The 57,671-nt window shown below is 55.9% G+C and carries 50 protein-coding genes, 1 tRNA gene and 1 pseudogene (2 of these 52 running past the window's edge); 20 read left to right on the forward strand and 32 right to left on the reverse strand.

Annotated elements, in window-relative coordinates; all coding sequences use genetic code 11:
* Positions 1 to 777 carry the end of a mechanosensitive ion channel domain-containing protein gene (locus tag EY643_RS13710; RefSeq protein ID WP_153239765.1) on the forward strand. Its footprint begins 2,481 nt before the window's first position, so only the last 777 of its 3,258 coding nucleotides appear in the window; its start codon lies off the left edge, out of view; its stop codon occupies positions 775 to 777.
* Here EY643_RS13710 and EY643_RS13715 read toward each other — a convergent pair.
* The 6 genes from EY643_RS13715 to EY643_RS13740 form a co-directional block, all read right to left on the reverse strand.
* Positions 758 to 2,182 carry an FG-GAP repeat domain-containing protein gene (locus EY643_RS13715; protein ID WP_153239766.1) on the reverse strand — a complete coding sequence of 475 codons (1,425 nt, stop codon included), beginning with the start codon at positions 2,180 to 2,182 and terminating at the stop codon, positions 758 to 760. The two genes, EY643_RS13710 and EY643_RS13715, sit on opposite strands and share 20 nt — an antisense overlap.
* Before the next feature lie 151 nt (positions 2,183 to 2,333).
* Positions 2,334 to 3,389 (reverse strand): helix-turn-helix domain-containing protein, encoded by a 1,056-nt coding sequence (locus tag EY643_RS13720; RefSeq protein WP_153239767.1) that lies wholly within the window; start codon positions 3,387 to 3,389, stop codon positions 2,334 to 2,336.
* A gap of 134 nt (positions 3,390 to 3,523) precedes the next feature.
* A complete protein-coding gene (locus EY643_RS13725) occupies positions 3,524 to 3,814 on the reverse strand; it encodes a putative quinol monooxygenase (RefSeq protein WP_153239768.1) in 291 nt (96 codons plus the stop codon).
* A 75-nt stretch (positions 3,815 to 3,889) separates the two neighbouring features.
* A complete protein-coding gene (locus EY643_RS13730) occupies positions 3,890 to 5,068 on the reverse strand; it encodes an acetyl-CoA C-acyltransferase (RefSeq protein WP_153239769.1) in 1,179 nt (392 codons plus the stop codon).
* Positions 5,069 to 5,134: 66 nt separating this feature from the next.
* The gene (locus EY643_RS13735) at positions 5,135 to 6,082 is read right to left on the reverse strand and encodes an NAD(P)H-dependent flavin oxidoreductase (protein WP_153239770.1); all 948 of its coding nucleotides are present in this window, start codon (positions 6,080 to 6,082) and stop codon (positions 5,135 to 5,137) included.
* 64 nt (positions 6,083 to 6,146) lie between these two features.
* Positions 6,147 to 7,187, reverse strand: a complete 1,041-nt coding sequence (locus EY643_RS13740) for a glutathione S-transferase N-terminal domain-containing protein (RefSeq protein ID WP_153239771.1) — start codon at positions 7,185 to 7,187, stop codon at positions 6,147 to 6,149.
* Between the two features lie 108 nt (positions 7,188 to 7,295).
* Here EY643_RS13740 and EY643_RS13745 point away from each other — a divergent pair, with 108 nt between their 5' ends.
* Positions 7,296 to 8,339: a glutathione binding-like protein gene (locus tag EY643_RS13745; protein WP_153239772.1), complete on the forward strand. Its 1,044-nt coding sequence runs from the start codon at positions 7,296 to 7,298 to the stop codon at positions 8,337 to 8,339.
* A gap of 39 nt (positions 8,340 to 8,378) precedes the next feature.
* On the forward strand, positions 8,379 to 9,017 hold the full coding sequence (locus EY643_RS13750) for a hypothetical protein (RefSeq protein WP_153239773.1): 639 nt from the start codon (positions 8,379 to 8,381) through the stop codon (positions 9,015 to 9,017).
* On the opposite strand, the gene EY643_RS13755 is transcribed toward EY643_RS13750, so the two are convergent.
* Genes EY643_RS13755 through EY643_RS13785 form a run of 7 tightly spaced genes read right to left on the reverse strand, consistent with a single transcriptional unit; the run spans position 9,004 to position 15,924 of the window.
* Positions 9,004 to 9,624, reverse strand: a complete 621-nt coding sequence (locus tag EY643_RS13755; RefSeq protein WP_153239774.1) for a hypothetical protein — start codon at positions 9,622 to 9,624, stop codon at positions 9,004 to 9,006. The genes EY643_RS13750 and EY643_RS13755 overlap by 14 nt on opposite strands.
* Positions 9,625 to 9,651: 27 nt before the next feature.
* Positions 9,652 to 11,073 (reverse strand): DUF3336 domain-containing protein, encoded by a 1,422-nt coding sequence (locus tag EY643_RS13760; RefSeq protein ID WP_153239775.1) that lies wholly within the window; start codon positions 11,071 to 11,073, stop codon positions 9,652 to 9,654.
* Positions 11,074 to 11,130: 57 nt separating this feature from the next.
* Positions 11,131 to 11,835, reverse strand: coding sequence for a hypothetical protein (locus EY643_RS13765; RefSeq protein WP_153239776.1), 705 nt, complete (start codon positions 11,833 to 11,835; stop codon positions 11,131 to 11,133).
* Between the two features lie 5 nt (positions 11,836 to 11,840).
* A complete protein-coding gene (locus EY643_RS13770; protein WP_153239777.1) occupies positions 11,841 to 12,509 on the reverse strand; it encodes an enoyl-CoA hydratase/isomerase family protein in 669 nt (222 codons plus the stop codon).
* A 14-nt stretch (positions 12,510 to 12,523) separates the two neighbouring features.
* Positions 12,524 to 13,684 (reverse strand): acyl-CoA dehydrogenase family protein, encoded by a 1,161-nt coding sequence (locus EY643_RS13775; protein WP_153239778.1) that lies wholly within the window; start codon positions 13,682 to 13,684, stop codon positions 12,524 to 12,526.
* A 22-nt stretch (positions 13,685 to 13,706) separates the two neighbouring features.
* Positions 13,707 to 14,894 carry an acyl-CoA dehydrogenase family protein gene (locus EY643_RS13780; RefSeq protein ID WP_153239779.1) on the reverse strand — a complete coding sequence of 396 codons (1,188 nt, stop codon included), beginning with the start codon at positions 14,892 to 14,894 and terminating at the stop codon, positions 13,707 to 13,709.
* A 16-nt stretch (positions 14,895 to 14,910) separates the two neighbouring features.
* A complete protein-coding gene (locus EY643_RS13785) occupies positions 14,911 to 15,924 on the reverse strand; it encodes a haloalkane dehalogenase (protein ID WP_153239780.1) in 1,014 nt (337 codons plus the stop codon).
* 174 nt (positions 15,925 to 16,098) lie between these two features.
* Here EY643_RS13785 and EY643_RS13790 point away from each other — a divergent pair, with 174 nt between their 5' ends.
* A complete protein-coding gene (locus tag EY643_RS13790; protein ID WP_170287400.1) occupies positions 16,099 to 18,357 on the forward strand; it encodes a TonB-dependent receptor in 2,259 nt (752 codons plus the stop codon).
* A 78-nt stretch (positions 18,358 to 18,435) separates the two neighbouring features.
* On the opposite strand, the gene EY643_RS13795 is transcribed toward EY643_RS13790, so the two are convergent.
* The 6 genes from EY643_RS13795 to EY643_RS13820 form a co-directional block, all read right to left on the reverse strand.
* Positions 18,436 to 19,650, reverse strand: a complete 1,215-nt coding sequence (locus tag EY643_RS13795; protein ID WP_153239782.1) for an acyl-CoA dehydrogenase family protein — start codon at positions 19,648 to 19,650, stop codon at positions 18,436 to 18,438.
* A gap of 25 nt (positions 19,651 to 19,675) precedes the next feature.
* Complete coding sequence (locus tag EY643_RS13800) at positions 19,676 to 20,803, reverse strand: glutathione S-transferase N-terminal domain-containing protein (RefSeq protein ID WP_153239783.1); 1,128 nt, start codon at positions 20,801 to 20,803, stop codon at positions 19,676 to 19,678.
* A complete protein-coding gene (locus tag EY643_RS13805) occupies positions 20,800 to 22,611 on the reverse strand; it encodes an arylsulfatase (protein ID WP_240732707.1) in 1,812 nt (603 codons plus the stop codon). The genes EY643_RS13800 and EY643_RS13805 overlap by 4 nt, the downstream gene beginning before the upstream one ends.
* A 4-nt stretch (positions 22,612 to 22,615) precedes the next feature.
* Positions 22,616 to 23,002, reverse strand: a complete 387-nt coding sequence (locus tag EY643_RS13810) for a hypothetical protein (RefSeq protein ID WP_240732708.1) — start codon at positions 23,000 to 23,002, stop codon at positions 22,616 to 22,618.
* 5 nt (positions 23,003 to 23,007) lie between these two features.
* The gene (locus tag EY643_RS13815; RefSeq protein ID WP_153239784.1) at positions 23,008 to 23,859 is read right to left on the reverse strand and encodes a type 1 glutamine amidotransferase domain-containing protein; all 852 of its coding nucleotides are present in this window, start codon (positions 23,857 to 23,859) and stop codon (positions 23,008 to 23,010) included.
* An 80-nt stretch (positions 23,860 to 23,939) separates the two neighbouring features.
* Positions 23,940 to 25,619, reverse strand: coding sequence for a sulfatase (locus EY643_RS13820; RefSeq protein ID WP_240732709.1), 1,680 nt, complete (start codon positions 25,617 to 25,619; stop codon positions 23,940 to 23,942).
* 135 nt (positions 25,620 to 25,754) lie between these two features.
* Between EY643_RS13820 and EY643_RS13825 the strand changes: the two genes are divergently transcribed.
* Positions 25,755 to 27,290: a WS/DGAT/MGAT family O-acyltransferase gene (locus tag EY643_RS13825; protein ID WP_153239785.1), complete on the forward strand. Its 1,536-nt coding sequence runs from the start codon at positions 25,755 to 25,757 to the stop codon at positions 27,288 to 27,290.
* A gap of 14 nt (positions 27,291 to 27,304) precedes the next feature.
* Here the strand turns inward: EY643_RS13825 and EY643_RS13830 are convergent, their stop codons facing one another.
* The gene (locus EY643_RS13830) at positions 27,305 to 27,925 is read right to left on the reverse strand and encodes a TetR/AcrR family transcriptional regulator (RefSeq protein ID WP_153239786.1); all 621 of its coding nucleotides are present in this window, start codon (positions 27,923 to 27,925) and stop codon (positions 27,305 to 27,307) included.
* A gap of 76 nt (positions 27,926 to 28,001) precedes the next feature.
* Here EY643_RS13830 and EY643_RS13835 point away from each other — a divergent pair, with 76 nt between their 5' ends.
* Positions 28,002 to 29,225, forward strand: a complete 1,224-nt coding sequence (locus EY643_RS13835) for a glutathione binding-like protein (protein ID WP_153239787.1) — start codon at positions 28,002 to 28,004, stop codon at positions 29,223 to 29,225.
* Here the strand turns inward: EY643_RS13835 and EY643_RS13840 are convergent.
* Positions 29,207 to 30,205, reverse strand: coding sequence for an NAD(P)H-dependent flavin oxidoreductase (locus EY643_RS13840; RefSeq protein WP_153239788.1), 999 nt, complete (start codon positions 30,203 to 30,205; stop codon positions 29,207 to 29,209). The genes EY643_RS13835 and EY643_RS13840 overlap by 19 nt on opposite strands.
* Positions 30,206 to 30,461: 256 nt before the next feature.
* Here EY643_RS13840 and EY643_RS13845 point away from each other — a divergent pair.
* Positions 30,462 to 30,896, forward strand: a pseudogene (locus tag EY643_RS13845) (hypothetical protein); the annotation flags it as partial.
* 321 nt (positions 30,897 to 31,217) lie between these two features.
* Here EY643_RS13845 and EY643_RS19725 read toward each other — a convergent pair.
* The gene (locus EY643_RS19725) at positions 31,218 to 31,835 is read right to left on the reverse strand and encodes a hypothetical protein (RefSeq protein ID WP_205743072.1); all 618 of its coding nucleotides are present in this window, start codon (positions 31,833 to 31,835) and stop codon (positions 31,218 to 31,220) included.
* Positions 31,836 to 32,156: 321 nt separating this feature from the next.
* Here EY643_RS19725 and EY643_RS13855 point away from each other — a divergent pair, with 321 nt between their 5' ends.
* The 6 genes from EY643_RS13855 to EY643_RS13880 all read left to right on the forward strand — a co-directional run bounded on the left by EY643_RS13855 (position 32,157) and on the right by EY643_RS13880 (position 37,858).
* Positions 32,157 to 32,645 (forward strand): hypothetical protein, encoded by a 489-nt coding sequence (locus tag EY643_RS13855; protein ID WP_153239789.1) that lies wholly within the window; start codon positions 32,157 to 32,159, stop codon positions 32,643 to 32,645.
* A gap of 312 nt (positions 32,646 to 32,957) precedes the next feature.
* A complete protein-coding gene (locus EY643_RS13860; RefSeq protein ID WP_170287401.1) occupies positions 32,958 to 34,583 on the forward strand; it encodes an arylsulfatase in 1,626 nt (541 codons plus the stop codon).
* Between the two features lie 466 nt (positions 34,584 to 35,049).
* A complete protein-coding gene (locus EY643_RS13865) occupies positions 35,050 to 35,703 on the forward strand; it encodes a CDP-alcohol phosphatidyltransferase family protein (RefSeq protein WP_153239791.1) in 654 nt (217 codons plus the stop codon).
* 63 nt (positions 35,704 to 35,766) lie between these two features.
* Positions 35,767 to 36,210, forward strand: a complete 444-nt coding sequence (locus EY643_RS13870; RefSeq protein WP_153239792.1) for an FAD synthase family protein — start codon at positions 35,767 to 35,769, stop codon at positions 36,208 to 36,210.
* A 669-nt stretch (positions 36,211 to 36,879) separates the two neighbouring features.
* Positions 36,880 to 37,131 carry a hypothetical protein gene (locus EY643_RS13875; protein ID WP_153239793.1) on the forward strand — a complete coding sequence of 84 codons (252 nt, stop codon included), beginning with the start codon at positions 36,880 to 36,882 and terminating at the stop codon, positions 37,129 to 37,131.
* Between the two features lie 187 nt (positions 37,132 to 37,318).
* Positions 37,319 to 37,858, forward strand: coding sequence for a DUF3859 domain-containing protein (locus EY643_RS13880; RefSeq protein WP_153239794.1), 540 nt, complete (start codon positions 37,319 to 37,321; stop codon positions 37,856 to 37,858).
* 765 nt (positions 37,859 to 38,623) lie between these two features.
* Here the strand turns inward: EY643_RS13880 and EY643_RS13885 are convergent.
* From EY643_RS13885 to EY643_RS13915, 7 genes are all read right to left on the reverse strand, one after another.
* Positions 38,624 to 38,714: transfer RNA gene (locus tag EY643_RS13885), tRNA-Ser, on the reverse strand.
* 123 nt (positions 38,715 to 38,837) lie between these two features.
* Positions 38,838 to 39,035 (reverse strand): carbon storage regulator CsrA, encoded by a 198-nt coding sequence (gene csrA, locus EY643_RS13890; protein ID WP_153239795.1) that lies wholly within the window; start codon positions 39,033 to 39,035, stop codon positions 38,838 to 38,840.
* A gap of 172 nt (positions 39,036 to 39,207) precedes the next feature.
* On the reverse strand, positions 39,208 to 40,449 hold the full coding sequence (locus tag EY643_RS13895) for an aspartate kinase (RefSeq protein ID WP_153239796.1): 1,242 nt from the start codon (positions 40,447 to 40,449) through the stop codon (positions 39,208 to 39,210).
* 174 nt (positions 40,450 to 40,623) lie between these two features.
* Positions 40,624 to 43,221, reverse strand: coding sequence for an alanine--tRNA ligase (alaS, locus tag EY643_RS13900; RefSeq protein ID WP_153239797.1), 2,598 nt, complete (start codon positions 43,219 to 43,221; stop codon positions 40,624 to 40,626).
* Positions 43,222 to 43,252: 31 nt separating this feature from the next.
* Positions 43,253 to 43,600, reverse strand: a complete 348-nt coding sequence (locus EY643_RS13905; protein ID WP_153239798.1) for a histidine triad nucleotide-binding protein — start codon at positions 43,598 to 43,600, stop codon at positions 43,253 to 43,255.
* 3 nt (positions 43,601 to 43,603) lie between these two features.
* On the reverse strand, positions 43,604 to 43,789 hold the full coding sequence (locus EY643_RS13910) for a Trm112 family protein (RefSeq protein WP_153239799.1): 186 nt from the start codon (positions 43,787 to 43,789) through the stop codon (positions 43,604 to 43,606).
* A gap of 64 nt (positions 43,790 to 43,853) precedes the next feature.
* On the reverse strand, positions 43,854 to 44,678 hold the full coding sequence (locus EY643_RS13915; protein WP_338035545.1) for a M23 family metallopeptidase: 825 nt from the start codon (positions 44,676 to 44,678) through the stop codon (positions 43,854 to 43,856).
* An 89-nt stretch (positions 44,679 to 44,767) separates the two neighbouring features.
* Here EY643_RS13915 and greB point away from each other — a divergent pair, with 89 nt between their 5' ends.
* Genes greB through EY643_RS19730 form a run of 4 tightly spaced genes read left to right on the forward strand, consistent with a single transcriptional unit; the run spans position 44,768 to position 49,032 of the window.
* A complete protein-coding gene (greB, locus tag EY643_RS13920) occupies positions 44,768 to 45,265 on the forward strand; it encodes a transcription elongation factor GreB (RefSeq protein ID WP_153239800.1) in 498 nt (165 codons plus the stop codon).
* The gene (locus tag EY643_RS13925; RefSeq protein WP_153239801.1) at positions 45,258 to 46,577 is read left to right on the forward strand and encodes a spinster family MFS transporter; all 1,320 of its coding nucleotides are present in this window, start codon (positions 45,258 to 45,260) and stop codon (positions 46,575 to 46,577) included. The genes greB and EY643_RS13925 overlap by 8 nt, the downstream gene beginning before the upstream one ends.
* 2 nt (positions 46,578 to 46,579) lie before the next feature.
* The gene (locus EY643_RS13930; RefSeq protein ID WP_153239802.1) at positions 46,580 to 48,517 is read left to right on the forward strand and encodes a hypothetical protein; all 1,938 of its coding nucleotides are present in this window, start codon (positions 46,580 to 46,582) and stop codon (positions 48,515 to 48,517) included.
* 11 nt (positions 48,518 to 48,528) lie between these two features.
* Positions 48,529 to 49,032, forward strand: coding sequence for a hypothetical protein (locus EY643_RS19730; RefSeq protein ID WP_205743073.1), 504 nt, complete (start codon positions 48,529 to 48,531; stop codon positions 49,030 to 49,032).
* Positions 49,033 to 49,049: 17 nt separating this feature from the next.
* Here the strand turns inward: EY643_RS19730 and EY643_RS13940 are convergent, their stop codons facing one another.
* Complete coding sequence (locus tag EY643_RS13940; protein ID WP_240732710.1) at positions 49,050 to 49,634, reverse strand: uracil-DNA glycosylase family protein; 585 nt, start codon at positions 49,632 to 49,634, stop codon at positions 49,050 to 49,052.
* 128 nt (positions 49,635 to 49,762) lie between these two features.
* On the opposite strand from EY643_RS13940, the gene gcvP reads away from it, so the two are divergent.
* Entirely contained in the window at positions 49,763 to 52,660 is a 2,898-nt protein-coding gene (gene gcvP, locus EY643_RS13945; protein WP_153239804.1) for an aminomethyl-transferring glycine dehydrogenase, read from the forward strand.
* A 242-nt stretch (positions 52,661 to 52,902) separates the two neighbouring features.
* Positions 52,903 to 55,413, forward strand: a complete 2,511-nt coding sequence (locus EY643_RS13950; RefSeq protein WP_153239805.1) for a TonB-dependent receptor plug domain-containing protein — start codon at positions 52,903 to 52,905, stop codon at positions 55,411 to 55,413.
* An 80-nt stretch (positions 55,414 to 55,493) separates the two neighbouring features.
* On the opposite strand, the gene EY643_RS13955 is transcribed toward EY643_RS13950, so the two are convergent.
* Positions 55,494 to 55,907 (reverse strand): hypothetical protein, encoded by a 414-nt coding sequence (locus EY643_RS13955; protein ID WP_153239806.1) that lies wholly within the window; start codon positions 55,905 to 55,907, stop codon positions 55,494 to 55,496.
* A 20-nt stretch (positions 55,908 to 55,927) separates the two neighbouring features.
* Positions 55,928 to 56,563: a peroxiredoxin family protein gene (locus EY643_RS13960; RefSeq protein ID WP_153239807.1), complete on the reverse strand. Its 636-nt coding sequence runs from the start codon at positions 56,561 to 56,563 to the stop codon at positions 55,928 to 55,930.
* 440 nt (positions 56,564 to 57,003) lie between these two features.
* Between EY643_RS13960 and EY643_RS13965 the strand changes: the two genes are divergently transcribed.
* Positions 57,004 to 57,671: the 5' portion of a DUF3348 family protein gene (locus EY643_RS13965; RefSeq protein WP_153239808.1), read on the forward strand. 79 nt of this gene lie beyond the right edge of the window; 668 of the gene's 747 nt are visible here — the first part of the coding sequence; its start codon is at positions 57,004 to 57,006; its stop codon lies beyond the right edge, outside the window.

Consider the following 57,671-nt stretch of genomic DNA (forward strand, 5'->3'; position numbering starts at 1 on the left):
GTTATCCTGACGGTGACAGCGCTGGTCACGCGACACCTGCCTTCGCTCAGCGAAGTCTTTATGCGCGAGTGGTTTAACATCAGTGCCGGTGCCCGCTACGCCAGTAGCATTCTCATGCAGTACCTGGTCATCGCCATCGGCGCATCCATGTTTCTCTCAACCATTGGCTGGGAATGGGGCAAGGTACAGTGGCTGGTAGCGGCCCTGGGGGTGGGTATTGGTTTTGGCCTGCAGGAGATCGTGGCGAACTTCATCAGCGGCATCATCATATTGTTTGAGAGGCCGGTCCGCGTGGGCGACATCATCAGCGTTGGTCAATCTGAGGGGGTAGTGCGCAAAATCAATCCCCGGGCAACGGTGATCGAAACTTTCGACAACAAGGAACACCTCATCCCCAATAAGGAATTGATAACCGGCCAGGTCATCAACTGGTCACTGAGCGAAACTGCCGTACGCATTGTGGTGCCTGTGGGAGTCGCCTACGGGAGCGACGTACGCAAGGCGATGGACATCATGCTGGAAACAGCGCTCGAGGTCGACCTGGTCCTGGCTGAGCCAGAGCCTGTTGTCACCTTCGAAGACTTTGGCGACAACGCCCTGGTACTTTGGCTGCGCTGCTTCGGCTCAGACAACCGACCCCGCGCGTGGACCGAGCTGCGTACTATCATCTATGAGAAGTTCACCGCAGCGGGTATTGTCATCGCCTTCCCGCAACGCGATATTCATCTGGACACTAGTGCCCCGCTCCAGATTGAGCTCAGCAACCCGGATCGCTGAGGTTGTCGACCAGCATACCGAACAGACCCCCGGTCACCCGTTTGCGCCGGTCACATTGAGCCCAGATAGACACAGCGTTTTGGTCAAAACTGGCAAATACCACTTCAAGCACACCGCTGTTGTTAAGGTCCGTGATCACAGGGCCTCCGGCCTGACCGTAGCCATCACTACTGGGGAACTGACGGGTGACAAAATTACCGTCTTCACCCTGCTCCATCCAATAGACGCCACGTGCGCCGTCACCGGAAACCGCGATATCCAGACGTCCGTTACCGTTAAGATCGCCGGCGCCCAGATAGCCAGGTGCGGCTTGCCCTATGGGCCCCTCCACCGGGAAATGTGCAGGCCCAGTCAAGGTGCGCACTGACCAAAGCTCCCGGGGATCATCGGCTGGGGTGAACTCGTAGACCGCGGGCTCCGGGTATTCTGAGAACGGCCTGAAGGCCACGTTCTGGTTGGTGTGATTAGCTGCGATGAAACGGGTAACGCCGTCGCCGAGCAAATTCTCAACAGGCACAATGGCAAAACCCGGCCCCTGATCCACCCCAATAGCATGGTGCAGAAAGCTGCCATCGCCCATGTTTTCAAACCACACAAAGGAAGCGATTCCCGCATTGCGATTATCGACAGGGATAAAAGGCTGGCCCAGCGGCAAACCGAAGAACTGCGGACTCACCACGTCCATCAGGCCGTCTTCATTCACGTCATAGGCGGTTAAAAGGCTGCCGCCGCCATTGCCAATGGTCATTGGTGCGCCGAACTCAGCGCCCCCCAGACCCGGGATTATCATGGTTTCGACCACATCGTCGAAAGCGTCCGAGGCATCGCCCGCGTCCTCACCCGTGGTCACGATGTCGGCAATGCCGTCACCAGTAAAATCTTCATACAACACTGAGTGAAACGAGAACGGGCTATTGCTAAGCAGATCGTGACGGACCCAACGCCGGCCCACAGCCTGGTTCTCCCACCAGGTGAGTGAGCCGCGTGAATTGCCTGCAAACGTGTCGAAGAAGTAACCACCGGGGACGATCACATCAAGGTCCCCGTCTTCATCGACGTCTGCCAGAGTGGGCCGATTGGGAAAAGTGATGCCGGCGGCCTCGTCAAAGATCGGAATCTGCTGCCACTGACGCAACGGGCCGTTGGGATAGTTGATACCCGAGGCGTTCTTGAACAGGGTGAGCTTGCCGGCCTCAGGGATAATAGTCCCCTCCGGGCCCGCTACCAGTTCACCAAAACTGGAGACCACCATTTCCGGACGATCGCCACCAATCAGGTTGCCTGCCACCACAAAGGCAGCACCAGGGAGGCTGTCTTCGATGGTGTGTCGTTTGTAAATGGTCGATTGGGCCTGGGCGCCAGTCGCCAGGATGGCCAGGTAGAGCGCAGCGATTCGAATCCACATATCAGTGTCCTTATTCTGTGTTGTCGGCGAACATGAATCGCCATGATAGGCGTTCAGGGGGCGGGGTTCGTTCACGAACGCGATTCTGAACGATTTATATTCTTATATATAACAACGACTTAAGGATTTTCTAAGAAAAACGAGGTAGATCTCAAGCAGATTGCCTCTGCTTGCGGTAGGCAGATGGCGTCAACCCCGTATATCGCTTGAACATGACATTGAAGGAAGTTTTGGAGTTGAAACCCACCCCCAGGCCAACATCCAACAGTGAGGAACCCTGCTGGCCCGGTGAGGCAATGAGCGTGCGAGCCTCTTCTACACGCGCTCGATTGATAAATTCGGAAAAATTGCACTTGTAGACATCATTGATGACTTCAGAGAGCGCACGGCCGGGCACGCCGAGGTCGCTGGCCAGGTCGCTCACAGCCAGTTGCGGATTGAGGTAAGGTTTTTCAACTGCCATAAACTCCGCAAGGCGCTCAGCAAGCGCCGGGTCGGATGGTCTGTCCTCGCTTGATACAGAGGTATCCAGGCCCAGGGCCTGCTCACCAGTATCAACCGCTGGCAACAGCGCCGGGCGCCGCATCCCCTGCAGTACAAGATAGGCCAGCGCAAGACAGACTCCCACAAGAAACAGTGCATGTCCCAGCGCCATGCGCTGGGGCGACAAAACGAAACCCAGCGCTGAACGCAGTAACTCCAGCACTATCAACGCACTGAAGGCATAAAGTATTCGCTCCAGCCAGCGCAGCCCCTCGGGCTCCCCGGTCGAGCGCGTGCGCGCAATAATCTGCTTGAAGCGCGCCACCAGATGGAAGCTGGCAGCAATGTAAGCAATCATCAACAGACCGAGCAGCGGCGCCAGCGTGCCACCCTCCTCTGGCACAATGAGACGCCATACCAGTACCCCCGCAAAGGGAAGCAGGTGCAATAGTTGAATTGGACGGTAGCGAAAGTCCCGATAGAGCAACTCACAAGTGGCGAAATACACCAGCGGCGCGTAGAAGAACCGCAAGCTGTTTGCGACGGCCTGCACATACTCACTCGCGACAAGGTCCGCAACAAGACGCAACAGGTTGTGCACAACCAGCGCAAACAGGAACACCGTCATGGCGCGGTTGCGCCGTGTACTGTGCAGGTAGTATCCGAGCAGGCTGCCCAACACAACCAGCAATATCTGCAGGACGTTTGTCCAGGTGATCAGCATTTAGGGCTAATGATTTTCCGTAGTTGTAGCGAGTCAGTATACGGAAAAAACCGGCATATTCCTGCCGAGGCGGGGATAGAAACCAGCAACTGAGTCAGGCCTATGGGCTGCTCAGTTGCCGGGGTTTACAGCGTTTATACGGCGTCGAGGATTTCTATTTCGGGGGGGCCTGCCACGAGCGCGGCCAAAACCTTATTGGCGTCGCGAAAATAGTCCGCCTTGCCATGCGCATCCAGGGCTTCGGCACTATCGTACTGTTCCAGGACCTTGTATATCTGACGGTCGGCCTTACTCCGATGCAAGGCATAGATAATATTACCAGGTTCGTTGGCTCGCACCTGTTCAGTCAAACTCAAAAATATCTGCTCAAACTCTGCGTTCTTACCTTCTTGGACCGTGATTGTTGCAATCAAACCTAAAGCCATTGTGGTTCTCCTGTTTTTCTAGAAACCAGCGCTGGGCTCACCCCGTGAGATGTCCCAACGCTTCTCTTCCTGGACTCAGGCAACCTCAAACAGGCCCGCTGCACCCATACCGCCGCCCACGCACATGGTAATTACCACGTATTTAACGCCGCGACGTTTTCCCTCGATCAGAGCGTGACCAATCATGCGCGAGCCGCTCATACCGTAGGGGTGACCGATAGAAATCGCACCGCCGTTGACGTTGAGCTTGTCGTTGTCGATACCCAGTTGGTCGCGGCAGTGTATTACCTGCACGGCAAATGCCTCGTTCAGCTCCCACAGGCCGATATCACCCACGGACAGACCGTGCTGCTTGAGCAGCTTGGGTACCGCATATACCGGCCCAATACCCATCTCATCGGGTTCCAGACCTGCCACGGCAATACCCCGGTAGATACCCAGAGGCTCAAGTCCTCTCTGTTCGGCCAGCTTTGCATCCATAACGACCTGCGCCGAGGAACCGTCCGAGAGCTGTGAAGCATTTCCCGCTGTAATGGTACCGCCGTCTATGACAGTCTTGAGGCCCGCCAGGCCTTCTATCGTCGTCGCACGCAGACCCTCGTCACGCTCGACAGTCGCTTCCACCTCAGATGCTTCGCCGGTTTCTTTATTCCATACGGTGCGCTTGCAGGTGACCGCCACCAATTCATCGTCATACTTGCCCGCTTCATAGGCTGCAGCCGTACGTTGTTGCGACTGCAAACCATACTCGTCCATTGCCTGACGCGAGACGTTGTAACGGCTCGCCACGACCTCCGCTGTCTGCAGCATTGGCATGTGGATATTCGGATGCATGGCCATCAGTTCCTCATCTACCATGCGATGCAGGTTCATGTGCTCGTTCTGCACCAGGGAAATAGAATCGAGACCACCACCCACAACCACATCCATACCGTCATACATCACCTGCTTGGCGGCAGTTGCCACTGCCATCAGACCTGACGAACACTGACGATCAAGAGTCATGCCGGAGGTGGTCACCGGCAAACCTGCGCGCAAAGCAATCTGGCGAGCGACATTGGAACCCGTGGCGCCCTGTTGCAGAGCGCTGCCCATGATCACATCTTCCACCTCGCCGGGTTCGATACCGGCACGCCTGACTGCCTCAGCGACAGAGGCGGCGCCCAGTGATGCGCCACCCAGATTATTGAAGCCGCCCCGGTAGGCCTTGGCGATGGGTGTTCTTGCTGTCGATACAATTACTGCTTCTTTCATGTGTTTTCTCCTTTGAATTCGAGTTTCACTATCCAGGGGTAAATGAGGGGACTGACCGCAATTTCTTCAAGCAGTATAGCTAGAAGCCAGACGGTCCACAGAGGCATAGAATCCCGCCATGGTCTCCTGGAGTATCTCCTCGGCGCTCTTCACCGCATCGATTCGTCCGACCACCTGGCCCGAGAGCGGTATCGCTGCCTCCATGTCACCACCAAAGTACAACTCCGGGATGCCCGCCATTTGCTCCATCACATTGAATTTGCCGAGTGGCAGCAAGCCATCAGTGCGCTCAGTGCGCAATGCACGCAAGGCTGGACGCGACGCCTGGTTGAGAAACACCGTGTCGGTTTCCTTGGCATCAACGACGGCCTGCTTCCAGTTGTTGTGAACCGGGGAATCGGCACAACTGAGCATACGAGTGCCCATCTGCACACCCTCTGCGCCCATGGCAAAAGCACCGGCCATGGAAACACCGTCACAGATACCTCCTGCGGCGATAATCGGCACATCAACCCTCGAGCGAATCAGCGGCAACAGCACCATGCTGGATACGGGGCTCGGATTCTTGAAGCCGCCACCCTCTCCACCTTCTACCACCAGGCCATCCACGCCGTAGTCGATGGCCTTGAGGGCCATATCCAGTGTCGGCACCACGTGAAAAACTTTTATGCCTGCTTCCTGGAAGGCCTTGGTGCACACATTCGGGCTGCCCGACGAAGTAGTGACGAACTTGATACCCTGCTCTATGACAAAGTCGATAATGTTGGTGCCCTTGACGTAGGACAGCGCCACATTCATGCCAAAGGGTTTGTCGGTAAGGTCGCGCATTTTTGCAACCTCAGCGCGGATGTTATCGAACTCGCCTGATGCAGTTTCGATAACACCCAGCCCACCCGCGTTACTGACAGCAGCAGCCAACTGGGACCGTGCGATCCAGCCCATCGGTGCTTGAATGATGGGATAGTCGGTGCCCGTCATTGCGGTCACTCGATTCCTTACTGGCTTTTCCGCCATGGATAACTCCTATTTTCTCACTAACTGGTTTTTTTAATTTTCTCTATCTGAAAACCGACCGTGCTCACGCAGTGGCCAGCATCATCTCTACCCCGGAACCCTGCAGCAGCGCATCCACGCGCGCGCGATCGTCTTCGCTGAGCGACTGGTAGCGTTCATTGGTCCATTTGAGACACTTGGCCTGGTAAGGGAAGGTCTGCTGGACCCATGGCGCTCCGTCAATCTCAGCTTCCCAGGTTTTCTCCCCCGCCTGAACAGCACGTGCATTAGCTATCTGCGCGGGCGCGTAGACACGGCCAATCTCTGCCATCAGGCCGCGCAGGCTGTCTGGCTGATCCTCGAGCGCAATCCAATCTGAATTCTTCGGCTCCAGACCACTCTGGTCTTCCATCAGGTCTACCCAGGCAACAGTGCGGGGCGACACTTCGTGGGCAATGGCCCTGGGTGTGGGGTCGAAACCGACCAGTTGGGTAAGTTGGCCATGTAGTCCAAAGTCACCGGCACCCGGGCGGCCACCCAGCATAAAAGGCTGGTTGGCCAGGTGATTTTCCATCGCCGCCAGGAAACGACGATAACTGGCGTCAATAACAGGAGCGGTAGTGTCATTGGAACCTACTACGTGAAGACGACCAATCTGGCGCTCCGCGAAAAATTGCTTGAAGTGCGCATGGTTTTCCTGAGAGACGCTCAAGTCAATACCAAGCGGTAACAGCGTGCCAGCGTTGTCCGCATCGATCTCAGGATACCAACGATAGTGGAACATAAACTTGGTGCACCACTCGTCGGCAAAATCCTCGATCAGGTAATCAATAAACGCTAACGCAGGGTCAGGCGGGAGTACAGTGCGACCGGGGTACATGGTCTCGAGCTTGCGAATGATAGGCGTGGAGTCACACTCAGCCCTTGTTTCGCCTCCCTCCTCAAAAAAGAACGTGGGATGAAAAGTCGGCCTGGGCTTCTCTACTCCAAGGGCATCACAGGCCTGCTCAGGCTGCCCCCAGCCTATGGCGTAAGGAACGCGCCGATAGCGCAGCAGGGCCACCATCTTCCGGGTGTAGGGTGAGGCGGTACCACCCACCAGCTTAATGGGTTCTTGTGAGGCCATAGTAATACTCCTTGTTGCGGTGCCATCTGTCGCCGGCAAATCGGCATCGATATTGACACATATAATGTCATTATGTAAACCTTGACTGAAGAACTGGGGGACAGTGACATGTATACAGGCGAGTACCAGCTGGTGGGTAGCGAGATGAGCTTTTTCACCCGCAAACTGGAAGCACAGCTCCGCTTCCAGCAGATACCGTGGCGCTATGTGTTCAAGACTGAAGAGCGTAAGGGCGAGGTGGAAAAACGCGCCAACACGCACTTTATCCCTCTGCTGATAACTCCTGACAAGTGGTTGATTCACGACACCATCGCCATAGGACCTATGCTCAGCGACCGCTTTGACCAGCGCTCTGTCGTACCGGAAACGGCCCTGCAGCGCATCTGTTGCTATGTCCTGGAGGACGCCTTCAACCACTGGCTGGGCCGCGTCTGCGTGCACTCCCGCTGGTGTTATCCAGACAACGTCGCCTGGGTTGGCCCCCGATTTGGTGCTAACTTGATGCTGGACCGCTCTGTCGACCAACCGTTTTCTGCTGAAGAGCTGACACAGCTCGCCCCCATTGGCCCCATGATGCATCAAGGGTTCGGCCAGGGCGTTTGCGAGACAAATGGTGTAGGACCGGACCAGGCTGAAGCAGTCCAGGGTGACTTCAAGAACATGCTGGACGCTCTTGCCACACACTTCGCCAGCAACGATTTTTTACTGGGTGACAGACCCTGCCTGGCAGACTTTGCCCTGGCGGGAGCCAGCAAGGCTCACTTTATCTGCGACCCCGAGCCTAAAAGTTGGCTGGGGGAACACAGCGAGATGCTGCATAAATATACCGAACGTTTTTACAGCGACTGGCAAGGCGAGCTTGTGCCCTGGCCCTCGGGCGACAAGGTTCCGGCTACCCTGCACGTCGTTCTGGATTACCTTCAGGAGAGCTACTACCCGTCTGCCAGAGCCAACATCACGGCGGGCCTGGCGGGTGAAAAATACTACGAGTACGAATCCGGCTTTGGCACTATCCGGGCGCGCACCCAGCGGCGCCTCAACCTGGCCAGGCTGCACGTACAGGACGAACTTCAGCGCTCAGGTGGCGCGCAAGACCCCGGTGTACTAACGCTGTTCGCCGGACGCGGTATCCTGGAACACTACCTGAACTAGCCCCGACTACCGCCATCTCCAACGCACAGGAAATAATCCATGTCCACTCGCATCAAACTCTGGCTTGTACCTGCACTGCTCTATGCACTGTTTGTTTACTGGTACACCGACTTTGGCGGCCCGCTGAACGACGCCGAAGTTGATCAATTCGTCGCGACTATGAAAAGCAACGGCAGCGACCCCGAAGTCGTCGCCTTCATTGAGAAGTTCGCACGCCAGGACAGCGGCCGCCAGTTCCTCATGGTCAACAATATCGATATGAACGAGAGCCCCCCCGATGTCGAAGGCGCGGAACCTGGCGAAAACGCCTCAGACCTCATGGCTCGCTATATGGAGCATATGATACCCGCGCTACTTTCCCGCGCCAGTCACCCGGTATTTATCGGTGCCGCTGTCTATCCCGCCCTGGATCTGGTGGGTATCGAAGGTGCGGAAAACTGGGACCAGGCGGCACTGTTTCGCTATCGCAGCCGCCGCACTTTCCTGGAGATCGTGACCAATCCTGCCTTCAATGGAAAGCACCACTTCAAGACAGCCGCACTGGAAAAAACTATCGCTTATCCAACGGAAACCAACGTCTATCTCGGTGACCCAAGGCTGCTGCTAGGGCTTGTATTACTCGCATTCACCGCGCTACTGGACAGCATCAGGATGTCCAGGAACGCTACGAAAGAATGAGCTGTAAGATCATCGCAGCAAGGGCCAGGACCATAGCGACTGTTACCCGCGGAGAGGCGTACAAGTTCACCTGAGACTGCGCTGGAAAAGCGAACGTCTGCTGCAATGCAGCAATCTTGTACTTGTGAATATCCTGGAAACTCGAACTCGCAAACGACAGTTCAACGAAGTCGCGCCGAGAGCGATATCGAATCAGACCCGCCGCATGCCAACCGGGATCGGATGGCGTATTCCATCCGTCCAGATAGCCGCCCACAGCGCGACTCGTGATTACGGGATGCCCAGCACGGCGAACGACTCGCCCCATGAAGGGCCTGAAGTATTCCTGCAGTACGGCATCGGCTCGCGCATCCTGCCCCGTGTCGGGGTGCTTGATCGGCGAGGCATTGAACTGCAGTAAGTTCACCATGATGAATTCCCTGCCGTCGTCCTTTTCGAGAAATTTCTTCATCACGGCGAGGTCAGTGGCATCAAGTTCCTCACTCTGTTCAAGCAGCCGAGTGTATTTCTCAACCTCCGCGACAGAGAGAGGCTTGCGCAGGCCGTCATACCAGAGCCGAAATGCCAGGTATATCGCCAGAGCTACCATCCAGATTGCTGTGATCACAAGGCCGTGCCCCCTTTTAGCTGTTATTTAGACGACAAGGTTTTGTTCGTGACGCTGCAGTATCTCCCGCAGCGTACGACTGATCCGAGTTTGCTGCCGAATCATCTCCAGTTTTGGCCAGGTACTGCGCTCGCCCGAGGCGACCAACTTGAGTACCTGTTTCTCCCCGGGGAAGCCGAGCAGAGAACGGGGGTTGATCAAGCGATAGTCCGGCAGAATATTGATATCACCCACGTAGTCCTGGTTTATGATTGATCGCATCAGGCTGGTGGCCTGGGTGATTGGACCATTCTTCTTGTCCGCTCGATCGAGGATCGTAGTGACCGCGTTAAACCATTCACGAGTGGTGCGACGGCTCGCGTTCTGAAGCAGCCCAAGGGTGGTTTGCTTGCGATGTCCGTCACTCACAAATGGCAGCACATGAGGGTTGGTTTGGCTGACGATATAATGATTAACCCCGTACAAACGCGCCAAACGCTTGGCGGGCATGTCGTCACTGACTGAACCATCTACCCAGCGACGCGACGGCAAATAGCTCTTGATATACCCGTCGTCATCCAATGCCTGCAGGGTCACGGGCGGGTATATCCCGGGCACCGCGGCAGAAGCGAGTACGGCACTGCGCATCAGCACAGAGGGCGAGGTCGTGGCATTAAGAAGACGGGATGTCTGGTGCGTTTCCGCCGGAGCGATAGAGACATTCATCGCCCTGCCGGTTTTCTCAAAGGCCTTCTGAAAGGTCATATCATCGGGTAAATACTGCCTCAGGCTCTCCTCTATATCCGCCTGATCGGTAGTTCCCGGGCGCTTGGAAGCGTCAGGCATTCTTTCGAGAAACACCTCGGGCTCCATGATTTCGCGCAACTCGTCGTCCGTGTGACTGCAGACAATGCTCCCTACAATAGAACCGCCACTGGAACCCGACATCACAGCAGGAAGCAGGTCAGCCTCTTGCAGCGCCCGCGCAACGCCCATGTGAAAATACAGCAGAGAGCCGGAGCCGCTCATCATAAATGCAGTGTGGCCAAAACAATGACTGGCCCGCCGGAAGAAATCGAGTTTTTCTTCGGGGCTTATATCTCCGGTATCTTCGCCGGAGAGGTGTTCAAGAGTATGGACAATCTCCTCGATGTAATCCTCAATAACTAGCTTGGTGCCAGAGAGCGCATGCCCGTAAAGACCCGCCCGGCCCATCCCCCCCATATTGCCGTGTATGCCCTCGTTCAAGGTATACAGCAAGCCGCGATGATCGTGCCGGGCCTTGAGACTGCGCAGGCGATCAAGGCGGGTTCGAATGGAGACGTAATCGTATTGTCGACTGTGATCACTCCGGCGCCAGCGGTCCAGACCCTGGCGCTTGTCGTAAGCCTCTGCAGCTTCGCGCCACTCCTGATAGCTGCCCGCACCTCTCAGCGCTCGTTTGGCTTGGAACTGCGTCGCTATACCCATTTGGCTTCCCTATACATCCATCACGTTAGTCGATAACTTCTACTGTCAGCAAAGACATTATGCACCCTCTCTGCTGAAAAACGCAGCTCGCATGCCGCGGAGTTGGGGCACTTTATATGCCTCGGGCAATGTGCAGATTCTGTCCATATGGGTAGTACTGCCGTCGGCATACTCCCACACCAGTTGGTCGCCCTGCATATAGCGCTTGACCACTACCGGACCCCAACCAAAGGGGTGGAAATCCAGCACCCCGTTATTCCAGATCATACTGGCTGACGTGCGCATGCAGTACTCGTTATCGCCAACGGTGAAGAGCACCGAACCCTCGGTATCGTCAGTATTTAGGCCCGCCGTGCTGTTGGGGCCATAGTCGTGAATAAGCCCGCTTGAAGTTACTACGACACGGCTGCCGCACTGCTCTACCCGCTCGACGTGCCCTACATGGCCACCCTCCACGCCGATCCACAGGCCCCGGATATCATCAGCGCCCTCTGTCAAAGGCTCGGTACATTGGGCCAGAATCGGCAGCGGAAAATGTGCGTAGCCGCAGCCCGGCGTATTACCCTTGGGTATTTCCACCGCCCGCATGCCGCTGCCGTCGAGTTCCGGCAGATCACAGTAATCAAGGGTACTGCCATCACCTGCCAGGGTGGCCGGGTCTGTCGTCAATGGCGGCCGCGACGAAAAGTAGCCCAGCCAGAACAGAAACAGGAACAGACAGAGCGGCACCACGACAAGCGCGATAAGTATTTTCTTGAGCATTTCAGTTACCCGGCCTCTGCAACAAGAGCGTCAGCCATGGGGCCAAACCACGTTTGCTTCAGGGTTTTGAAAATGCCTGGCTCCTTGGTGGCCAACTTATTTGCCAGCGCTTTTGCCTGGTCCAGCAATGTTTCGGCCGATGCCTTGCTATCGACGATACCTGCCGCCATCCCCTCAACGGCGGTATAGCGCTTACCGGTGAGCAAGGCATCGCGAGCAGTATTGGCTGGCAGCTTGCCTTGCAAAATACCCATCATAGCGGGGGGAATGGGCACGCCCACATCCACCTCTGAGATACAGAACCAGCCCTTATCCTCACGCATGATGCGATAGTCGCAGGACAAAGCCATAAATGCACCTCCGGCAAACGCATGGCCGTTAACAGCTGCTACCGTTGGACATGGAAGAATCAGGAAACGCTGGTGGATCTCGGCCATACGCCGTCCAAACGGGCCCATTTGCTCGGGCGATAGCGTCATCAGCTTTTCCAGATTGAGGCCACTACAGAAAAACTTGTCGACCCCCGTCAGCACCAGCGATGTGCCCTGGCCACAGTCTGCCTCCACCGTATCCAGAATTTCCAGCATGCGCTGATGCCACTCAGGGCAGATCGTATTGGCACCGTCGTTCATGGTCACCAGGTGGAGTTCACCTACCTTTTCGTAGTCGATCATTGTAATTCCTGTTTTCAAGCGGCCACGGCGGCGGCTGGTTGCTCGGAGGCGTTTACCAGGGCAGCAAAGCACTGCTGTTGGTAATCGGCATCGCCGAACAGGGTGTTGGCGATCATCAGGCGCTTAACGTAGGAGCCCACAGAGAGTTCCTCGGTCATACCCATGCCGCCGTGCATCTGAATGCCCTCACCGCCGATCTTGCGACCAGCACGACCTACCATGACTTTCAGCGCCAGCAAACTGCGCTGTGCGTCCTCATCGCCTGCTTCCAGTGCGCAAACCGCTCGATAGAGCAGGGATTTGGTGTTTTCGCAGGCAGCGAACATGTCCACCATGCGGTGCTGTAGTGCCTGGAACGAGCCGATATGGGTGCCGAACTGCTTGCGGGTTTTCAGGTAATCCAGCGTCTGGGTATTGAGGGACTCCATCGCCCCCAGGGCATCGGCTGCAACGGCGAGCATGGCCCGGTCTACCACAGGCCTCATCAGGCTGTAGCCCTCTCCCGGGCCACCGATCACCGCTTCAGCGGTGACATTGTCCAGGGTGATGTTTGCCGCTTCACGGCCATCAGTCATACGGTAAGCCGTTGTGTTCACTCCTTCTGCAAAAGCGTCGACGAGGAACAGACTCAGACCACTTTCGTCAGATTGCTCACCGGATGTACGCGCTAGAACCACCAGTTTCTGCGCAGCGCTGCCATTGAGCACGACCGTTTTTTCCCCATTGAGCACCCAGCTCACGCCATCCTGCCGGGCGCGGGTTTTCACATCACTCATAGAGTACCGGCTCTGACGTTCAACGAAGGCGAAGGAGCCCTGCAGCTCGCCGGCAATAATCTGCGGAATCAGCTCATTCGTTAACTCAGCATTGGCACCGGCTTGCAGTAGACCGCCAAACAACAATACTGTCGGCAGGAAGGGCTCCGATACCAGGCCTCGACCGAACTCCTGCATGATCACCATAGTATCTACCGGACCACCTCCAAAGCCGCCATACTCCTCAGCGAAAGGAATGGACAACCAGCCCAGTTCCGCGAACTTCTGCCAGTGCTCAGCACTGAAACCATGCTGTAACGCTACCGTCGCGTTGCGTTGGTCAAAAGCGTAATTATCCTGGACGAAGCGTGCCACGCTATCCTGGATCATGGTCTGTTCTTCGGTAAGATTAAAATTCATTGCTTATCTCCTGACGATCAGCCTACAGGCCCAGTACATGCTTTGCGGTGACGTTTTTCTGCACTTCATCGGAACCACCATAAATGGAGGATGCGCGCCCGCGGAAGTACAGCTTCTGTGCAACGTCGGCAAAGTCATGGCCTAGCTGCGACGAACTCAAATCCCCCTGCTGTGTCTGGCTGTAGTAGCCGGCCACGTCCATGCGCAGTTCCTGTAACGTCTTCTGGATGGTTGTGCCTTGCAGCTTCAACAACGAGGACTCCGGCCCGGGCATCCCACCCTCCGCAGCGGCTGCCAGCACACGCAACTCGGTAAACTCCAGTGCCATCAGGTCTATCTCTACCTCTGCCAGGCGATTTGCGAACACCGGGTCATCGAGTAACGATTGTCCGCCGTTGACCTCGTCGCGAGCCAATTCTCGCAGCTGTGCCAGGTTGCGCTTCGATTCAGCTACCTCAGCGATAGACAGCCTCTCGTGCACTAGGAGTGACTTGGCATAGGTCCAGCCCTTGCCCTCTTCGCCGATACGGTTGCTCACTGGCACCCGAGCGTTGTCGAAGTGCACTTCATTCAGGTGGTAAATACCGTCGATGGTGTCGATCGGGCTTACAGTCACGCCAGGGGTGTTCATATCGACCAGAAGGAAGCTGATGCCTTCCTGCTTCCGGCCACTGTTGTCGGTGCGCACCAGGCAGAAAATCCAGTCCGCAGCCTGGGCGAACGATGTCCATATTTTGCTGCCGCTGACTACGTACTCGTCGCCGTCTCTTTCCGCCTTACACTGCAGCGATGCAAGGTCGGAGCCGGCACCCGGCTCTGAATAGCCCTGACACCACCAGTCGTCACTGTTGAGGATACGCGGTAAGAAGCGTGCCTTTTGCTCTGCACTGCCATAGGTGTAAATCACCGGTGCCACCATGGTCACGCCGAAGGGAATCGGTGCGGGCGCCCCTGCCTTGCCACGCTCGGCATTAAAGATAAAGTGCTGGGTCATGCTCCAGTCCTGACCTCCGTACTCAACCGGCCAGCCAGGGGCCATCCAGCCCCTGGCATTAAGGCGGCGCTGATATTCGAGCATCGCAGCTTTAAGATTGGGCGATGCCTCCGCACCCTCGAGCTGGGCGCGTAAGTCATCATCAAGGGTATCGGCAAAAAACTGGCGGACCTCCGCCTGAAATGCGAGCTCTTCGTCGCTAAATCTTGTATCCACGGTTATCTCCTATTCATTAGCGGCCAGTGACATCCAGAATGGCCTTCACACATTGTTCGGGCTGGTCCTGTTGCGGGAAGTGACCGGCGGGGCCTATGGTTCTATGATCGACCCCCTGACAACCGGGCACGGAATCCAGAAACGGTTGCTCCATGCCGGCTGTCACCGGGTCATCATCGGCGAAAGCACACAGAAAGGGCTTGTCGAACTGTTTGAGCACTTTCCACGCGATTTTGTTTTCAGCGACTTCCGGTTCGTCTGCGAACAGAGGCACGAGTGACGGAAAGCGGCGAGCCCCCGCCAGGTAGGACTCGTCGGGGTAAGGCGCGTTAAAGGCCTCCTTTTCAAGCTCGGTGAGCGGTGCGGCATTCCCAATAAGGTCGATTGGATCACCCGGGCGCACTATTTCCGGGCTTTCAGCGCAGAACTTGCGCCAGTAAAGGAACCCCGGAACCCCAGGAGGGCCACCTTCATAATTGCCGCGAAAACACGCTTCCAGTTCCGCCGCCTTCACCACGGGCAGGGTCTTATAGGTTTCTCTGGCAGGCCCCGCGAACTCATCAGGTATTGGCCCGGCGGGCAACCCCCCATTGGACAACACTACGCCGGAAAATCGCTCCGGGAATGCCGCCACCAGGCGCAGGCCAATCAGGCTGCCCCAGTCCTGTAAGAACACTGTTATGCCGGTGAGATCCAACTGGGCTAACCAGTCGCTCATCCAGGCCACATGACGGGCGTAGGTGTAGTCCTCTAGCCGGACAGGCTTGTCCGAGCGTCCAAAGCCAACGAGGTCAGGGGCGATAACGCGAAAACCAGCCGCAACCAACGGAGGAATCATATGCCGGTAAAGATAGCTCCAGGCGGGCTGGCCGTGCAGCAACAGGACTACATCACCATCAGGCGCTCCCTCATCCAGATAGTGAATGCGCAGCTCACCCCCTTCGGTGTCATCTACCTGCAGGTAGTTGGGATTGAAGGGATAACCGGGCAGATTATCGAATCGCTCGTCGGGTGTACGTCTGGCTTGCATTGTCCGAAAGAACTCCTTGTTGTTGGTTCAGCAAAATCACTTTTGCCTAGTTATTAATCTCGAAACTCATCTCATCATCGCTTGATTTTCTGGACGTTTCAACATATCTTATGCCGATACTTTATGACACAAGTAGTGCCATTACAAGATAATAATCTTCAAAGGAGTATCACCATGTCCAAGTTAAAGCCTCTAGTATCCGGCCTCGCCCTGGCTATCTATGGCGCGGGCGCATTCGGCCAAACGGCCACACTTGAAGAAGTGATCGTTACCGCTACTAAGAAAGCTGAAAGCCTGCAGGACATCGCTGTCACCGTAACCGCATTCAGTGAAGACACCATCCTGGAAGCCAATATTCGCGATGCCGGCGATGTGGCGATTTTGACCCCCTCTCTGAACATCAACGCCAATATCAGCCCGTTCAGCACCCGGGTCACAATACGTGGCATCGGCACGACTGGCTCCACCTTCCTTGAGCCCTCCGTGGGCACATTTGTCGATGGGGTCTATCTCAATCGCTCCGGATTGGCGGTATCAGATCTGGTGGATATAGAACGCATCGAGGTCCTCCAAGGGCCACAAGGCACCTTGTACGGCAAGAACACCAACGCCGGCGCCATCAGCATTACCACCAAGTCTCCCAATTTCGAGGAGACTGAAGGACACCTGGAAGCCACGGCAGGAAACTATTCCATGCAGCGCTTCACCGGCTCAGCGTCTGGCCCTATCGCCGAGAATCTGGCCTATCGCATTGCCGGCAATTACCACGAGCGAGACGGCTATCTCGAGAACCTCGCGGGCCCGGATCTCAACGACGCTGATGAATGGAACGTTGTCGGCAAGGTGGCCTGGGAGCCTACTGACGAACTCGCTATTCTGCTCAAAGCGAGCAGAGTGGAACGCGACATGAATTGCTGTTCGCCAGACTCAGTTCACGACCCCCTAGCTGACCAGGCGATCATCGACCGCGGACAGCCACCCCTGGGAGATGATCCGTTCGATCACAAAACCTCCCAGGACGTACCCAGCCCCTTCGAGCAAGAGGCCACCGCAGCATCACTGCACATTGACTATGACGCAGACTGGGGGAAGATCGAGTCCATCACTGCGTGGGATGACTATGAAGTTGAGTCCTCCCAGGAAGCCAGCCGCTCTGTCTTGGATACAACCTGGCTGGACCAGCCCCAGTCGGGTGACAGCTTCTCCCAGGAATTGCGCTTCAGTAACAGCACCGACAACGTCGACTATATGGCAGGCGTATATTACTTCGAACAGGAAACCCGTGAGTTTGAAGGAGAGCTGTCCTCCGTAATCGGCTCTGACGTAGCGATCGGCGCACAGATATTTGGCCCACAACTGCCGCTGATCGTCGCCCCCGGAGATTACAGCTATCAGGACAGCGTTTTCGAAACAGAAACCATGGCCGTGTTCGGCCGCGCGACCTGGCATGTCGGTGATAACTGGCACCTCACCGGCGGATTGCGATGGAGCGACGAGGAAAAAGACGCAGACCTGTTTGTGGATGTGACATCGACAGCACTCACGGCACAGGACCCAGAGAACATTCCGCCCGCGATACTCGCATTGCTGGCACAACAGGGTATATTCCCTCCTTTCTCACTCCTGTCCTCAGCGCGCCCGGAGATTGATGAGTCTTTCAATCGCAGCAGTGACAACGTCGACTGGCTGGCAAGCGCGAGCTACGACCTGAATTTCGACACCCTGCTTTTTGCCAGCGCCTCTACAGGCACAAAGTCCGGTGGATTCAACGGGGTTGCCGGTGAATCCGAAGACCGGGAGTTCGACGACGAATCAACTACCAGCTACGAGTTAGGCATCAAGACAACCCTGATGGACTCGCGTCTGCGGATCAACTCCACCCTATTCTTCACCCAGATAGAAGACATGCAGACCAACCAGCAGGCAGCAAGCGGCCTGGGGCAGTTCACATCCAACCAGGGCGAGGCTGAAGTCGCGGGCCTGGATTTCCAGATGGATGCCCTGCCATTGCAGAATCTGACAGTGACCTTTGGCCTGCAGTATCTGGACAAGTATGAATTTACCGGTGGGCCAGACAAGGGTCTGGATCTGGCCTATGCGGCAGAACTCAGTGGCAGTCTCGCGGCAACGCTTGTCTTCCCCCTGGCGGACGGCGGCGTATATCTGCGCGGTGACTACAGCTTCATGGATGACCACACGACAAATCCAGCCCCGGCTGCACAACTGGAAGACAAGGACGTACAGGACCGACAGAACCTGAACATGGTCCTGGGCTGGCGCAATGACAATTGGAACCTTAGCGTGTGGGGCAAAAACCTGACCGACGAAGAGTATGCGGTGCAGACACTTGTGCCCTACCCCATCACCGACATGGACGCCTACTTTCTCGCCCCACCAAGAACCTACGGTGCAACCCTGCGCTACGACTTCTAAATAGCGGGGCAAAAAAAGGGGGCAGGCCACGATTTCTGAACATTCGAAATCGTGGCCTGCCCCCTTTTAGTTTTTCTTCTAGCCGGTCAGTTCACGAATGGTGAGCTTGGCCAACTGGGACATGTGCACTTCGTCTGGGCCATCGGCGATACGGCAAAAACGTGCATGAGTAAACACATCGGGAATCATGGTGTCCTGGCAGACGCCCATACCACCAAACACCTGCATGGCACGATCGGCCACATTCTGGGCCATCTGCGGCCCGACAATCTTGACCATGGAAATATAGGGCATGGCAGCTTTAACGCCTTCTCTGTCCATCACCTCGGCCGCTTGTAGCACCAGCAGGCGGGCCTGCTCAATGTCACAGCGACAGCGTGCTATTTCATGCTGGACGCTGGTTTTCTTGCTGAGCTTTTCGCCAAAGGCGACGCGCTCTTCTGCGCGTGCGCACATTAACTCGAGGCAACGTTGCGCTGCGCCCACAAGCGTCATGGCGTACTGAAAACGGCCTGGCCCAAGGCGGCCCTGGGCAATTTCAAAACCACAGCCCTCCCCCTTGATCATATTGCTTACAGGCACTCGCACATCTTCAAACAGGAATTCCGCCTCACCACCGGGCGAATGGTAGCTGTCGAACACCCGCAGCGGACGCACCAGTGTAATCCCCGGTGTGTCGCGCGGCACCAAAATAGTGGAGTGCCGACGATGACGTTCAGCCTCTGGATTGGACAGTCCCATCACCAACATGATTTTGCAGCGCTCCTGTACAGCATTGGTGGTCCACCACTTGCGCCCATTGAGCACGTATTCGTCGCCATCCCGCTTAATTTCCAGCTCCATATTGGTGGCATCAGAAGATGCCACTTGAGGCTCGGTCATCGCATAGGCGGAACGAATCTCTCCGGCAAGCAATGGCTCCAACCACTGCTCCTGCTGCTCTGCCGTACCGTACTTTGCCAGCACTTCCATATTGCCGCGATCAGGTGCATTGCAGTTGAAAACCGCCTGGGCCCACATGACCTTGCTCATGGTTTCAAACAGTGGGGCAATTTCGATATTGGTTAGACCCGGGCTCCAGGGCTGGTACTCGTGTGGAAGAAACAGGTTCCACAAGCCTTCGGCTTTGGCTTTTTCGCGCAGGCCATCAAACCAGTCAGGCACCTGCCACTGATTATCCTGGTTCAGGGTGAATTCATTCCAATCGTGCTCACGAGGATAGATGTGTTCCTGCATGAACGCTTCCAGCCGGGTGTTAATCTCCCGAACTTTGTCGCTTACTTCAAATCCCATTGTCTTGCTCCTTTTGCAAAATTCTCTAAGCCCAGATCTCGAGGTTGTCCGAGCGGGTGATTCGACGGTCCAGGGTGGTATTGAGGATCGCGGACATGCTGCAGGCATCGAGCATTTCGTCCACTGTGGTGCGGTCTGCGCTATCAAGCTGTGCGTAAATATCCTGCACACGCTGCAGCAAATAGAAACGGTAGGGCTGCGCCAGCGCCGCGATAGTTTCGCCGCGGACTGTGAATTCGGCAGTTCCCATCGCCTGCGCGAGGCGCCCCACTGCGGGTGCGCCGGCCTCGGGCTGATTCTCAGCCAACCAGGTGTTGATGAATTTTGCGGCGGCCTGGGTTTCCGGCACAAAATCTTCTGCCAGCACCCGCAGCACCGCTAGTAGCGTTTCCGGCACTTCATCGTCCGCCAGTAACTCAGACCCGGCGTTGAAATACTCCGGGGCATCCTGGTCAGGCCGGTTCATCCGCTCCACCCAGCGGTAAACGCGCGTGGCGCGCTGCTGCATCATTCGCGCGGGATGGGGGTCGCGGCCAAGGTGAGCGTACATCGGCGCAAGTAGTCCAAAGTCACCAACACAGGGCCGCCAACCCAGCAAATAGGGATACTGCTCAAAGTGCGCGTTCAAGGCCTGAATATATTCAAGATAAAGATTCTCGACCACGTCCCGGCTCTGGTCCGTGACACCAAAAATCATTGCAGCGTGACGCATGCGATTCATCATGGCCTCGGTTTTTTCCTCACGCTGGGGCGTATCCCGTTGTGAGTACAGGAAGTGATAGCGAACAAAATCAAGGTTGTCCTGTGGAAAGTTCCAGCGATAGTGCATGGCCGGGCGCAATAAGCCATCGGTACCTACCACATCAAACAGCGCGCTGATAATCTGCTGGCGAGGGCCCGCCGGCTGGGACGGCCGACCATTGGCCGCCTCGAAGTGTTCGATGATTGCAGCCCCGTCACGTATCACGTCACCGGACGGCGTGACCAAGGTAGGAATGGTGGCCAGTTTACCCTTGGGGAGCACTTCAGCTTTGAAGCTCTCGTGACCCGTGGACAGCTCCTGAAAGGGAATACCTTGCTTGATTAGATAGGAACGAGCCCGCCCTGAATACAGTGAATGGGTGATCGCATATAGCCTGTGGGTATCGGTCATGCTTGATTATTCCTTCTCATACGGTAAGCCACATAAAATGGGGTAAGTACCAGCAGTGTCAACAAAAACAACAGGAAGCCCTCCCGATACTGTTGCTGCAGGGTATTGGCTACCAGCTGGCGAATCTGCGTATAGCCCGCAGGCAATGGCAAAACACCGTTATCACGCGCATAGCGCTGGTAGCGGCTGAGCATGCGCTGAAACACCACCGGCTCGTCAGCGGCAAGGTCTACTACCTCACCGGGATCCACGGCGATATTGAACAGGCGCCACTGCCCATCACCCAAGGGCGGCTGGTTCACCACCAGTTTGTAATCACCCTGGAACAAAGCCGCATGCCCTGTCAGTTCATAGCCGATGGCATCATTCTCGCCGTAAACACGCTCCACATCACCCTCAAGCAAGGGGCTGAGGTCCCGGCCTATCATCGGCAGCACCGGCTTACCGGCATAGCGAGTACCGGGGGGCTCGACACCGGCCAAAGACAGAATCGTAGGCGTAATATCCGTGGCCCACGCGAGCGCCTGGCTCAATACCTGCTTCCGCGGCAGGGGTTCACCGGCAATGATCAGCGGGACCCGCATGCCTCCCTCCCCCGTGTAAAATTTGTAAAAAGACAGTGGGCTTGCAGCAGCGCTGGCAAAGCTGGGGCTGATCGTGTTGTAACTACCCTTGAGGCCCAGACGTTCATAATCGGTGTGATAGCCCATTCGGGCCGGCCCCAGCCTGGCGGGAAATGCCTGCGGGTCTGCAGGGCCACTACCCTCACTACCGTTGTCCGAGGTAAAAACAAAAATCGTGTTTTCAAACTGTCCGCTTGATTTGAGATACGCCACCAGGCGGCCGATGTGGAAATCCATGGCTTCTATCATGGCACCATACACCGCCATACGTTTGGCCTCGTAGCGCTTGCGCTCCTCTTCCAGGGCGTCCCAGTCGCCCGTTGTCGACATGTGGGTCATCGCAATATCCGCCGGCACCAACCCCAACTCGATCGCGCGCTGCATGCGCTGCTGTCGCAGCACGTCCCAGCCGGCGTCATATACCCCCATATAGCGGTCGATAAATTCCTGCGGGGCCTGCACAGGCATATGCACCGCCATAAATGGCACATAGGCGAAGAATGGCTGGCCGTCATTGATATTGCTGTCGATAAACTCAATGGTTTTGTCGATCAGAAACCGGGAAGAGTAGAAATCGTCCGGCAGCGTATAACGCTCGCCATCCGCGAACCAGTTGGCCTCGTCATAGAGAGGCAGGTAAGGGCGCTGTTCCCAGTTGTCAGCACCGGAATCCATCATCGCTACCGTGCGCTGGAAGCCGCGCTTGCTGGGGAGTTTTTCCGGGCTTGAACCCAGATGCCACTTGCCCGCCATATAGGTGTGATAGCCGGAATCCTCGAGCAGCGTAGCCACAGTGACCACGTTGTCGCCCAACACCCCCTGGTAGTGCGCGTGGGCGCGCTGCTCCGGCGCAAGCATCTCTGGGATATTGGGTACCCCCGCCAGATGATTATCCACGCCGGTCAACAACATGGCGCGAGCCGGCGCACAGTTGGCAGCGGTGTGATAATTACTGAAGCGCACCCCCTGCTCCGCCAACGCTGTAAGCGTTGGGGTATTGACCTCACTGCCGTAAGGGGCGATATCGGTAAAGCCCAGGTCATCGGCGAGAATAAATACGATATTCGGACGGCTTGCTGGCTCAGATGAATTCTCGACAGATTGCTCCACATTCTGCGCGAATGCGGTCGCCGCTATGACCAGTGAACCAACCAACAACATCAACCGTGCAACGGCAAAACTCACTGGCTCAATCCGTTTCAGGCAGACGCCGGGAAGCGACAAGCAGAATGATAGAAACAATCACTTCAGGGCCAATCAGATCCAGCGCCAATGTCGCGTCATGGAACATCCAGGCCACAATACGTCCAACGGCGGTGATCGTCAGCAGCATGATGCCCGGGTAATACCAGATGCGACGACGGCTGATCAGCGCAATCAGCATGCAACTCCCCAGCGTTAAGAAGAAACCCGCCATATCCCCCACCTGGGAACTCAGTGCCACACCTTCCCCCAGCGTGAGGCCAAAATTGGGCGCCACACCCGCGGGCGCTACCAGCCAGCGTAGACCGGTCACCATGAACAACAGCGCCGGCAACAGTACCAGAACTTGCAATACCCTATTGATAACAGACATGTTGCTCACTCCCGTTCTGCGATTATCTGCATCATACGATGCGCAGTTTCCAGACCCGAATTCTGGTTCTGCCCGGTCACAAAACGTTGCTCATCATCCACCGTGACATGGGTGGCCAGCAAATCCCTGAAAGCCGTCTGGCTTTCAAAAATGACGCCGGCCTTACGCAATTCCGTTTCCGGGTGCAACGGCGTGAGCTCAATGCCCAGTTCCTTGATCTGTTTGTCAGTCACTCCGGTCATCCGGCGCCCTGCGATCAGCAACTCCCCTTCCCGATCGCGCGCGTTCACCAGACCCAGTGCGCCATGACAGACGCTACCAATGATCGCATTCTTGTCACCGTAGTAGGACTCACTCACCTTCGCCGCCAATACAGGTGATTGCGCCAGGTCGTAGGCGGCGCCCCAGCCGCCGGCTATGAACACAATGTCATACTGGTCGATGTCCACATCGGCGATGGGAATAGAATTCTTCACCTTGGCCTGAGCGATGGCATCTTTGAGATAGCGCTCGTCTTCCGGCGACCTAATCTGGTACTGCAAAGTCTGGGGGTCAATGGGGATTTCACCACCCTGAATACTGGCCATGTCGACCTCCATGCCACCGTCGAGGAACGTATAGTATGGGTGAGTGAACTCAGATGCCATCACCCCGGTGGCCGGGCCCTCCGTCTCCCCGGGGGCCGCCAGTACACCGTGACTGGTCGTGATCACCAAGGCGCGCTTGCCCGGCAACTCGAAGGAGGGACCGTGATATTCCGGGTGCAGGCCAGCCTTGTGCAAAATGGTAGGCAGGGCCATCAGGAACACACCCACTACCACCACCACAACGGCGAGTACTGAAAAAATCTTTTTCATGATAAACCTCAATTAACAAACCAGGGCAGACGACGATTTGCGCAAAGGCTAAATCGTCGTCTGCCCTCGATTTCCAACAACTAGTTGGGCCAATAGATATATTCGTCGCCTGGCTCGAAACGCTGGTCCAGTGCCTTGTCGATGGCGATAGGCATTTCAGTGACGGGCGGATACAGCGGCCCCCGGGAACTGCGCTGGTGCTCGTCGAGCAAGGCCATCAACTCGGAGAGCTTCTCCGGGTGCGAGTCGGCGAGATTGTTCTGCTCGGTGGGATCTTCAGCCAGGTCAAACAGCCAGCGTTTATCGGGCCGGCCAGTAACCTGCAATTTCCAGTCGCCGTGGCGGACCACACGGTAGTGCCCGCTCTGCCAGAACAGGGTCTCGCGATCCCAGCCCTGCGCGCCCTGACCTTCACGCTGGATCAGCGGCAGTATATTCGCTCCGTCAATCTCGACACCCTGGGGCTCAGAAGCCTCGGCTGCGGCCACCAGCGTCGGCATCATATCGATATGCGCCACTGGAGTTTCCGACACCGTACCGGCCGCGATTTGAGCGGGCCATTTAATAAACAGTGGCACGCGTATTCCGCCTTCGAAATGGCTGATCTTCCAGCCGCGGAAAGGGTGATTAACCTCCGGCAATCCAAGGTATCCCGGGCCGCCATTGTCGCTGGTAAACAGCACGATGGTATTGCCTGCCAGGCCCTCTTCCTCCAACGCGGCATTAATTCTACCCACGCTGCGATCAAGGGAGCGGATCATAGCTGCATATACGCGCAGGCGATGGGGCTTGATATCACCCACGGCCTCGTAGTCTTCCCGGGTAGCCTGCAGGGGTGTATGCGTACCCCAGTGGGCCAGATAGAGGAAGAACGGACGGTTCTTGTTGGCCTTGATCACCTTGATGGATTCATCGGTCCAGTAATCAGTGAGATAGCCGCCGGGCTCAAAGCGGTCTTCATCACCGGTATTAAAACTGTTGGCGTAGGTCAGGCGCGCCCAGAGAAACTGGTCAATAGGATCGAAGTCCAGCCTGGCATTCACCACGTTCGGATCGTCCTCGGGCAGGTACAGGCCGCTGGCCATCAGCAGGCTCTCGTCGAAGCCCTGTTCATGAGGCGCCATGCCATTTTTTCTCCCCAGGTGCCACTTACCGATATGGGCCGTCTGGTACCCCTTGTCACGCAGTATTTCGGCAACCGTGACTTCTTCTGGCGGTAGGCCCTGCGTCTCATAGGGTGGCTTGGATTCCTCCAACTCGGCGTCGTATGTGCCCCGCGGCAGGCCATTGTCCATGGCGGCAGCGATGCTGGACACCATCCCTCCCATGCCCGAGGGGGTTGGCGTGAACTCAAACCCCGTTCGTGTGGGGTAGCGCCCGGTCATCATCATTGCGCGCGACGGAGCACAGGTGCCCGCGCCGGAGTAGGACTGGGTAAACACGGCACCCTCGGCTGCCAGCTGATCGATATGCGGCGTCTGCACACGACCACCGGCCACGCCTCCGCCAAAGGTGGAAATGTCGTTGTACCCAAGGTCGTCTGCCACGATAAGAATGATATTCGGGGGACGCTGGCCGGCCTCGGCAGTAGGCTTTGCGGGGCCCTGCGCCCAGTTGATTTCTCGCGCAGGTCCGGTGGCATACTCGTTGGCGGACTTATATTTGACCAGGGCCAGAAGCAGCTGGGTTTTCATCGAGTAGCCCGCCGCGGCTGCCACCGCAACCAGGACCAACACTGACACAAGTACTCTTTTCAACATACCTTACTCGGACACGCGGGATCGCTCCGCTGGTCAATTTATTTATGGCACAAATACTGTCATAATAAACAAATTATGTAAACCATGGAATGTCAGCCTATATTCCTAGGACACCGATCGAATAATGAGGGCGCAATGAAAAAACTGAGCTTGGTCGACAAGGGGTTCCTACTGAGTGAGAGCCGGGAGACCCCCATGCATGTGGGCGGGGTCAGCCTGTACACCTTGCCCGATGGCGCCAATGAAAGTGAATTCCTGCACGGCCTGGCGGCAAATATGCGCGACGCACAGACCCTGCTACCGCCCTTTGGTGATCGGCTTAAAACAGGCAGACTGGGCGTGCCAGGACCCACTTACTGGCAGCCGGACCCCGCTCTGGACATGGAGTATCACGTTCGCCACTCCGCCCTACCCCGCCCAGGGCGCTATCGTGAATTGTTTACCCTGGTCTCGAGGCTACATGGCACGCTGCTGGACCGAAGCCGACCACTGTGGGAAATGCACCTGATCGAAGGTTTGCAGAACAGACAGTTTGCCGTTTATACCAAGACCCACCACGCCGCAGTCGATGGTGCTCGCTCTACGCACGTGGCCCGCAGCATGCTATCTGCAGACCCTTCCCACAGGCTCGAAGAGTCTCCGCTGTCGCTCAACACCTGGGAGAAGTACAAGGCCAACCTGTCTCTCGGCAAGCGCCCCGACTACAGCACCTCAGAAATGCGCGATGTAACAGACGTTCTTAAAGCCAGCCTGGACAGTGGGGCGAATATCTTCCACGCCGTTAAGGGCTTCGCCAACGCCTGGTCCGGCCGCAATGACAAACTGGCCTTGCCGCACCTGAACGTGCCGCGCACCCCGTTAAACAGCAACGTAGACGGCGCCCGACGTTTTGTCGCCCAGTCCTGGCCATTTGCGCGCATCAAGGCGGTCGCGAAAGCCTTCGACGGGACGTTTAACGATGCGGTCCTGGCCATGTGTGCAGGCGCGCTGCGACAGTACCTCCAGACCCACGCCGAGCTTCCACAAGAATCGCTCAAGGCCATGGTGCCAGTTTCAGTGCGTCAACCCGGAGACGTAGACTCCGGCAATGCGGTCGCGGCTATTTCCGCCGATCTGGCAACCACCGTAGCCGACCCCGCCGAGCGATTTCGGCAGATACAATCATCAGTGCAGGCGGGCAAGGACTACTACGGTGAAATGTCTCCCAGTGAGCGGGAACTGTTTTTCATGATCATCCAGGCGCCAACAATGCTGCTGGTGCCGACAGGGCTGATTTCTCGCCTGCCCGCCTATAACGTCGCCATTTCAAATGTGCCCGGCATCAGGCAACCAATGTACTGGAACGGCGCTCGCATGGACGGCTCCTATCCATTGTCTATCGTCATGGATGGCATGGCACTGAATATCACCCTGGTTACTTACGACCAGAATGTAGATTTTGGCATCATCGCCTGCCGCCGCTCTCTGCCGCTTGTGCAACGCCTGATCGACTACATGGAAGAGGCATTGCAGGAATTGGAAGATGCGGCGGGAATACAGGCAAAAGTAACAAAGGTGGCGAAACAACGTCCCGCCGCAAAACGTAAATCCACTAGCGCGAACAAAGCCAAACCTAAGCCCAAGGCTAAGCCTAAGAAGGTGCGAGGAAGATCAACGAAACCGAAACAGTAAAGGCACTCGGCGCCTTATTCGGCCGACGCGTCCGGTACCATCCTCGGGTCGCCCGCAATCTGGCTCTTCAGCAAATTTTTAACAATGCTGCTACTGCTCTTCTTGCTCAGCCCCTGGTGATAGCGCAGCCTGTGCCACATTTCAAATGAGCTTATGGCGTATATAGCTTCACGTTGTTCACGAGGTGCAGCCTTGAGCTCAGGTAACCAATCATCCAGGTCCTTGCGTAAACCGCGTTGGTTGCGGGCGTAATTCTTGCGCAATATTTCGTAACGCCAGAGTAGAGCATGGGTACCCAAGACTATATTGCTGACACTTTCATAAGCATCGGCATGTCGGTCTACCGCATGATCAATTCGCTCAGCCAGCGTACCTTCCCTATCGCCGCCGAGGAAAAGCGCTTCGTAGGAACCGCGAATCTGATCGTCCGCAGCTTCAAACAAGGTTTCCATATCCTCAAAGTGACGGAAAAAAGAGCGAATACCGACACCGGCACGATCGGATATCTGCTGGGCTGTAGGCACGAGCACGCCTTCTTCCTGCAAAGCCAACGCTGCCTCGACAATGGCGAGGCGGCTGCGTTCACTGCGAAGTCGACGCCCATCTACAACCTCGGCACCTGGATTCTTTGACATAGTGATCTCGAATTAACTTCTATAACACTGATATAATGACATTAATTATGCAATAACACGTCGAGTTTTTCCAGCCATGACGAATATAACATTCTGGGGCGTGACTGCATCCCCCTACCAATTGAAGATGCAATCACTGGCCGACTACGCTGAAGCGCCCTGGCAACGCCTACCGGACCAGGCAAACCCACCCCGCGCAATCGCGCTATTACTGCGGCTGAAACTGGCTCGCCAGCGTGGCGCTGTAAAGCGATTTCCGCAATACCAACCTGATCTGGACGAGTACCCCGAGGTGCCTTACTACAGCCTGGACGGCAGACAGTTCTACTACGATTCGACTGGGCTCGCGCTGCACCTTGATGCGATCCAGACATCGGAGAAAAACCTGCTACCTGCAGACGCAACCACCCGATTCCTGTGCCGCTTGATAGACGATGCTTTCGATGAGTTCGGTCTCTACATGGTGCATCACAATCGCTGGATCACATCGGCACATACCAACGTAATGGCCTCGATGACGACAGAGGAAATGCGCTCTCTACTGCCGCCCGTCATTCGCAATCGCATCACCAGCAATCTGGCACAGCGCCAGGTGCGCCGCTGTCCCTATCTATTCAGCGTGGCACCGGAAGATTACAGCTGCGATATATCAGCGGAATTGACACCGCCACCACGAATCGGCTTTCCCGCAACTCATGAATTGCTCGATAAGGCCTGGCGCCGTTATCTCGCTGCGATGGAGCACGTACTGGAGCAGCAGCCCTATCTGCTGGGAGAGCGCTTCACCCTGGCCGATGCCAGCGCCTATGGGCAGCTGGGCATGAACCTGGTGGATGGCCGGGCCGCAGATATCATGCGCGAGCTGGCACCACAGACTTTCCAATGGTTAAACATGATCAGGAGCGGCCAGCATCGCGGAAGCACTGGCACAGTATGTTTCACAGACAGGCTGACACCGCTCTTACACGCTATCGCTGACACCCACCTGCCACTGATGCGACAGAACGAAGCGGCGTATGAGAAAGCCTCAAGCAACGGACAACAACTGTTTAATGAGGCAGCCTTTGATCGGAACGAAGCCCTCTATGACGGCAGCCTGCTGGGGCTGCCATTTCGCTCCGTTATCAAGAGCTTCCAGGTATCCAGTTGGCGGGAGTTATGTGAACAATGGCTGGCGCTGAAGAACAGTGCACGCCAGGAGATAAACACCGCGTTCCCTTTTCTGGACAGCGCAGCGTTTACGGTGAAAGGTGTCCACCGCGAGGTGGGCACCGCAAACGATCAGGCAGCGCTGGACTGACCTGAGGGCGCATCGGCAACGATTGAAGCGAGGCGGTCGCTAATAATCCGCTCAGCATCCGAGACGATATTTTTCACCAGCTCATCACAGCTGGGAATATCGTTTATCAAGCCGCCACACATGCCGACGGTAACCATGCCCGCCTCGACATCTCCGGTACTCCAGGCTTTCTCCTGGTTGGCACCGGAAACGAGGTGGTGCACCTGTCCGAAATCACCACCAGCAGCTTCAATGGCAGCCACCTCGTCAGCGATCCCATTGCGATACACCCGCGCGGTATTCTTGTAGCTGCGGAAAATCAGGCGGGTCTGGTTCTCATCCATCTCCACGACTTTCTGTTTGATGCCCTCGTGTATTGGCGCTTCCTTGGTCACCAGGAAGCGAGTGCCCATATTGATGCCCTCGCAACCTAGCGCCAGAGCAGCAGCCAGGCCGCGGCCGTCAGCGATACCACCGGATGCCAATACGGGAATTTTGAGTGCCTGTGTGGCCGCAGGGAACAGCACCAGGCCACCTACGTCCTGCTCACCCGGGTGACCAGCGCACTCGAACCCATCGATGCTGACAACGTCGACGCCGATGCGCTCGGCCTTCAGTGCGTGACGTACTGCCACACACTTGTGAATCACTTTTATACCGGCCTCTTTAAAGCGATCCATAAAGGGCTCTGGGCTTCGACCGGCGGTTTCCACAATCTTGACGCCGCTCTTGATAATCACATCCACGTATTCGTCGTAGTCGATTTCGCTGGCAACCACTCCAACCGTGAGGTTCACGCCAAAAGGATTGTTAGTGAGCGAACGGCAACGGGCGATCTCGGCTTCCAAACCCTCAGGCGTGGGCTGGGTCAAAGCGGTCATCACACCGAGGGCACCAGCATTGGAAGCCGCTGCCGCGAGATCAGCAGTACCAACACGCATCATCCCGCCACAAACAATGGGGGTTTCGATGCCCAAAAGCTCTGTAAGTCTTGTTTTCATCCGATAAATCCTCGCCTGTGTATTAAGTCTGTGTATCGCGCAAGGATACCAAATATGGCACCTACTATGCCAATAATATTCATGTGCTGCGTTTACCCAAATTTACATCAGACGGACAATACTTTCCGCTGAGGTGCCGATTCCCCCAGAGTGCCTTCTCCTGTTTCTCCGGGGGTACGCCTCACAAGTGACCTAGTTGTGTTGCTCTGGTGTCTGCTGGAGTTTCTGGCCACGCCAAGCCTGCTGGATGACGTAATCACGAATGGCTGCCCTGATACCCAAACCCCGTGTCAACCTCACCCGCTATCACGGCGTTTTGGCGCCAAATCACCGCTGGCGCGGACTGGTCACGCCAGCCAAGCGTGGAAAAGGAGTCAAGTCTATTTCCAATGCGGAGATCCGCTCTACAGCGGAGCGACATGCGGCGATGACCTGGGCTCAAAGACTCAAGCGCGTATTCAATATAGACATCGAGGTCTGCGCCCGCTGCGGCGGATCTGTCAGAGTCATCGCTTGTATCGAGGACCAAGACGTCATCGATAGAATTCTGGCTCATCTGCACGCGAAGGAACAGAACACCCCCACCCTGCCACACCTAGCACCGCCGACCAGAGCACCACCTGAGACATTGGCTCTTTTCGTTGGGAAGGATTCCAGCACAACAGCACTGCACCAGCAAGGAAGCCAGTGAAAACCGCATGGCATGAGCTGTTGCGTGCTCTCGTTCAGGAATGAACGGATATGAATGGCATGCTCAACGCCGCGAACAGAAATTTCAGGTCAATAGGCGGGAATTTCTCGAATTTCCATAGTTCAGCAAGTCCAGTCAACAGAGTCAGCGCGGAAATCTACTCTCAACAGGCCGTTAATATGCCCTATACTTCGGTCCTTCTGGTATTGTTCCTTGAGCGTCCGCTTTCGCCTAATAAGAGACACAATTAGATTATCAAATACTAGGGCAAATTAGAGAAACCGCCCGAAGGCGGTTTCAATGGGTTGTTATTCATGCAATTTAGGAATCTCTAACGTAGCAAGCGTCATCAAAGCAATCGACGTGGAGTTGCTCACCATCTCCGCATCCGAGCAACCAGGTCTCTTTGTCTTCTTCGACAGATAGTAGAGAAACATACTCTTCACACATCATTGCATTAGCAACTCCAGCTACTTGATCGCGATGCTTGGGGTCGAATTTCTTCGCTTCGGTTCGAGCGACCTGACGAGACTTTTGATCTTTACCTTTGATAATTTCCTCAGGTGAAAGCGCACTGATCGCGCAGTTCTTTTGTATCGATGTCTTCCGCAGTGCTTCGTACTCACCTTGAAGGTTCGCATATTCGGCAGCCTCAGGACCATCCCCTCCCTCGAGAGCGAATAGTGCTGGCCAAAAAAGGACTAGTCCTACGCCCATCTGCCAGTTGTCTGCCGTTCTCTCTCGCTTGAGCTGGTTATAGAGCGTCCGTGTACGCTGACCGACGTAGTCCATCTCTTCGGCGACCTGAGGGCAAGAAAACTGCTGGTATTTTGCCGTCGAGACATATGCCGCGCCGATTTTATCTGGATTTGAAGCGCAGCCCACTGTCAGCGTCAGTGCGCCTACTGTGACTGCCGCAAGCATATTTTTTGCCTTCATAATTTATCTCCCTTCTAAGTAGCTGATGATTAGCCGAGCTACATCTTCGGCCAGTGACATCAATTTTGGAGATTTCTTTGAGCTTCCAATATGATCAAATCCGACAGTTGATTGATCGATTCCGCCACGCTGTAGACTCTCGATCTAGTTATCGATGGTCAAGAGTCCGCTTTGAGGTGAAAGCGGAAGTATTTGCCGCTCACATCTAAGGCGGCCTGAAACGCCCGCAGGGGCTGTGGCCCTTTGACCGGCTGCTAACGACTCGGAAGGGAGATCGCTGTATCCTCACGGGACATCAAAAAAAGTGCTGGGATGCAAAGTATGAATCTACGACGTTTTGAATGGCTGGGAAGATTTTTCGCGGTGGCAGGTGTAATCCTCTCGCTTTGCTTGGTGGCATATGAAATGAAACTGGCCAGAGACGTTGCAATGGCTGACCTTTACCAGCAGCGTGTAGATATGGACCTGGCTGGATATCGGGAATTTTTTGATGGCGCAGAATACTTCGAAGCGCTAGTCCTCTATCATGACGGAGAAGAGCTATCCTTTAAGCAAGAATCGATGCTGCAGCTAGCCTACCTGATGACCCTTACTAGCATTGATTCTGCTTACTACCAGTGGGAGCTAGGACTGGTACCGGACGACGAATGGATTAGAAATCGCTCAGAAACTGCATTACAGCTCCAAGAGAATCCGCTTGCTATAAAAGCTTGGAACAACGGTGCAGGGTTTAGACAGGGCTTTGTTGACGAGATCGAATTGCTGGTTCCACAAATGCAAGATGAGCCAGAGACGTCTAAAAATAAATGACCGCGGTTGGCACATCGCTGTCGGTTATGAAGTCGAAAGCTGGCTGTAAATTTCGTCCGCTTTGAGGTGAAAGCCGACATCTACCCCCCCCCAGATTCAAGGAGTCTGACCCCTTGAACTCCGAGGAGTCTACGCAACCGAATCAAGCAATTTTGGTGAAAGAGGGCTTATCGGTCTCCTGACAAAACAGGTCGTTTAGTGTCCGCTTTCGCCTACTTTGCGACCTTTGAGGTATGCTATGTTTAATGTCCGCTTTCGGCCTCCAAGGTGGACAACAGATGTCCGCCAGCTAGAGATTATTTTATGAGATTAATGCAAATACGCCTGTGCATCTTATCGGCCATGATTTTTTCAACTAACGTCATGGCAGGTATTCCTGAAAAGCCCAATTTTCTGCTTATCGTTGTAGATGATATGGGTTATTCCGACATCAGCCCATTCGGGGGCGAAATAGAAACGCCGGCGATCCAATCAATCGCTGATAAAGGTCTTAAGTTTACGAATTACTACGTTGGTCCGAGCTGTTCGGCAACTCGTTCAATGCTGTTGTCGGGTAACGACAACCATGTAGCGGGTCTCGGCAATATGGACGAGCTCCTCACCTCCCACCAGAGGGGTAAGCCTGGCTATGAAGGCTATTTGAATGACAGAGTGGTTTCTTTGGGCACTGTCCTGAAAGGCGCTGGCTACAACACCTACATGGCTGGCAAATGGCATTTAGGACACGAACCAGAGCAAGACCCGTCTCGGCGAGGTTTCGACAGGTCGTTTACCCTCCTACAGGGAGGAGCTAGCCACTTCGATGATGAATGGATGATGTACGCCAATTACACGCCCACCTACAGGGAAGATGGCGTGCGAACCCATGTTCCATCCGGCTTTTATTCTTCTGAGTTTTACGCCAACAAGATAATTAGCTACATGGAAGAACAAAAAGACGACAAGCCATTTCTTGCTTACCTCGCGTTTACTGCCCCACATGACCCTCTGCATGTTCCTGACGAGTGGTTAGAGAATAAAACCTGGGATTACAAAAAGGGATACGACAAGATTCGGGCTGAGCGGCTGTCGCGGATGAAGAAACTGGGCATAGTTTCTGATGAGGCGCAGCTTTCTCCCTGGGTGACGGGGGTGCCAGAATGGGGCGACCTTTCAGAGGACGAGCAAGCCAAGGAAATAAGGCTTATGGAAATTTACGCTGCGATGGTGGCGAATATTGACCACCATGTTGGTCGAGTGCTGAGTTATCTTGAAGAGTCTGGCAAGGACAAAAATACTATTGTTGTGTTCATGTCTGACAATGGTGCAAACGGATTCGATATGGCGAGCTACCCACGCACGGGCCAAGACTGGGTCGATCGAAATTCAGATAACCGTTTATCCAACTGGGGGAGACGTGGTTCCAGAATCGCCGCCGGTGGCGGATGGGCACAGGTCAGTTCGACCCCATTCCACCTCTACAAGCACTTCCTCGCAGAAGGCGGAATACGATCTCCACTGATAGTCAGTGGACCTGGAATTCCATTCGAGGGAGAGACTACGGATGCGCTTGCCCACGTTATGGACATTGCTCCTACGTTCATCAGTTTGGCCGGAGCAAAGTATCCTGAGCATTCCAATGGCAATAGGCTACGGCCGCCGCTGGGTAAGCCCATGGGCCCTCTGTTGTCGGGGAGTAGCTCCAAAATCTATGAGGCTGACGAAGCTCTGGGTTGGGAGTACAACGATTCCAAGGCGCTAAGGATGGGGCAGTACAAAGCTACTCTAACTGTTGAACCATTCGGCAATGGCCAGTGGCAGGTCTTCGACGTTAGTGTTGACCCCGGGGAAAAAAATGACCTGTCTAGCGCTATGCCAGAACTTACAGAAGACCTGATTGAGGCGTGGGGGGACTTCGCCAACACGGTCGGTGTGGTTCCACTTGAGGCCGCCGAATAGTCCCTAACGAGGTGAACGCGGACCCTTTCTACCCTCTGGCGCACTCCAGAACCACAAGCGTCTGCTTTCGCCTAGGAAGAGACATTCCACACATGGTGTATGTTTTCGGCCGAAAATCACTCACTTGGTTGTCGTGTTACATCTGGAATCAGGCTACTCACGGAAATTGTTCCGTGCAAATTAAAAATCATTCCGCTGTTCGCCAGATTAAATAGAGCGTATAGTCCGCAACCAGTCCAATCCTGTATCGAGCCTACTGGCCACACGCCTCTATCCTCCTTATTGCGACTCTGTCTTGCTAGCAAGCGAATAGTGTCGATTCATAGTACCTGCGGTCTGCGCTTCTCAATCTTAATGAGGGCCGCCAGCGTTTTAGCATCACCCTGTTCTATAGAGCAGCGTTCTGCCACGCGTTTTCTTAATGCTAGGTGCACCTTAATTTGTAGTTAGTAGTTCTAGGATCACAATGGCCACAGGCAGCGAAGAATCTCACGAGTTACAACCCGCTATAATTTCCTACGTTAAAGATTTGCCTAACGTGTGTTCGCTTGCTGGCTTGGCCTGCACAATATTGGCGATTTATTTTAGTATCCTTGGTGTTTACCACGCGGCGATGATTGGCATGATCTGGGCCGTTGCTTTCGACTGGGCCGATGGGCTAATTGCTAGAAGAATGAAGGGTCGTACAGGCAGCGACCAGATATTTGGCGGTCAACTCGATCTGCTAATAGACATTGTGAGCTATGGCGTCACACCTGCGATTCTTTTGCTTAGCTATGGGGAGTTCGACCCCATATTTCTGCCGGTAGCGTTCGTAATGCTCGCTGCCGCAGCAATACGGTTAAGTTACTTCAGTACATATGGTTTGTCGGACGAGTCTAAGTACACAGGGCTGGCGCTGGATAACAACAACATTGCCTTGGTGTTCATCTTCATTTTTGAAAACGTTTTTCCTCACGAAATTTTCACTGTAATCCTATATGTCACTGCCCTGGGTCTTGCCGCGCTGAATGTATCACAGATCAAAACACCCAAATTTTCTGGCGTCCCCCGCAATGTTTATCTACTTACGTTTTACACATTTGGAATAACGGGCATTTATGGATGGAAACTTTTATAGCAGGCATCAAAGTCGGTGCCGAATGGTGCCGGAAGTTACTTTTTTCACAGGAAAAAATGCCACATGATTGTATATACCTTAGGTACTTTTGATTTGTTGCACGTAGGACATCTTGCTTTACTGGCATATTGTAAATCGTTAGGAGACACCCTGGCCGTTGGCGTTGCTTCAGATCGAGTTGTTAATTCATACAAGCCCAACGTGCCAGTTATTCCTCTTGAGGAGCGAATGGAAATGCTCAAAGCATTGCGGTGCGTTGATATTGTTCGACCCTACTATGAGCTTGAATACGTCTCTGGTTGCAAAGCACTAAATGCCGATATTTTCGTAGTTGGTGAAGATTGGGGAACTAAATCCCACAATATTGCGGTGGAGTCTTATCTGAAATCGGGAGGTAAGCAGATCAAACAGGTGCTTTACGATCCCCGCACTTCATCCACCAAAATAAAACAAAATGTCAGGGATCAAACTAGTAACGGAATCTACTCTAAATTGTCTGTCGCCTAGTGGCAAAAAGTAGACCTTGAACCACTGAAGTTGAGGCGTTTCTAGCGGGCGTTGAGGTGAAAGTGGACATCTAGCCCACTTGGGCCGATTCTGGCTCCAAAAGGTCCGCTTTCGCCTAATAGCGGTCTTCGGGGTATCCTTACTTCGAGATCCTGAGAACGCAGACAATGACTATTATGCAGTAGAGTTCTATGGCGGTGCACTACCTTCACCTGGGGACGATAAAGATAGTTCTGAATCTCCTAGATCAGATGTTTCAATAGTCGATATTCTAGAGGATATCTTGGATGAGGAGCCTGACCGAGATGACGAAAATGACGATCCTTTGGAGGTTGCAGCTAACGGCGATATAACTCCAGTTGAACAATGGGATGGCTATAATAATGGTAATGCATCGTCCTTCCCATCAACCACTGAGAATGAGCGGTTTAATGCATGTATGGATAATTGCCTAAATCCAGACGACCCTATTGCCGATGCACAAATATGTACCGTTTCAGGAACACTTACTGAGCAGGTTCTTCGGCGGAGGGTCATTACTCAGACACCCTATGGTGCCGGAGTCGAGGTGGTTTGTAGTGCGGCGGGCTACGTCTATACCCGTGGCTCTTGTCACCAAAGATGTGCAAACTACTGAGTCATGTAAGGTGCTTGCCATTGAGAAATTTCATGAATCGTAAAGAGCAGTACAGCATCATGAGAGGTGCAGGTAGCGTATTGGTAAAAATGGGGCCGTGCCCTATGTGCCACAAGCTGATTTTTGTTGATGAAGAGGATTGTCCGCATTGCGGCTACGCACTTACCGAAGAAGAGCGTCAACATATGATCAAGAGAATTGAAAAGAACAATCGATACAGTATGGCCTTCGGTGCATTGTTCTTTGGTTCTTTGTTTGGTGCAGTGGTCTACTTTATCGTATAGGCATTGCCTGAAAGACGTTTGATAAAAAATCCTACTTTTCGCAGTATTATCGCGATAACGGATGAAACAAATTAATCTTGAACAGTCGGAGTTTTCTACTTTTGGCTGGAGCGATTATGGGGGGCTCTACTGGACGTCCTGGCAAGTTTGAGGCCTATTTTTTTTCGTTCAGCATAGCGAGGAAGTGATGAGACAAATTTTCAGAATGCTAGTGGCGATAGCGGCGATGGCGCAAATACCCGCTCCAGTAGCAGAAGTTCTAGAGCTGCAATTAATAGACTTCGGGCTCTACAACATAGAAAACGCGATTGACCGGCCGTTGCCAGGCATCACTTCATCCAGCCACAAAATCCAAGGTAAGGAGACGCTGATTAGGCAGACTGATATTGTTCCAGCTGTATTGGGAAATAAATTCGGTTTCCGATACAAAGTGGTGGGGCAGAACGTTGGCTCGGAGATTGAGCTAAAAGTTGTAATAACGTACCCCAGTCAAGGTCTGCATGATCCGAAAACTGGAAAGGTGCATCTCAAAGATGTCTATAGTATTCCAGCGATCATCGGAGCAACACAGACAACATATTACAGTTTTGATCATGAGTGGGAACTTGTCGAAGGGGTCTGGGTTCGCCAGCTATGGCGCAATAACCAGCTGTTAATAGAGAAAAAATTTGAGGTGACCAAGAGCAATGAAGCGGCATGCATAGAACACCAGTGCCCACAGAGCTAGAATTGGACGAACAAGAAAACACCCATTCATGTGAATGAATCCGCTGTATTTTCCCAGTCAGTTTTGCATTCAATATTGCGCCGAGAATGAGTATGGAAATCAGTAAGTTGCTATGTCAAGAATCATGTTGCTGAACCCAGTGTTCGTTCCGTAGTCGAAAGCTGTGCCATGGTTTTGCTTCTCGCCGAGACCAGCAGGTAATCGGCCTGGGGGGCATTAAGAACACATATCTTCTCGCCCCGCAGCCGATATCCACCGCCCTGCGTATCGCCAAGCGGCTGGGCCGTCACGCCTACAAAACCGGGATTGCCCCGCGATCCGGGCTCTTCCAGGGCCAGGGCTGCTTTCCGACAGCAGCCGATTAGGGCTGCGAAGACGCAAGGAAGAGACGCACACAGGAACACACCGAGCAGATCTGATCTCCAACAGCAGTTTTACTGCACGCTTTGGACGTGGCATTACTCAAGCTACTACCCCAATCTGGTTCGTTCCGCACCATAGGGACCCAAGCCCGAACCACCATGTTGGCACAAGGCAGGAATGACCGCAGCAAAACTGTCTACCAGCGCCACCAACCAGAGCAGACACCGCTCTACCAGCTCGTCGAAGCGCACTACCCCGCCTTTAGACAGGACACATAAAAGCGATTGGCCCAAATGCAGGGGAAAGGTCAGAAGGCGTAGCACCCAAACAAGAATTCCGCCACAGACATACCACACGGACGCATGGTCGGCAGAATTAAGATAATGAATCTAAAGGAAAAAATGGCGGAGAGCGAGGGATTCGAACCCTCGATAGGGTATAAGCCTATACACCCTTAGCAGGGGTGCGCCTTCAGCCACTCGGCCAGCTCTCCGGAAGGATTTTCGAACGAAATATAAACGTTGCGAACTGTGTCAGACAGGCTGTCCGACACAGGCGCGGCATAATACCACAACTAGAGCGAAATCAAAGCCATAGGACGGCTTTGAGGTGCGATTTAATCGTTACTGCCGGCAACCTTTGAACGTTTTTCATCGTCCTGGATACGGGCGTAGATTTCTTCGCGGTGAACGGCAACATCACGTGGCGCATTAACACCTATGCGCACCTGATTTCCTTTGACGCCGAGCACTGTGACGGTAATCTCGTCCCCTACCATCAGTGACTCGCCTACCCTGCGGGTGAGTATCAGCATATTGTTCTCCAGTCTCTTGCCTGCCTGCGGGCGTACGCCTCTTCTGGCAGTTCGCACTCCCGACGCGGATCGGGTCCCTGCGATTATTCGAGTATTTGTAAGTGTAGTTTGCCGCCTTTCGATTGCCAGTACAAAAAACCTTGTTTCTTATACTTGCAACTTGGCATGTTCGTTAGTCAGCGTTCTCGTCATTTGGTTCCCCTTCCAGGCCAAAGGATGAGTGCAAAGCACGCACGGCCAGTTCGAGAAACTTCTCTTCGATGATCACCGAAATCTTGATCTCGGAAGTCGTGATCATCTGAATGTTAATGCCTACTTCAGCCAGCGCAGCGAACATCTGGCTCGCCACCCCGGCGTGGGAGCGCATACCCACGCCCACTACCGACACCTTGGCTATCTTGCTGTCTGAACGCACTTCCCTGGCCTTGATCTCGTTAGCCACCGCCGTCAACACTTCCTCGCCCCGGGGCAGGTCGTTCCGGCCCACGGTGAAGGTGAAGTCAGTCGTGCCATCCTCGGCCACGTTCTGCACAATCACATCGACCTCAATATTGGCATCGCCAATGGGCCCGAGAATACGGTGGGCTACGCCTGGCATATCAGGCACGCCCAATATAGTGAGCTTGGCCTCATCGCGGTTAAAAGCGATACCAGCAATAGTCGGCGTTTCCATCTCGTCGTCTTCCTCAAGTGTGATCAGGGTTCCAGGGCCTTCCTGGAAACTGTGCAATACCCGCAGGGGCACGTTGTACTTACCTGCAAACTCCACGGCGCGTATCTGCAGCACCTTGGAGCCCATGCTGGCCATCTCCAGCATTTCTTCAAACGTAATCTTGTCCAGACGGCGGGCACCATCGACCACTCGAGGGTCGGTGGTATATACGCCGTCCACATCGGTGTAGATCTGACATTCGTCAGCTTTTAGCGCCGCTGCCAATGCCACAGCGGTAGTGTCGGATCCACCGCGACCCAAGGTGGTGATATTGCCGTGCTCGTCCACCCCCTGGAAACCCGCCACCACGATGACAAAACCGGCATCGAGATCAGCGTGCAGGCGGGCATCATCAATCTCCCGAATACGCGCCTTGGTATGGGAGTCGTCGGTGAGAATCCGAACCTGGCTACCGTTGTAGCTCTTGGCCTGGACGCCGCGTTTGTTCAGCGCCATCGACAGCAATGCCGTTGTCACCTGCTCGCCAGTAGACACCAGCACGTCCATCTCGCGAGGCACGGGTCGGTCCTGAATCTCATGGGCAAGGCCAATCAGGCGATTGGTTTCGCCAGACATCGCCGAGACCACCACGACCACACTGTGGCCATCGGCGCGAAATTTCTGCACCTTATCTGCCACTTGCTCGATACGTTCGATACTCCCCACGGAAGTACCACCAAATTTCTGTACGATTAAGCTCATTAACGCTCGCAAAAGCCCGATGTTAGGGCGCTTCAGACAATTTTAGCCGGATAAAAAAGGGGCGCTATTAAACACCAGATTGGTGAAAAATTAAACCGTTTGCGGGGAGAGAAAGAATGGGAATTTGTCGGGGAGATATGCAGGCGCGGTTCGCACCGCGCCTGCTGCGGAAAATTACAGCTGGGAGGCCACCCAATCGGGCACTGCCTTGAGCACCTCAGGCAGAGCAGCGGCATCGGTGCCCCCACCCTGAGCCATATCCGGACGACCGCCGCCCTTGCCACCAAGGCGCGTGGCAAATTCACGCATCAGATCGCCCGCTTTTACCTTGTCTGTAAGATCCTTCGTGACACCTGCTGTGAGTGCCACTTTGCCATCATTAACTGCTGCCAACAGGATCACACTGGAACCCAGTTTGTTCTTCACCTGGTCCAGGGTGTCGCGCAAGGATTTTGCATCCGCACCATCGACGTTGGCGGCCAACACCTTGATGCCTTCAATCTCAACCGCGCTGGCGGTGAGATCAGAGCCAGCGCCTGTCGCCAGCTTTTGCTTCAGGCGAGCGATCTCTTTCTCCAGGTCGCGATTTTCAGTGCGCAGACCAGCAACCTTGTCTGCCACATTTTCGGTGGTGCCTTTGACCACTTCGCAGACCGCCGCGAGGCGGTCTTCCGCGGCATCCAGATACGCTAGCGCGCCGGCACCGGTCACGCCCTCAATCCGGCGCACGCCAGCGGCAACGCCCGATTCTGATGTGATGCGCATCAGGCCAATATCACCAGTGCGCGCTGCGTGCGTGCCGCCACACAATTCCACAGAGAAATTGTCTTCGCCCATCGCCAGCACGCGAACTTCATCGCCATACTTCTCGCCAAACAGCGCCATGGCGCCCGCCTCTACGGCGTCATCCATAGACATCAGGCGTGTACTCACCTCTGTGTTGGCGCGGATCTGGTCGTTAACCATCGTCTCGATCTGCTTGAGCTCGGCCGGCGTTACCGCCTCGAAGTGCGAGAAATCAAAGCGCAGGCGCTCGGAATCCACCAGCGAACCTTTCTGCTGTACATGGTCGCCGAGCACCTTGCGCAGGGCGGCGTGTAACAAATGGGTCGCTGAGTGATTCAAGCGGGTGCGCTGGCGCAAGCTGCCGTCGATCTCGGCAGTCAAGACATCGCCCTTGCTCACAGCACCTTGCAGTACTTTCACATGATGCAAATGTTGATCGGAGGCTTTGCCAGTGGCCGTGACTTCCAGTTTCACGCCGTCAGCGGTGAGGAAACCTGTGTCGCCTACCTGGCCACCTGATTCTCCGTAGAATGGGGTATCGGAGAGCACTACAACGCCCTCCTCGTCGCTGCCCAGGTTATCGACCTCGACACCGTTGTTCAGCAGCGCCGTGACCGTCCCCTCTCCCTGGGTGCTGTCATAGCCAGTAAACTCGGTGCTGCCGTCCAATTTCAACACGTCGTTGTAATCGACCTTGAAACTGCCACCTTCCTGTGACCGCGCACGCTGTGCAGCCATCGCAGCTTCATAGCCAGCGATATCCAGGCCAAGATCACGCTCACGAGCGATATCGTTGGTCAGATCGACCGGGAAACCGTAAGTGTCGTAAAGCTTGAATACGACATCCCCAGGGATCTCGTCGCCCTCGAGGCCGGCGAGCGCTTCCTCGAGGATCTGCATCCCATTGTCCAGAGTCTTGGCGAACTGCTCTTCTTCGGTGAGCAGCGCTTTCTCGATCTGGCCCTGCAGTTTCACCAGTTCGGGGTAGGCATCGCCCATCTGGTGAGCAAGCGTTGGTACCAGCTTGTAGAAGAAAGGAGCGGCGGCACCCAATTTATTGCCGTGGCGAATGGCACGGCGAATAATGCGCCGCAGCACATAGCCGCGCCCCTCATTACCCGGCAACACGCCGTCGGCTATCAGGAAGGCGCAGGAGCGAATGTGGTCGGCGATAACGCGCAGTGACTTGTGCTCCAAGTCCTTAACACCCAGAACTCTGGCTGCCTCGCCAATCAATGCCTGAAACAGGTCGATCTCGTAATTGCTGTGAACGTTCTGCATCACCGCGGCAATGCGCTCGAGGCCCATACCCGTATCGACCGAGGGCGCCGGCAGCGGATTCATTTCACCGCTGGCATCGCGGTTAAATTGCATGAACACCAGGTTCCAGATCTCTATATAACGATCGAGGTCGTCGTCCGGGCTACCGGGAGGGCCGCCGGGCACGTCTTCGCCGTGGTCGTAGAAAATTTCGGAACAAGGCCCACAAGGGCCGGTGTCGCCCATTTGCCAGAAATTGTCTTCGTCCAAACGAGAGATACGCTCGCGAGGGAAACCAATTTCGTTCACCCAGATTTCCTCTGCCTCGTCGTCGGAGGTATGGCAAGTGACCCAGAGTTTTTCCGGAGGCAGGCCCAGGGTCCCGGTCAGAAATTCCCAGGCAAAACGAATCGCTTCGCGCTTGAAGTAGTCACCGAAGCTGAAGTTACCCAGCATCTCGAAAAAGGTGTGGTGGCGAGCGGTGTAACCGACATTTTCAAGGTCGTTGTGCTTGCCGCCGGCGCGCACACAGCGCTGGCTGGAAGTCGCGCGAACATAGGAGCGAGGATCCGCGCCAAGGAAGGTATCCTTGAACTGATTCATACCCGCATTTGTAAACAGCAAGGTGGGATCATTGCCCGGCACCAGGGAGCTGGATCCCACCCGGGTGTGCGCTTGCTGCTCAAAGTAATCCAGAAAAGCTTCGCGTATCTCTACGGTCTTCATAGTGTGTCTCGGTTGTTTCGTGAGACGGGCCTCAGCCCGCCATTTGCCCTTCGGCGAATTCACGCCCGGCGATGATATGCAGGTGCAGGTGGAACACGGTCTGGCCGGCGCCTTCACCATTGTTGATCAGCAGGCGAAACGCGTCCTGCACGCCCAGTTGCTCCGCGACCTTACCCGCGGCCAACAGCAGATGACCCAACAGCGCCTGGTCAGCGCCCTCGGCATCTATCAGGCGGGGTATGCCCTTTTTGGGGATAACCAGCACATGCACTGGCGCCTGGGGGGCGATGTCATTGATGGCGATGCAATGCTCATCCTCGTAGATAAACTCCGAGGGGATTTCGCCGGCAATAATCTTTCCGAAAATGGTCTCAGACATACCTCAACCCAGTTTCTCGTCTGCGGTGAGCTGGCGCGCTTCAGATTCCAGCATCACCGGGATACCGTCGCGCACTGGGTATGCCAGGCCTGACGCCTTGCAGATCAGTTCATCTTTCTCTGGGTCATGCTCCAGTGGCGCTTTGCTCACCGGGCACACCAGGATGCTGAGCAGTTTTTTGTCGATCATTTCGCTCTCGCGGGCTATAAAAAAAGGAGCCGCATTATACGGGTTTTTGGCGGGCTGGGGCCAGCTATTGCGCGGGCATTGCCGGCACCAGCAATTGCGGGTCAACGCGCTGGTCTCGCCAACTCATGCGCCAATCCAGATGGGGGCCAGTCGCCCGGCCGGTAGCCCCGACTTCGCCCAGCAGATCACCGGTCTTAAGCTCCTGCCCCACCGTCACATGGAGCTTGCTCATATGCAGGAAAGACGACGACAAACCATAGCCATGGTCGAGAATAACCGTACCGCCAGAGTAAAACAGATCGTCCTCTGCCAGCGTCACCACACCGGCAGTCGGCGCGTAGACCGGTGTGCCTGTGGGCACCGCGACATCCACCCCGTAGTGAGGATTGCCGGGAGTACCGTTATAGACGCGCTGACTGCCATACACACCCGAAATACGTCCTGTGGCCGGCCATTCAAAGCCCGCGAGAGCGCCAAGCAGCAGATCCTCCCGCTCCAGCCGCTGCCCTTTGGCCTCGCGCACAAGGGCCCGCTCACGGCGGATTCGCTCAAGATGCTCCTCCGAGGGTGTCACGGTTTTCTGGGGTACGCCCTCCACCCTGGAGATACGGTACTCCCTGGAGGCAATAGCCAGAGTCTCAGTACAAGCAGACTCGCCCTCGACCACAAGCTCTGCCGTCGCGGCATTATTACGGCCGAAACCGGCGAAAAATGTGCCATCAGCCAGCACAGTCAAGGGCTTGCCATCGAGTGTCACGGCGCTACCGGGCGCAACCTCGCCGTAAACCAGCCCCCCCTGCATCAGCTGCCCCTCAATGTCGGGGCAGGCTGCATGGGCGGTCATGGCAGTGGAAAACAACAGGGTGACGGCAACGATTCGGGAAAACACGGCGCTAAAGACCTCGCAAATATAGATCTATCCATTTAACCACAACAGCAGGCATGGAAAAGGGGTCAGACCCCTTTTATGATGGCGCGATGGGAAGATACAGACCACCGCGTAAGCGCGGCTCGAAATACATCACACCGGAAGGCGAGGCCACACTGCGCGAAGAGGTGCACCAGTTGTGGAAAGTGGAACGACCTCAGGTGACCAATGCCGTGCATGAGGCGGCGAAAAATGGTGACCGCTCGGAGAATGGTGATTACATCTACGGCAAGCGGCGCCTGCGCGAAATCGACTCCCGGGTACGCTTTCTCAATAAGCGCCTCGACGAACTGGAAGTTGTCGAACGCCCGCCTGCTGACACCAGCAAGGTGCGTTTTGGCGCCTGGGTTACCCTTGAGGACGAGGCAGGCGTTGAGAATCGCTGGCGCATCGTCGGGCCCGACGAATTTGACCTGAAGGCGAATAAACTGAGCATGGACTCGCCGATGGCGCGCGCCATGCTCGGCAAAGGGCTCGACGACGAGGTCATCGTCCATAGCCCCTCCGGCGAGCAGCTCTACTACGTCACCGGCATCGACTATGCCTGAAGCTCGCTCGTCGCAGGCGAACTACGCGCTGTTCGTCCTGCTGTTGGCGTATATTCTGTCTTTTATCGACCGCAATGTGATGGCGGTGCTCATCGGGCCTATCCGTGCCGAGTTCGATATTTCTGACTTCCAGTACAGTCTGCTGCATGGTTTCGCTTTCTCCATGTTCTATATCGCCCTCGGTCTGCCCATCGCGCGCTGGGCAGACCGCGGCAATCGCAAACTCATCATCACTGTCGGAGTATTTCTGTGGAGCATCATGACCTGCCTGTGCGGTCTGGCTAAAAGCTTCACAACACTCTTTCTTGCGCGCGTGGGTGTGGGTGTCGGAGAAGCGGCACTCTCGCCCCCGGCGTATTCGTTGCTGGCAGACTTCTTCACTGCTGAGAACCTGCCGCGGGCGACGGCCATTTTCACCCTTGGCATCACTCTGGGCGGCGGTCTCGCCTACATTATTGGCGGTGCCATTTACCAGCATTTTGAAACAACAGGCGCGGTTCTTCCCGGGATAGGAGAGGTCAGTGCCTGGCAGATGACCTTTATCGCGGTCGGCCTGCCGGGGCTACTTATCGTCGCTCTGCTCTCATTCATGCAAGAGCCATCTCGTGATGGCGCTGCTACGAAAGAAGCCGCGGCGCCCGCTTCAATCGCCGACCTGACTGACCAAATCAAACAACACCGCCGCGCCTACATCGGGCTTATCGGTTCCATGTCACTACTGGCCGTATTGGGCTACGGCACCATGGCGTGGTATCCGGAATACCTGATGCGCAGCTTCGGTATGGAGCGAGCGGCAGCCGGCGGACAATTCGGCATTATCTTTCTCATTGCCGGTAGCCTTGGTGCGCTGGCAGGCGGCTGGAGCGTGCAACCCCTCGCCCGCAGGGGCTACCGCGATGCGCCGATGCGCGTGATCTTTGCCTGCGCCCTGCTATGGCTTGTGCCTGCCGCGCTGGGCCCACTGGCCCCTGACGAGAGCCTGGCGGTGTTGGCTGGGTGGCCCATCGTATTCTTCCTTAACGCCTATTTTGGCGTCGGCATTGCCGCTATTCAACTGATCACGCCGAATCGAATGCGGGCCCAGGTATCTGCCCTGATGCTTTTCTCCACCAATCTGTTCGGTCTCGCCTTTGGGCCCACTGCCGTTGCCCTGCTCACCGACTTTCTTTTCAGCGACGATCAGATGTTGCGTTACTCGCTGTTATTACTGCCTTTGATTGTCTGTCCGTTGTCAGCATTACTCGCCTGGCAAGGCTTTGCAGGCTATCGCAATGCGGTTAAAGTCAGCGGTCAGATGACAGACTCTCACTAACAATGCCGAGCCAACAAACATCCATAAAGAACCGCCTGCGGCCCCTTGCGGCACTTGCCGGCTGCCTGCTACTACTCAGCGGGTGCAAGATTTTGATTCAGGTGCCACCGGGCGCCCGTGTCGTATCGGATAACGTCGAGTGCACTGCTGGGGCCATTTGTGAAGTCGACGTCACCACCACGAGCTTCAGTGAGGCCTTCACCGTCGAACCAGAGCCCGGCTACCAGTTCGCTGGCTGGCGGAAAGCCGGGCGTCATCTCTGTGGCGGCAGCACCGCCGCTTGCGCCATCGACACCTCCGGCTTTGTGGGTCAGCCTGCTTTGCTGGCTTTTTTAGACAATGATGAAATCTTTTATCTGGCGCCCAGGATTGTCCCGGCCAATCCCTCTGTATCCGGCAAACTCACCTACGACCGGGTACCCCAGTTAAGCAATGGTCGCGGGCTCGATTACAACAACATCACGAGGATGCCAATCCGCGGGGCAACGGTGCAATTGCTGCGGGGATTCGACGAACAGATTCTGCAAGAAACGCGTTCCGACGCGGACGGCGCCTATGCATTTACCGCAGACAGCTCCGACGAAGTGTTTGTCCGCGTTAGGGCAGAACTCCTTCGGCAGGGCACACCCGAGTGGGACCTTTCGGTACGCGACAATACGCAAGGCGGCGCTCTATATGTCCTGGATGGCGCGCAGGCCACAATAGATGATGCCGCACAACGCAACCTGCACGCGCCCTCTGGCTGGGGTGGCAGCCGATATACCAGCGAGCGTAGGGCGGCGCCCTTTGCCCTGCTGGACACAATGTATGGCGCCCAAATGCGGCTGGTCGAAATCGATATCGATATCAACCTGCCGCCACTCAAAGTGTTCTGGAGTGAGAACAACAGCACCGCTGCTGGCAACCTTGCTGACGGCGACATCGCCACCAGTTTCTACTTTCGCGAGGCCAATGAATCAGCGCTGTACGTGCTGGGAAAACAGGATAACGATACCGACGAGTACGACGTCCACATCGTTGTTCACGAGTGGATACACTATCTCGAAGATCGGATTTCGCGGTCGGACTCCCGCGGTGGCCCTCATGCGGAAGGCGACATTCTGGATATACGGCTAGCGTTCAGCGAAGGTCTGGGCAACGGACTGGCCGCAGTGCTGCTGGACAACCCGTGGTACGTCGATACCAACGGTCCGGGGCAGCAGGGATCCTTCAGCTTTTCAATGGAGTCTGCAGCGCGTTTCAATCCTGGCTGGTTCAGCGAGACCAGTGTGCAGGCGCTGATCTACGACCTATATGATTCGAATAATGACGGTGCCGACACACTGGCTCTCGGCCTGCGTCCGATTTACCACGCACTGACCGGCGCCCACAAAACAACGCCGGCCCTGACCAGCGTGTTCAGCTTCTTTGACGCTCTGTTACAGAATTCGCCGGAGTTGGCAGGCCCGGTCTCCAATATGCTGGAAGCAGAACGCATCACCGGCGACCTCATTGATGCCTATGGTAGCCGTGAGCAATACCGCCCCAGCGGCGATCGGAACGGCACCAGATCGACACTGCCCGTTTATCGCGATCTCTCGGTCAACGGCGGCGCGGTTGAAGTCTGCAGCCAGACCCATCTGGACCCGTTCGACGAGGGCAACAAGCTGGGCGTGGGTACTCTGGTGAGTTTCAACGTGCCCACTGCGGGAAGTTATGAGGTAAGTGTCGAGCGAACTTCCGGCCAGCTCGGCAGCGACCCCGACTTTGCCGTCTACGCCAATGGCCAGACCGTCATTTCGGGGCTCACGATCGCTGGAGATAGCGAATCAATGCAAGGCCGTTTGAACGTCGGCCCACATGTCCTGGACGTCTTCGGCTACTACAACACCCGGGAGCCCGGCACGAATAATGCCGGAGACGCCTGCTACAGCGTTACAATTGAGTCTTCGGGTTCATAAGGAATCAGCCAATGAATATTTTCAGCCGAATTGTTTTCTTTTCGCTAGCTTCGCTGACATTAATGGCCTGCACAGAGCAAAAATCACTCGAAGTAGCAGCCTCAGAGCCTTCCGCCTACCGCAAACCCAGCGCCCCCACAGAACTGCTCACCGAGGGAACACAGAGGTCAGAAATAAGGAGTGAAATCGTGATACCGATTACGCTGAGGACACGGACTGGACACCAGCTCACAGTGGAACTACAGCCCGATGAAGGCCTCAACCTGGTGTCCCCTACCGGCCCGGTACAACTCACACCGGATGAAAATGGCAGAGTGAATCTGGAGGCAATTGTTCGAACTCCGGTGCAAGGCCGTCATTACCTCGGGATATCTACATCCTCAGGCGCCGGCATGTCGCGCAGCTTCTCGATCGCGGTGCAGGTAGGAACCCAGGCCATACAACCCAAAGTCGACCGCGATGAACCAGGCAGCGAAAACATCAGGCGCATGCCGGCTGAGGAATCAACGCGCTGAGCACAGCAGCTCAGGGCTCACAGCAATGCCGCCACCCGCTCGCGCATGGCGGGTACCACTTCGTCCTCGAACCAGGGGTTACGCCTTAGCCACAGTGTGTTTCTTGGCGAAGGATGCGGAGTCGGAATAAACCGTGGGCCAAACTCCTGCCAGCGGTGCACGCGCGCCGTTAAGGTCTCTCGGCTGTTGCCCAGATAGCGCACCTGGGCATAGCGACCAATCAGTAAAACCAGCTCTATCTCCGGCATCGCGGCGAGCACGCGCTCGTGCCACAAATCAGCGCATTCCGGCCGCGGCGGCAAATCGCCTGACTTGCCCTTACCCGGGTAGCAGAAGCCCATCGGCACAATGGCGATTTTGCCCTCGTCGTAAAATGTATCGTGATCGAGAGCAAGCCAATCGCGCAAGCGATCCCCCGATGGGTCATTCCATGGAATCCCGGTTTGATGCACGCGGGTACCCGGTGCCTGGCCCACGATGAGCACCTTTGCGGAGGTGCTTGCACGCACCACGGGGTTGGGCCCTAACGGGAGATCGTCCTCACAATGCCTACAGGCGCGAATCTCCGCCAGTAGGTCGACCAGTTCCAGCGCTTTAGGCACCGAAACTGTCCAGCTCTGGAAGGCTCAAAAAATAGCCAGCTTTATTGCCGCCGGTTGGCCCTGCTGGTACCATCGCGCCCTTCACGAACACCCTCAGTTTTACCTGTATTTTTTTAGCCGGAGCACCTATGAGCCGCCCCTCCCTGTTTGAGCTGGAAAATCATTCGGATTTCATCCAACGCCATATCGGTCCCACTGTCAAACAGCAACAGGAAATGGCCCAGACACTGGGCTATGACAGCCTGGATGCGCTGATTGACGACACCGTGCCTGCGGCCATTCGGCGCACCGTACCAATGGACCTACCGGGCGCCCAGACCGAACAGAACGTCCTCGCAAGGCTCAAGGCCCTGGCCGGCCAGAACGTCATCAATAAGTCCTATATCGGCACCGGCTACAACAATACCTATACGCCCCCTGTCGTCCAGCGCAATGTGCTGGAGAACCCGGGCTGGTACACCGCCTACACGCCCTATCAGCCCGAAATATCCCAGGGGCGGCTGGAAGCACTGCTGAGTTATCAGCAGATGGTGATGGACCTCACAGGTATGGACCTGGCCAACGCCTCCATGCTGGACGAGGGCACGGCCGCCGCTGAAGCGATGACCCTGCTGCAGAGGGTGAACAAGAAGAACCGCAGCAACGTGTTTATCGTGGCGGAAGATTGCCACCCCCAGACTGTGGCCGTGGTGCAAACCCGTGCCGAGGTGCTGGACATCGAAATCCTCGTGGGCAACCCCGATGAACTGCTGGGCGAAACGGAAGCTTTCGGCGCCCTGCTCCAATATCCAGGCACCCACGGGCATCTTCACGATATCGAACCGCTCATCGAAAAAGCTCACGCGGCCAAGACCCTGGTCACCGTGGCTGCAGACATCATGGCCCTGCTAATGGTGAAGGCCCCCGGCCAACTCGGGGCAGACGTGGTCGTTGGCAACAGCCAGCGCTTTGGTGTCCCCATGGGCTTTGGCGGGCCGCACGCGGCCTTTTTCGCCACCCGCGACGCCTACAAGCGCTCCACTCCTGGCCGTATTATCGGCGTCTCCATAGATCGCCGCGGCAACCAGGCCCTGCGCATGGCAATGCAAACGCGCGAGCAGCACATTCGCCGCGAGAAGGCCACCAGCAACATCTGCACCGCGCAGGCGCTGCTGGCCATCATGGCCACTTTCTACGCCATGTACCACGGCCCGGATGGCTTGCGTGTGATCGCCAGCCGCATCCAGCGCCTCGCCGCCATTTTTGCCGCAGGCATGAATGAACTGGGATACAAGGCAGACAACACGCACTACTTCGACACCCTGACTTTTACCGTTGGCGACGATGCGCAGGCCATTACGGACCGGGCGCTGGCTGCAGGGATCAACTTGCGCATCGACAGCGACAGCCGTCTGGGCGTCTCCCTCGACGAGACCACGACAGCCGAGGACATCGAGCAACTGTGGCGAGTCTTCAGCGGCCAGCAAGACGTGCCCAGCACCGCGGCACTGGATGCAGGCATTGAAGGCCACCCCGGCATTCCAGCAGCTCTCGCTCGCGAGGTAGATTACCTACAGCACCCGCTGTTCAACGACTATCACTCCGAAACCGAAATGCTGCGCTATATGCGCTACCTGGAAGACAAGGACATCGCGCTCAACCGCGCCATGATCCCGCTCGGCAGCTGCACCATGAAGCTCAATGCCACTACCGAGATGATCCCGGTGACCTGGCCCGAGTTCGCCAATCTGCACCCATTCGCGCCCTCAGAGCAGACCAAAGGCTATCAGGCCATGCTTGCCGAGCTGGATCACATGCTGCTCGAAGCCACCGGCTACGATGCCATTTCCATGCAGCCCAACTCCGGTGCCCAGGGTGAATACGCCGGTTTACTTGCGATCATGCGCTACCACCAGAGCCGTGATGACCATCAGCGCAATGTGTGCCTGATTCCATCGTCGGCCCACGGCACCAACCCTGCCTCAGCGGCACTGGCAGGGATGAAGGTAGTGATCGTCGAGTGCGATGACAACGGCAATATCGACATGGAAGACCTCAAGACCAAGGCCGAGCGGCACACCGACGACCTCGCCTGCATCATGGTCACTTACCCCTCGACCCACGGCGTGTTCGAAGAATCGATTATCGAACTCTGCGACGTGGTTCACCAGCATGGTGGCCAGGTCTACGTGGACGGCGCCAACCTTAACGCCCTGGTGGGTATTGCCGCCCCGGGCAAATTTGGCGCTGACGTCTCCCACCTGAACCTGCACAAGACGTTCTGTATCCCCCACGGTGGCGGCGGCCCCGGCATGGGCCCCATCGGCGTCGGTGCGCACCTGCAGCCCTTCCTGCCCAGCAACCCAGTGTCGCCGGTGCCCGGCGTGGCAGAGAGCAACGACGTGGTCTCAGCTGCCCCCTACGGCAGCGCGTCCATCCTGCCGATCTCGTGGGCCTATATCGCCCTGATGGGCGGCGATGGCCTGGCCCAGGCCACCAAAGTGGCTATTTTGAGCGCCAATTACATCGCTCATCGCCTCAAGGATCACTACCCGATTCTCTACACTGGCACCACCGGCAATGTGGCGCACGAGTGTATTGTGGATATCCGACCCATCAAGGAAGCTTCCGGTGTGTCGGAAGAAGACATTGCCAAGCGCCTGATCGACTTCGGTTTCCACGCCCCCACCATGAGCTTCCCTGTGGCAGGTACCTTGATGGTAGAGCCGACAGAGTCGGAGTCCCAGTTCGAGTTGGACCGATTCTGCGACGCACTGATCGCTATCAAGAGTGAGATCAACAAAGTTCAAGCGGGCGAGTTGGACGCACAGGACAACCCCCTGGCAAATGCTCCCCACACACTGGCAGATGTGGCGAACTCTGAGTGGAATCACCCCTACTCCCGCGAATTGGCGGCCTACCCCGTTGAGTCGCTGCGTCGCTACAAATACTGGGCACCGGTAAATCGGGTGGACAATGTATACGGCGACAGGAACCTGTTCTGCGCCTGCCCGGCAATCGACAGCTACCGCGAAGAGAACGCCTGAACAAGGTCGGATAGCCCTCCAAAGCCCCGCTCTGCGGGGCTTTTTTATGCCATATCACAAAACCCTCAACTCAAAAAATGCGAAAAATTACCGCGCTCATTCTTTAAACAATTGGCCTTAGAGGTCTAGGGTATATAGCCAGTACAAACTTATAGTGCGTACTGCCGTCGAAGAACAGGGTGATCTGTTCTCGCCGCTTACCGTAGAAAAAACGAGCAACAACTAAAAATGGTGGAAAAAACATGAAAGTATTCACACCCCGTAAGCTCGCGCTTGCGATCTCTGCACAGATCGCTCTGACCGCGGGCTACAGCCAGGTTGCCCTGGCTCAAGACGGAGCTGAACAACTAGAAGAAGTCGTAGTAACGGGTACTCGTAGGGAAGCCCGCTCAGTCTTCGATTCAGCCGCACCCATCGACGTTATCGGCGGCGACGAGTTCCGCAACCAGGGGGCCAGTGACATGACCACCCTGCTGCGCAACTCGGTGCCTTCCTACAACGTTAACAACCAGCCCATCTCCGATGCGGCGACTGTGGTTCGCCCCGCCAACATGCGCGGCCTGGCCTCAGACCACACCCTGGTGCTGGTCAACAGCAAGCGTCGCCACCGCGCGGCTGTTATTTCATGGTTGGGTAATGGCGTGAACGACGGCGCCCAGGGCCCCGACATCTCTGTCATCCCCTCCATCGCTGTCAAGCAGGTGGAAGTACTTCGTGACGGCGCCGCGGCCCAGTACGGCTCGGACGCTATCGCAGGCATCGTCAACTTTATCCTCAAGGATTATGACGAGGGCGGCAGCATTGAGGCCAAGTATGGCCAATACAGCGAAGACGGCGACGAGGACCTCTGGTCTGTAGCCGGTAACATTGGCCTGCCCTTTACCGCCAATGGCTTCTTCAACGCCAGCTTCGAATACGGCGAAGCAGCGCCAACCAACCGCAGTGTCCAGCGTGACGACGCAGCGGCCCTGATCGCCGGTGGCAACACTGACGTCGCTAACCCCGCTCAAATCTGGGGTAACCCGGATGTCGCCGAAGACCTCAAGACGTTCTTCAACATGGGTGTCGACCTGAACGCCAACAGCACCTGGTATGGCTTCGGTAACTACGCTTCCAAGACTGTGACCGGCGGCTTCTACTTCCGGAACCCTGATACTCGCTCCGCTGTTTTCGCCAATGGCGACGGCAACCGTCTGGTGGGCGACGAGACCGGCGACATGTCCGGCAACTGCCCCACAGCACTGGATCCGTCCGACGCTGCGGGCCTGCAAGCAGTAATCGACGACCCCAACTGCTTTGTGTTCAACGAGATGTTCCCCGGCGGCTTTACCCCCAACTTCGGTGCTGACACCGAAGACGCCTCTTTCGTAACCGGTGTGCGCGGCACAACCGACTACGGCATGGCTTGGGATGTGAGCGCGGGAGTTGGCTACAACGAAGCAGACTACTTCATCGTGAACACGGTGAATGCTTCTCTGGGCTCACTCTCTCCCACCGAATTTGAGCCTGGCTCCTACGCTCAGCTCGAAAAGAACTTCAACGTCGATGTGTCCTACCCGATTGCCGTTAGCTTCCTGGCTTCGGACCTGAACATCGCCGGTGGTTTTGAGTGGCGTGACGAGGAATTCGAAATCGGCATCGGTGATCAGGCTTCCTGGGAAGTTGGTCCGCTGGCTGACCAGGGTTTCTCTGCAGCATCCAATGGCTTCCCGGGTTTTGGCCCGATCGCCGAGGGTGACTGGAGCCGCTCCAACATCGCCGCCTACATCGACTTCGAAGCCGACGTGACCGACAACCTGCTGGTTGCCGCCGCTCTGCGCTGGGAAGACTTTGATGACTTCGGCACCACCACTAACGGCAAGATCGCTGCACACTGGCAGATCATAGAGAGCTTCGCTCTGCGTAGCACCTATAGCACTGGCTTCCGTGCACCGACCCCTGGTCAGTCCAATGCCTACAACGTATCCACCGAATTCAACCTCGCGACCAACGAGCTTGAAAACAACGGTACGATTCCTGCCTCAAGTGCAGTTGCGGCCCTGCGTGGCGGCACGGACCTCGACCCTGAGGAATCCACTAACTTCACTGCAGGTGCGATCTGGCAGGCAGGCGACTTCAGCATCACCTTCGACTACTTCGACATCGATCTGGAAGACCGCCTGGGTGTATCCCAGAACTTCGCGTTGACCGATGAAGAACGTCAGGCGCTGATTGACGCTGGTGTTGCAGGCGCTAACAGCTTGCAGACCTTCCGCTTCTTCACCAACGGCATTGAAACCAACACCAAGGGTTTCGACATCGTAGCCACCTACGACCTGGACAGCAGCTTCGGCATGACCACCTTCAACCTGGCTTACAACCAGACCGAGACCTCAGTTGAGGACTTCACGGTGGGCATTATCGACGAAGTGCGTATTCAGGAACTTGAGGAAGCACTGCCAGAGACTCGCTGGAACCTGATGGGCCATCACACCATGGACAACTGGCGCTTCATGGCTCGCTACAGCTACTACGACGACTGGTATGATTCTGAGGACACCCTCACATACGACGGTTACGGCATGTTTGATGCTGAAGTTGGCTACACCTTTGACGCTGGATTCTCCATCGTCGTCGGTGCTGACAACATCAGTGATGAAACGCCGGACAGAAACCCCAATGCTGCAGCTGGTGTTGGTAACCAGTACAGCCAGTGGGCACCCGGTGGCTTCAACGGTCGCTTCGTCTACACCCGCCTGATGTACGATTTCTAAGTACCAGGCAGGCACAAAAAACGGGAGCTTCGGCTCCCGTTTTTTTTACCCTCTTTTTTGACCAGTGAAGCCTTAAGCAATCAATTGGATGCCTCGCGAATAACCTGACGCAGACGCTGTTCCTTCTGCTGCTGGTCCTGCCGCTCCCGCTGATCCGCCTGGCGCTGCGCCTGCTCTTCCATCTGGCGGCGCTGGTCCGCTTCACGCTGCTCTCGTTGCTCCCTTTGACGCGCTATCTGTGCAGGGTCAGCGCCGTTTTCAAGCTGCTGCTGCTCTTGCTCATAGGCTCGCTGGCTCTGTTCTTCCATTTGCTGCAATTGGCGCTCATAGTTTTCTGCTTCGCGGGCGAGCTGCTCATCTTCCCGCTGGTGCTCCTGAACCTCGCGATCCACCGACCGCAAGATGCGATTAAACTCCTCATCAGCCGCAAGTGGCGGAATAACGCTCATCCCTATCAATGCCAATATCCCGGCTCTTGTAATATTCAGTTCCATTGTAAAATCCCTCGATAGGTTTACGGCGCAAGGCCCAGAACGCCCTTCGCGTAGGCCAGCGATGACAGCGCATCGACGCGGCTGCTATAAGCCTCCACAAACAACTTGCCGCGAACAACACCTCCGGCATCAACCACAATCATGCCCGGGTGCGGAATACCGTAATTGTCCTCCCCCGGGGCATACTTTTCATTCAGGATACCCAGGGTCTTAAAGGTCAGCGCGTCCACGTCCTGCAACAGGGGGAATTCAATACCCTGTTTTTCGACAAAGGCCTGCTGCAACTCAGGGGCATCGTAGGTTATCGCAACCACACCCAGGCCGGCGGCATCATAGGCCGCCTTATGCTGCTGCAACTCGGCGACCTGGCGCATGCAGTAGGGGCACCAATCGACGGAGCGAACCGCGAGAAAGACCGTCCCGTTCTCCCCGGCAAAATCGTCCAGCAGCCGCACATCGCGGCCCTGGTAACGGGCATTCAGCCCGGGAAAATAGGAATCCAGCTCCGGACCGGGGTCGAAGGCGTCCGTATCCGCGGAAACAAACATCTCCTGGGTTAATTTGTCGTAGGCGGCGTCTTTTAAGGGCGCACGAAGAGCAACCGCGATGGCCGCAATCATCAACAACAGACCGACCGAAAAAGCTATTTTTTTCAAGAGGATTCACCACTGGATTTATTCGAGATGCCCAGTATAGAGCGTGTCAGGCGAAAAGGGTTCCCCGAGGGTCGCATTCAATCTCAAGCGTCGCTAGAAAATCAGGCTTTTCCGTCGGTCAGCGCCTCGCCAACGCCCTGGCCGCCAACAGGCTCGAGCAAGGTGCAGCAGGGGAAGAATGAGGTCGCCCAAGTTTTCGCCACAGAACTAATAATGGAAAAACCTTAAATAACAACATCTTATAGACAGCATGGTGATAATTTTAGCACCCTTCGCCGGCAATGCTGACCTGCAATGGAAGCGGCTGAAATCCACCGTCAGGTCGCCACCTGCCCGATAATTCACAGCGGAGTGCTGCGATCCCTTGCAACCCCGCCGACAACCGGGATAATAGCCCCTCGAGCCTCTTGGCTCAGTCCCGCAGGACCAATATAAATTCAATGACCCAAGCGCTTCCCCAAGTCTCACTGGGCAGTTCCCGGCTTGTCCGTTTCCTGTCCGATCTGTCTGTGAGCAACACGCAGATTTCCCACCGCCAGTTTACAGAGCGGCTGGGAGAGTGGATTGATTTCTCGGATTCGATCACGCTCTCCGACGCCCATGCGCGGGAGCTGGCTGTGGAAGACAATGCGGTAGCCGACTTCAGTGCAGGTATCACCCAGGAGTTTCTGCGCGCGCGAAGCACTCTGATCCAGGCTGCGATGCGATCTTTCTTCCCCAGCAGTGGGCCGGCCCGTATCAAGTGGCCTGCAGCCACTGCACAACCCCCGGCGAACACCGAAGAAGCAACCGCGCCGTACCTGAAGTTTTACCTCGCCCAGCAGGTCGACATCGATGCGAAAATTCGCGGCCTACACCTGCGCACGCGCGAGGCCAGTAGCGGATTGTCAACGCGACTAGAGCGGATCTGCGCCATCGATGCTGCCCTCGGCGACGCGCTGGTACCGCGCACCAGGCGTTACTTCAGCGCGGTTCCAGCCCTGCTCAAGCGCCGCCTGGAATTCCTGTTCAGCGAGTACCAGACAGCCGTAACAGCCGGCGCTGACAGCAACGAGGCCTGGGCAGAAACCCGCGAGCAGTATCGCCGCGAGAGCCAGGGCCTGTTGTT

Source organism: Halioglobus maricola (genome assembly GCF_009388985.1).
Taxonomy (GTDB): domain Bacteria; phylum Pseudomonadota; class Gammaproteobacteria; order Pseudomonadales; family Halieaceae; genus Halioglobus; species Halioglobus maricola.

Coding starts and splice junctions, on each gene's coding strand:
- EY643_RS13760 (WP_153239775.1), bottom strand. CDS start 11,073: ATGGGTATAGCGACGCAGTTCCAAGCCAAACGAGCGCTGAGAGGTGCG.
- EY643_RS13830 (WP_153239786.1), bottom strand. CDS start 27,925: ATGTCAAAGAATCCAGGTGCCGAGGTTGTAGATGGGCGTCGACTTCGC.
- EY643_RS13770 (WP_153239777.1), bottom strand. CDS start 12,509: ATGATCGACTACGAAAAGGTAGGTGAACTCCACCTGGTGACCATGAAC.
- EY643_RS13865 (WP_153239791.1), top strand. CDS start 35,050: ATGGCCACAGGCAGCGAAGAATCTCACGAGTTACAACCCGCTATAATT.
- csrA (WP_153239795.1), bottom strand. CDS start 39,035: ATGCTGATACTCACCCGCAGGGTAGGCGAGTCACTGATGGTAGGGGAC.
- EY643_RS13800 (WP_153239783.1), bottom strand. CDS start 20,803: ATGACCGATACCCACAGGCTATATGCGATCACCCATTCACTGTATTCA.
- EY643_RS13790 (WP_170287400.1), top strand. CDS start 16,099: ATGTCCAAGTTAAAGCCTCTAGTATCCGGCCTCGCCCTGGCTATCTAT.
- EY643_RS13795 (WP_153239782.1), bottom strand. CDS start 19,650: ATGGGATTTGAAGTAAGCGACAAAGTTCGGGAGATTAACACCCGGCTG.
- EY643_RS13730 (WP_153239769.1), bottom strand. CDS start 5,068: ATGAAAGAAGCAGTAATTGTATCGACAGCAAGAACACCCATCGCCAAG.
- EY643_RS13860 (WP_170287401.1), top strand. CDS start 32,958: ATGCAAATACGCCTGTGCATCTTATCGGCCATGATTTTTTCAACTAAC.
- EY643_RS13735 (WP_153239770.1), bottom strand. CDS start 6,082: ATGGCGGAAAAGCCAGTAAGGAATCGAGTGACCGCAATGACGGGCACC.
- EY643_RS13740 (WP_153239771.1), bottom strand. CDS start 7,187: ATGGCCTCACAAGAACCCATTAAGCTGGTGGGTGGTACCGCCTCACCC.
- EY643_RS13895 (WP_153239796.1), bottom strand. CDS start 40,449: ATGAGCTTAATCGTACAGAAATTTGGTGGTACTTCCGTGGGGAGTATC.
- EY643_RS13715 (WP_153239766.1), bottom strand. CDS start 2,182: ATGTGGATTCGAATCGCTGCGCTCTACCTGGCCATCCTGGCGACTGGC.
- EY643_RS13870 (WP_153239792.1), top strand. CDS start 35,767: ATGATTGTATATACCTTAGGTACTTTTGATTTGTTGCACGTAGGACAT.
- EY643_RS19725 (WP_205743072.1), bottom strand. CDS start 31,835: ATGAAGGCAAAAAATATGCTTGCGGCAGTCACAGTAGGCGCACTGACG.
- alaS (WP_153239797.1), bottom strand. CDS start 43,221: ATGAAGACCGTAGAGATACGCGAAGCTTTTCTGGATTACTTTGAGCAG.
- EY643_RS13855 (WP_153239789.1), top strand. CDS start 32,157: ATGAATCTACGACGTTTTGAATGGCTGGGAAGATTTTTCGCGGTGGCA.
- gcvP (WP_153239804.1), top strand. CDS start 49,763: ATGAGCCGCCCCTCCCTGTTTGAGCTGGAAAATCATTCGGATTTCATC.
- EY643_RS13720 (WP_153239767.1), bottom strand. CDS start 3,389: ATGCTGATCACCTGGACAAACGTCCTGCAGATATTGCTGGTTGTGTTG.
- EY643_RS13905 (WP_153239798.1), bottom strand. CDS start 43,600: ATGTCTGAGACCATTTTCGGAAAGATTATTGCCGGCGAAATCCCCTCG.
- EY643_RS13875 (WP_153239793.1), top strand. CDS start 36,880: ATGAATCGTAAAGAGCAGTACAGCATCATGAGAGGTGCAGGTAGCGTA.
- EY643_RS13785 (WP_153239780.1), bottom strand. CDS start 15,924: ATGCAAGCCAGACGTACACCCGACGAGCGATTCGATAATCTGCCCGGT.
- EY643_RS13840 (WP_153239788.1), bottom strand. CDS start 30,205: ATGAAAACAAGACTTACAGAGCTTTTGGGCATCGAAACCCCCATTGTT.
- EY643_RS13815 (WP_153239784.1), bottom strand. CDS start 23,859: ATGAAAAAGATTTTTTCAGTACTCGCCGTTGTGGTGGTGGTAGTGGGT.
- EY643_RS13775 (WP_153239778.1), bottom strand. CDS start 13,684: ATGAATTTTAATCTTACCGAAGAACAGACCATGATCCAGGATAGCGTG.
- EY643_RS13745 (WP_153239772.1), top strand. CDS start 7,296: ATGTATACAGGCGAGTACCAGCTGGTGGGTAGCGAGATGAGCTTTTTC.
- EY643_RS13950 (WP_153239805.1), top strand. CDS start 52,903: ATGAAAGTATTCACACCCCGTAAGCTCGCGCTTGCGATCTCTGCACAG.
- EY643_RS13835 (WP_153239787.1), top strand. CDS start 28,002: ATGACGAATATAACATTCTGGGGCGTGACTGCATCCCCCTACCAATTG.
- greB (WP_153239800.1), top strand. CDS start 44,768: ATGGGAAGATACAGACCACCGCGTAAGCGCGGCTCGAAATACATCACA.
- EY643_RS13750 (WP_153239773.1), top strand. CDS start 8,379: ATGTCCACTCGCATCAAACTCTGGCTTGTACCTGCACTGCTCTATGCA.
- EY643_RS13925 (WP_153239801.1), top strand. CDS start 45,258: ATGCCTGAAGCTCGCTCGTCGCAGGCGAACTACGCGCTGTTCGTCCTG.
- EY643_RS13810 (WP_240732708.1), bottom strand. CDS start 23,002: ATGTCTGTTATCAATAGGGTATTGCAAGTTCTGGTACTGTTGCCGGCG.
- EY643_RS13725 (WP_153239768.1), bottom strand. CDS start 3,814: ATGGCTTTAGGTTTGATTGCAACAATCACGGTCCAAGAAGGTAAGAAC.
- EY643_RS13820 (WP_240732709.1), bottom strand. CDS start 25,619: ATGTTGAAAAGAGTACTTGTGTCAGTGTTGGTCCTGGTTGCGGTGGCA.
- EY643_RS13930 (WP_153239802.1), top strand. CDS start 46,580: ATGCCGAGCCAACAAACATCCATAAAGAACCGCCTGCGGCCCCTTGCG.
- EY643_RS13910 (WP_153239799.1), bottom strand. CDS start 43,789: ATGATCGACAAAAAACTGCTCAGCATCCTGGTGTGCCCGGTGAGCAAA.
- EY643_RS13825 (WP_153239785.1), top strand. CDS start 25,755: ATGAAAAAACTGAGCTTGGTCGACAAGGGGTTCCTACTGAGTGAGAGC.
- EY643_RS13955 (WP_153239806.1), bottom strand. CDS start 55,907: ATGGAACTGAATATTACAAGAGCCGGGATATTGGCATTGATAGGGATG.
- EY643_RS13880 (WP_153239794.1), top strand. CDS start 37,319: ATGAGACAAATTTTCAGAATGCTAGTGGCGATAGCGGCGATGGCGCAA.
- EY643_RS13765 (WP_153239776.1), bottom strand. CDS start 11,835: ATGCTCAAGAAAATACTTATCGCGCTTGTCGTGGTGCCGCTCTGTCTG.
- EY643_RS19730 (WP_205743073.1), top strand. CDS start 48,529: ATGAATATTTTCAGCCGAATTGTTTTCTTTTCGCTAGCTTCGCTGACA.